Below are 57,671 nucleotides of genomic sequence, written 5' to 3'. Positions count from 1 at the left end.
TCATAATACATCCCCTCTAACTCAGCTTTGGCTTCTGCGCCAGCCGGAATCTGAGTTGTCTTGACACTCACGTCAGCATCGGTTAACTGATAGCTAACCAATACTGGTTGTGAGGTAAGTGTGCTGTTGTTGGTTAACGCTTGCCACGTTTTTTCGTCCAGCGATTCTGTTACTGGCAGGCCCTGCGCCTTCTGAAACGCTTGCATGGCTTTGCGCGTATTTTTCCCCCAGTAGCCATCTATTGCACCAACACCACTATGATTCCAGTTTAGTAACGCTTGTATTTTAGTACCGACATTTCGATCTATTTTGCTGTCGACTTTCCATGTGGCGTCATTTACTTTTTTGGCAGTTTCCGATAGCGCTGTTGTGCTGTATTTAATTTTGGGCAGTAGTTTATTCAACGAGTTGGCAGTGTTGCTATCACCTGTTATTTGCTGACTGACACCATTAGTGACTGGGCTTATATCATTGCTACCCGTCATCGTACTGTCTGTTTTCTCAGTATTGGTACTGTCGCTATTCTGCGTACTCATAGCGCTCATGTCAGCTTCTGCACCTACATTCATATTGCTATCTGTCGTAGTAGCCTCTGTAGTGGTATTCATCCCGTTATCTATCGAGCTATTACCAGCTGACTTATCTTCAGTCGTTTGTACGCTGTTTTCAGTAGTGTTGGCACTGCTGCAACCTACTGATAATAGTGATGCTGTTCCTAACGCAGCAACAACGCCACCAACTTTTAGTAGTTGAGACATAAAAACTCCTAAACAATTACTATCTATCAAAAGAATATCGTACCGAAAAAGTATCGGAAAATTTACTGTAGCAACATACTGCCATAGCAACACCACCAATCCCTAACAGCTTTATGTTAATAACTGACTATTCTTATTAATCATTTGTTAATAAAGCACTTAAACATACTGGTTTGTTTATAGTCAGACATGACTTTCTACTTAAAATATAAAAAACCCATAAGTTACTTAATAACTTATGGGTTTAGAGAATATAAAAAAGACTGTCAACGAAATTTATATGATATTGGCGAACTTAGGATAATTTAGCTAAGACCGCTTGACCCATTTCTTTACAGCCTACTTGCTTGAGTCCAGCTTCACTGGCATCTAAAATATCAAGCGTACGTAGACCATCATCGAGCACGTCACTAACCGCCTGCTCGATTGCTTGTGCAGCCTCTTCTTGTTTGAAAGTATAACGCAGCATCATCGCAACAGACAAGATAGTCGCTAATGGATTGGCTTTGTCTTGTCCTGCGATGTCTGGCGCTGAACCATGGCATGGCTCATACATACCTTTACCTGATTCGTCGAGGCTCGCTGATGGCAACATACCGATAGAGCCTGTCAACATCGCGGCTTCATCAGATAAGATATCACCAAACATATTACCTGTGACCATAACATCGAATTGCTTAGGATCTTTAATCAATTGCATACAAGCATTGTCAGCGTACATGTGTGATAGCGCCACATCGCTATAATTAGCTTGTTGCATCTCGATCATCGTCTGTTTCCACAGTTCGGTGACTTCTAATACATTGGCTTTGTCAACTGAACACACTTTAGCTGCGGTACCTGCTGCTTCGGCACGCGTTTTTGCTAGCTCAAAGGCCACCTTACCAATACGCTGAATCTCACTTGTGCTATACACCATCGTGTTATAGCCCTGCTGCTCACCATTTTCTAGTGTACGGATACCACGAGGCTCACCGAAATAGATACCTCCTGTCAGCTCGCGAACAATCAGTAGGTCCAGACCAGAGATAATTTCAGGTTTGATACTTGAAGCGTTGGCCAACTGTGGATAAAGCTTAGCTACACGTAGATTAGCAAACAAACCAAGTTCACCGCGAATCTTCAGCAAACCGCGTTCAGGGCGTTTACTACGCTCAATTGCATCCCACTTAGGACCACCGACTGCGCCTAGCAATACAGCATCTGAGGCACGAGCACGGGCCAATGTTTCATCTGGTAAAGGCTCACCAGTTGCATCAATAGCCACACCACCAATCAATCCAGACTCAAGCGTTAAATCAAGTAAAAACTTATCATTAACAGCATTGAGTACGTCAATGGCTTGAGTCATAATTTCAGGGCCGATACCATCACCCGCTAATGTTAAAATCGTTGCCATACTAATCCTTTTGGAAATATTTTTATTCGTTGGTTATATTTTTGAGCATTTCATGCTCATATTTTATGCTGTAGCTCTTTTGGCTTTGAGTACTGATGTTGCCGCTTTGGCCATACCAGTCTCTACAAATTCACCTTGATGTTCAGCATCTAGCTTCTTACAGAATCGGCGCTGTACTTTTGTATCCTGCAATAGCTCAACACATAAGGGCTCAGGTGACGCTGTGTCCAACAAACTACCTGATTTTTCACTATTCTTTTTTTGATAAGCACGTAACTGATAAGTACCAGCTTCCGTAAAATCATGAATCATCGCAAAACGCTCAACGTAACCCATGTTATTTTCTGGATAAAAATTAACATGTACTTCACGTTTTGCAGGCATAACCCGTGCATAATAATTGGTCAAGCCTGGCATACTCGAAGCTGCTAACGGCACAATTTTTATGGCATTCTTATTGACGAGTGGTGTCATATCCATATTCATATTCATAGGGATTTTTGCTGTGTCTTCTTGGCGTGGTAGAGCTGTGACAATCTGGGGATTGATTGGCTCATGACTATTAGGCGCCATAATGAGTGTTTTATCTATCTGCACAATTTCGCAATGATATGTACCCACACACGCAATATTTACTTCACCAGCCATAGGTTTAATTTTACCAACCCACGCTTCGGCACTCTCTGCCTCGTCTATTTTTTGATAGCCCGTCAATAGCTGACAGCCTGACAGTAATAAGCTTGCAGCAACAATTGTGCTTGTCCATAGAGCATAATTTTTTGTATTCATAATGGCGGCTACTATTCAAGAGAAATAATAAAATGTAGTGAAAAATAACTTTCATTTTAGACAGTTCACCGCCATAACTCAACGCTACATTGCGACTAGATCACAGTTTTATGAGTAGTAGGTTGGGAAGTTATTCACTACGCTCGTACGTCATTAAATATCCACGGTGTTTTTTGCATCATTTCTTGTTCATAATCTTTGATAGCATCACTTTGCTGCAAAGTTAGACCAATGTCATCAAGTCCATTTAACAAACAGTGCTTGCGAAAAGCGTCTACTTCAAAAGCATACTCTTCACCAGCTGGCGTGATAACGACTTGACGCTCAAGGTCTGCAGTCAACTCATAGCCTTCGTTATCAAAGGTCGCCTTCATTAACGTATCTACAATCGCTTCATCCAATACGATCGGTAACATGCCATTTTTAAAGCAATTATTGTAGAAGATATCTGCAAAACTTGGAGCAATTACCGTACGGAACCCATACTCTGATAGCGCCCAAGGTGCATGCTCACGACTAGAGCCACAACCAAAGTTTCTGCGCGCTAATAAGATTGTAGCGCCTTGATAACGAAGCTTATTCAATACGAAGTCTGGATTAATGACTCGTGTACTGTTGTCTTGACCAGGATATCCTTCATCAAGATAGCGCCAATCATCAAATAGATTCACGCCAAAACCTGTACGTTTAATAGACTTCAAAAACTGTTTTGCAATAATCTGGTCGGTATCAACGTTTGCACGGTCAAGTGGGCAAACAATACCTGTTTGGGTGTTATAAGCTTGCATAAAATTTCCTATCAATTATATTTTTGCTGGCTGATAATACTGATGAGCTGAGTGGATAATAAATAAGCCTTTACTATCTTTGACACCATTGTTATATATTTGCTATTCATATAAGCATGGTGTCTGCTACTCACTATCAGTCTTAAAACGTACGAACATCCACAAAATGTCCTGCCAGCGCTGCTGCGGCTGCCATTGCTGGGCTGACCAAATGCGTACGACCACCATTACCCTGACGACCTTCAAAATTACGGTTAGATGTTGAGGCACAGTGCTCTTGCGGCTCAAGTTTGTCCGCATTCATCGCAAGACACATTGAACAACCCGGCTCGCGCCATTCAAAGCCAGCTTCAGTAAACAGCGTATCCAAACCTTCAGCCTCTGCTTGCAATTTCACCTGTCCTGAACCTGCAACAACGATCGCTTCTTTTACGTTATTAGCAACTTTACGACCTTTAATTACCGCTGCCGCGTCACGTAAGTCTTCGATACGTGAGTTAGTACATGAACCGATAAATACACGATCCAGTTGGATATCCGTAATTTTCTGACCAGCTTCTAACCCCATGTAAGTATAAGCACGTAGCCAGCCTTCTTCTTGGGCCTCATCGATAGCTTGGCTCGGTGTCGGTACAGATTGTGTAATATCTACGACCATCTCAGGTGACGTACCCCAAGATACTTGCGGTGCAATCTGACTACCGTCGATTTCTACTACAGTATCAAATACCGCGTCATCATCTGAGCGCAATGTACGCCAGTAAGCTTCCGCTTGTTCCCATTGTGCTTCGCTTGGCGCATATGGACGGCCTTTAACATAATCAATAGTCGTGTCATCGACCGCAACCATACCGACACGCGCGCCTGCTTCAATCGCCATGTTACAGACGGTCATACGACCTTCCATACTCATGTATTCAAATAATTTACCTGCAAACTCAATCGCGTGTCATGTACCGCCTTCTGTACCGATATTTGCAATAATGGCTAACACCACATCGTTTGAAGTGACGCCAGCACCAAGTTGACCCGTAACACGGATCTGCATATTTTTTGATTTCTTTTGAATCAAGCACTGCGTTGCCAATACATGCTCAACTTCAGAGGTTCCAATGCCATGAGCCAAACAACCAAGTGCTCCGTGAGTTGCGGTATGCGAGTCACCGCAAACAACCGTCATGCCTGGCAAGACCAAACCTTGCTCAGGGCCGACTACGTGCAAAATTCCTTGGCGCGCGTCATTGATAGTAAATTCAGCAATATCAAACTTGGTACAGTTATCATCCAATGTGACAACCTGCAAGCGTGACACTTTATCTTTAATCCCAGGCACACCTTCTAAGCGCTCTTTAGTGACGGTTGGCACATTATGATCTGGACTGGCGATGTTAGCTGATAAACGCCATGGCGCTCTATTGGCCAGCTCCAATCCTTCAAATGCTTGTGGGCTCGTCACTTCATGCAACAGGTGGCGGTCGATATAAATCAGGCTCGAACCATCGTCACGCTTAGTGACTTCGTGAGCGTTCCAAAGTTTGTCATATAACGTTTGACCAGCCATGTTGCTATCCTTTATAGGTTACTAATTACTTAATTTTTTACTTACTTGCACATTGCCAAGAAGATTCTACGTAAATACTTTGTTTATCTATATTAATTGCTCTCGCATCTGAGGTTTAAATATTATTTCTTCGTAAAACCCGACATATGACTAAAACTAGTGTTTGAGATACGTTTTAAATGTCGAATATCCAATTTTTTAGAATAAATATGTCACAATATGCTTCGATGTCTTGTGATTATAGCAGGCAAATCCTATAATAATAATTGATGATTTTTAACCAGACGCAAACTTTTATTTCTAATACGTTGTGATTAGATCAGCCAACTTTTATTTATAGCTCATAGAGTAGCTAAGGACATCCGTTTGAATACCACAAACTTGACGACATTCGTTACTGTTATGCACACTGGCAGTATCTCAGGCGCTGCAGAAAAGCTATTTATTACTCAGCCTGCTGTCAGTAAACGTATCAAAAACTTAGAAGACGAGTTTAACATTACCTTGTTTGATACGGTAGGACGTGGAATTGTACCTACTCAAGCTGCCAGTGAAATGCTACCTCATGCCAAGCGTTGGCTGGAAGATTATGAGAATTTTAAAATCAACTTGCAGCATTCTCAGCATATCGTTTCTGGCAAATTAGTCATTGGTACTAGCCATCATATTGGCCTACATCATTTAGCACCTGTCCTTAAACACTTCATTCAAGCTTATCCAGCTGTTCAGTTAGAAGTACACTTCGTAGATTCTGAAAAAGCTCATAAAGCAGTACTAGATGGTGATTTGTCTTTGGCCTTTGTAACTCTACCTCCTGTATATGATAAACGCTTAACTTATCACACGCTCTGGTCAGACCCTCTTTATTTTATGACGGGTACGCTATCACCTTTGGCTACTAAATCTAATGTGACGTTGGAGCAGTTAGCGCGCTACCCTGCCATTTTGCCTTCTGCCAATACCTTTACCAGTCAAATTACCTTGGCTGAGTTTGCCAAGCACAATCTGAAGCCTTATGCCACGATGAGCACCAACCCTCTTGAGTCTATCCGTATGCTGGTATCTGTTGGTCTTGGTTGGTCAGTACTACCACAAACGATGGTCAGTCAAGATTTGGAACGTATCAATATGGCTGACAATATTGAATTACAACGCTATTTAGGTGTGGTCATCAATCCAAAATTAACTCAATCTAGCAGCGTGACCGCCCTACTAGACTTACTTGCGCCTATTGAATAAAAAGAGCTCACTATAACAGTCTAAGAATTAAGCTATTCGCATTTGTGACTCTCATGCGTTATAATACGCTTGACGTTGTTTTTATAACAAAAATTTACCACAAGGACACTGATAGTCATATATTGAATACTTCTAGTAAGATATGATGGTTAACAGTAGGTTTAATGGTTTTGGTTGATTGTGTAGGTTGCTAATACTCATATACAAATAGCAGATGCGAGCAATAACAGTAGATAAGTGGAATGCGAAATTCCCATTGTTCTCTATCTCTATATGAGTGCTAGCCATAGAACGACATCAATCATATATAACTACAGAAGATACTGAAAAAAGCCATTATGTCTTAATTAATGGCTTTTTTTGTCTTTAAATATTGTTTTGGACATCGTCTTGTAGGACAGAACTTTTATAGTTAAAAAATAATTACCGCCAACCATGTTGGTTAAGGACAATTTATATGAACGGAGTTTCTAGTGGCGTGCTGATATCACTCGGCGCCTATTTCTTAGTGATGATTGGGATTGGTGTTTACGCTTATTTTAAGCAAGCCAATGATACTGAAGGCTATATGTTAGGGGGTCGTAACTTAGGCCCAGCAGTAACCGCACTTTCTGCAGGTGCATCAGATATGTCAGGTTGGTTACTACTTGGCTTACCTGGTTATATGTTTGCCGATGGTGTGGTCAGTATTTGGATTGCGCTTGGTTTGACATTAGGTGCATTATTAAACTATCTCATCGTAGCACCTCGCCTTCGTGTTTATACCGAAGTGGCTGACAACGCTATCACCCTACCCGATTATTTCGCCAACCGCTTTGAAGACAAGTCGCACATGCTACGCGTCATCTCAGCCGTGGTCATCATTCTATTCTTTACCGTCTATACTGCTGCAAGTCTTGTAGGTGGTGGTAAACTCTTCGAAAGCTCACTTAACCTCTCATATAGCACTGGCCTATGGGTTACTGCTGGTGTGGTTGTGGCTTATACGCTATTCGGTGGTTTCTTAGCAGTATCTATGACCGATTTCGTACAGGGCGTCATCATGCTGTTTGCCATGGTAATCGTACCTGTCGTTGCCTTTACTGATCTTGGTGGTATTTCAGCTACGACAGAAGCGGTTAGAAACATCGATCCAACCCTTTTAGACGTTACTAGCGGTATGAGTGTCATCGGTATTATCTCACTCATGGCATGGGGCTTAGGTTACTTTGGCCAACCGCATATTATCGTACGTTTCATGGCGATTCGCTCAGTGAGAGATGTACCAACCGCACGTAACATCGGTATGAGCTGGATGGTTGTGAGTCTTATTGGTTCACTAATGACTGGTTTTGCTGGTCGTGCCTACGTACAAAAAACTGCGATGACGTTGGATGATCCTGAGACTATCTTCTTAGTATTCACTCAGTTCTTGTTCCATCCATTGGTTTCAGGTTTCCTATTAGCAGCTATTTTAGCGGCAATTATGAGTACTATCTCATCGCAGCTATTGGTTGTATCAAGCTCTCTAACCAAAGATGTATACAAATTGTTCTTTGATAAAGATGCCCCAGAAGCTCGCCAAGTATTGGTTGGTCGTATCTCAGTTATCATAGTCGCTATCGTTGCCATTATGCTAGCGTCTAACCCAGATAGCTCAGTATTGAACCTAGTTTCTAACGCATGGGCAGGATTTGGTGCTGCGTTTGGTCCATTGGTTATCTTCAGCCTTACATGGCGTGGTATGAACCGTAATGGTGCTGTTGCCGGTATGGTTGTTGGTGCGTTGACTGTTATCCTATGGATTTATGGTCCTTTCCAAGTAGATGGTATGGCACTAAATAGCTGGTTATACGCTATCGTTCCAGGCTTTATCTTAAGTACTATTGCTATCTTTGCTGTTAGTATCATGACTGGTGGTCCAAGACCTTCAGTTTCTGCTAAGTACAAAGAGATGGAGCTAAACTTAAACAAATAAGTTTACGTAATGTCTTAAAATTATTGCTATAAAAAAACCTCGTCATTATTGGCGAGGTTTTTTTTATGAGTAACGATTTAATATATGCAATCTACTACAGTATCAAACCAAGAGAGCTTATGGTAAGTAAGACTGGAGTATAGACAGCGATAGTAGTATCTAGTAGCTCTGTGATGGATATACTAAGCCATATTGTCCTAGCCTATTTGGCAGTCCAACTGCTGCTCACTTTTACAAAGTAGACCTTATTAATGCAACTACTTCTTTTTAGCGTTGTATTTGGTTATCTACTTATACAACTTTGTATACCTCGAATATGCTACGTTCTTAACAGCTAGTTGGGTAAGGTATAAGTAGTCCTCAACCTTTAATTCGTAAGACACTCGCTATTATAGACAAGAAACTAAATCAAATAAGTAGGATGCAGTGATATCGTATGAATCAATACTATGCAAATCATCTTCGCTGTTCTAACTGTATTTAAATATAAATAATCAGATACTCAATAGAAAACCCACAAAAAAGCGACCTATGATAGGTCGCTTTTTTATTGTTCAGCAGTTATATAAAGAGGCTATTTACCTTGATAAGAAAGCTTTACACCAGCGATATAGCCATCATTGTCTTGGAAATCGCCAACGATTTTACCAGTAGGTAATTGACCTTGAGCATCGCCGAACCATAAATATTTGCCACCAGCTGACACTGCCCAGTTTTCAGTGACGTTATATTTAGCACCCAGACCGACACTATAGTAGCCGTCAACAGGACCTAGTGATGTCGTTGGATCACCAGCGCCACTATCCCAACCAACAGTACCACTGATCGCCAGTGCTGGTGCGACACGCTTAGCCAGACCAAGCTCTACTTGCCACTGGTCATCATCATACTCGACCAAATTCAATCCATCATCGCCATAGCGACCACTGGCCTGACTAGCTTCATTATATAAAGGCGGAGTCAAGACAAAATCACTCCACGGTACCCAGCGTACTTTTGCTGTTGCTAGTGTTGTAGGGTTAATACCGGTTTGAAAATCAAAGTTGACTGACTTAGGTGTGGTGACTTCAATTTTACCAGTTCTACTTGGTGGGAGATCGCCACCACTTAGCAAAGGTGCTAGAGGATAAGACTCGAATGTATCCGCATCGTGATCAATCTCAGAACGATAAGTCAAAGCAGCTTTCAATGCAATTTCAGGCTTGCTATATGCGATACCTGCGATATAGCCATAGTCCATATCAGGGCTCATATGTGAGGTATAGCCAGTAGCAGGTCCATATGCTGTACCACGTAATGCTGTATCAGCTTGAATACGTTGTGCTACTGGACCACCATATACTTGGAAGTTTTTATTAGCACCAAACTTCATACCAAGAATAGCTGTTAAGCTTTCACTACGAACCTCAACCTTAGTATTTTGACCTGCAGTATCAGCTTCAGCATTTGCAATTTCTCGTGCGACAGTAAGAGATGTTGCTTGATCAATAAGTTCCTGTCTTATTACTGGGTCAGGCTCAGTTCTTGCTTGGTCAGATAAAGAAGCAATTGCACCATCAATAGTTGCAGCATTAACTCGACCACCAGTTAAATTAATTATAGAAGCATCAAAATCATCTTGGGCTACGAAATTGCTTTGAGTATACTCAGCAGAAGCACCGAAAGGCTCATCATATAGTACACCAATACTAAATGTATCGTTAATATCAGTTTTTACACCATAACGGAAAAAGTCATAAGATTCAGCGATATCACCTGTCTTCTCGCCACGCACATAGTTATTGCTGAGCGGACTTTGATTTTCACTATCATAGCCACTGACATCGGCATCGATGTAGGTATAAACGGCTTCAGCATAGGTACCATCTTGGAAAAAGGCCGTGACATCTTGGCCTGAACGATCAAGACCAGCAGCATTAGTCATGCTAGCGACAGAGAGAGTAGCGATTGCTACTGCAAGGGTTTTCAAGTGAAAGGTAGTGCGCATTGTGTATCTCCAACGGTCCTTGTTGTATTACTACTTTGATAATCAATATATAGCATTGCTGCGCTTAACATTGAAAGTATCAAAGTCGTGTCCTAAGTTGAATACTAATGCCTTTTTGACACTAAGACAACAATTAAAGTGCTTTATTTCTCAATTATGACTGAACAGTACAAATAAGATATAAGTAGAACAATGTCGTTTACTTCTACTTTTAAATGTGAATTTTCTGAAATATATATTTATAGGAGAATTTTTCTTTGAGATAAAACGGGTTCACTATGACTGTAATACTGCCTATAAAAAAAGCGACCCATAAAGGATCGCTCTTTTATCAATAACATCTAAAAAATTTGCTGTATAGCTAAGTTGTGAATTACTGAGCTTGGTAAGAAACTTTTACACCAAGTACAAAACCATCATTACTTTCGAAATCGCTAACAATAGCTTTATTTGGTATCTGGCCTTTAGCATCTCCAAGCCATAAATACTTACCACCGGCAGATACAGCCCAGTTTTCAGTAACGTTATATTTAGCACCTAACCCTGCACTATAGTAGCCTTCCGTAGGCCCAAGTGAGGTAACAGGATTACCAGCACCACTATCCCAACCAACAGTTCCACTTACTGCTAATACTGGTGCTAAGCGCTTAGCCAGACCTAACTCTACTTGCCATTGATCATCGTCATAACTAACTAATGCTAGACCATCGTCATCCTGAGTCGAAACCTTACTAACATCGTTGTATAGTGAAGGTGTAATTGCAAAATCACTCCATGGTACCCAGCGTACTTTTGCTGTTACTAATGTTGTAGGATTTATACCAGTTTGAAAGTCAAGGTTTACTGACTCTGGGGTATTAATCTCGATATCGGCATATCTAGTAGTTGGTAATGCTAAACCAGCTCTAGCTCCGGCAGCTGTAGCAATAGGGAAAACCTCGAAAGCTTTTGCATCGTGTTTAATCTCAGAGCGATACGTTAATGCTGCTTTTAGTGCAATCTCAGGCTTACTATAAGACATACCAGCAATCCAGCCGTAGTCTTGATCTGGGTTAATATGTGTAGTATAGCCAGAAGCCGCACTATAAGCCGTACCACGTAGTTTTACATCAGCTTGTACACGTTGGGCTACTGGACCACCATAAGCTTGAAATTCTTTATTTTGACCAAATTTCGCACCAAAAATACCAGTAATACTTTCTGTACGTACTTCTACCTGTGTAGTTTCGCCTGCAGTAGCCGCCAAGCCTTTTGCAGCTTCAAGCCCTATAAGCTGACCCTGAAACTCTTGTAGTTGCTCAGGTGAAAAATTACCTGGGTTACCTGGAGCAAGCGCACCTTTTAGATCAGTAATATTTTGATCAACCAAACCTTCATTTAAACCAAGGTTGCCTGTGAAGCCTTGAATAAGCGCATCTGCATCGTCATTAGTAACGAAATTATTGTTACCAGTATAATCAGCGGCAGCACCAAAAGGCTCATCATATAAGACGCCAACGCTAAAGGTTTCGTTGATATCTGTTTTCACACCATAACGGAAAAAGTCATAAGACTCAGCGATATCATCAATCTTCTTACCCTGAGTGTAAGCTTTGTTGTCTGAACCGACATAAGCGTTGTCGTGACCAGTAACATCAGCATCGATATAAGTGTAGACAGCTTCTGCATACGTGCCGTCTTGTAGGAATGCGGTGATATCTTGACCTGAACGATCAAGGCCAGCAGCACTAGCGACGCTAGCAACAGAAAGAGTAGCAACAGCTACTGCGAGAGCTTTTAAATGAAAGGTGTGGCGCATTGTATATCTCCAAACATCCGCATTGTTTTACTGTCATACCTAATTTTCATAGATAAGCAGCATCCGAGGTAGAAGATAGTAAAGATTTTTTAACACTAAAACAACTACAAAAACACATTATTTCTATGTTATGACCATATAGTCATCAGACAGTATCTATATATGAAAATACGTATATACTTTCCATTATTAAAAGCTTTTCTTTCTAAATTCTACTTATTAATAATGTGGCGGTCTGTCTGCCATCACATCGAATGGTGCAATACCACTTTCTGTATCTTGACCCTCAATCTGTTTATAAATCAGTTTTAATTGACGTTGCAGTGTATGAATATCTCTGTCTTGTCGCGTGATTACGTCATCCAGTCGTTCGACAGTTACTTCAAGATGCGCTAGGCTCATTTGCAAATCGATTACTTGTGCTTGTAAATCATCTTGCACTATAGAATTATCGCCTGTAGTTTTAGATTGGTTCATATTTTTCTCTATATTGTAATAAGTATTAAATTGAAAGGATGGATCACTAAGAAGTTTGAAGAGTACCGTAGATTAGCGATAAATCTACAAACATAATCATGGAATAGGAGCCGTTAGTAAAAGCAGTAAATAGTACTGATAAAACTATTTACTCCCACTACAGTGACGCGGTGGCATGTTATACTGCAGACAATTTTGCAACAACCCCTACCTCACTATTATATAAGCTTAAGATACTCTATGGCACTGATTCATTTAAAAGACATTCACTTAGCCTTTGGCGTCGCGCCTGTTCTTGATGGTATTGATTTTTCTATCAATACAGGCGAGCGTGTGTGCTTAATTGGCCGTAACGGCGAAGGTAAATCTACTTTGTTTAAACTGATCAATGGCTCATTGCAGCCTGACAGTGGCGAGATTATTACCAACAGTAGCATGCGTGTAGCAATGCTAGAACAAGACGTTCCCGAGACCAGTGGTCGCATATTAGACATCGTTATGGGCGGCAGTCGTCGCACGGCTGATTTGCTCATTAACTATAATAAGCAAGTCGATATGTGCGCGAATGGCGATATGGATGCCTGTGAGCATATGGCGACCCTACAGCATGATATCGACGCGGTACATGGTTGGGACTTAGAACGTGATGCCATGCGTCTGATTACGACCATGGGCCTTAATCCAGAAGACGACTTATCATCTCTATCTGGTGGTCGTAAACGCCGCGTGTTACTTGCTCGTGCGCTAGTTACTAAGCCTGATGTGCTACTACTAGATGAGCCAACCAACCATTTGGATGTCGAAAGTATCGAATGGTTAGAGCGCTTTTTGCTGGATTGGCAAGGTTTGACGTTGTTGTTCGTGACTCATGATAGAGCATTCGTCAATAAACTATCGACTCGCATTATTGAGCTTGACCGTGGCCAATTGACCAGTTATGACGTAACACAAGGTGAAGGTGGTTACGCGCGCTATCAAGAGCTAAAAGAGCTACAGTTACAGGCTGAAGAAAAGAACAATGCCAACTTTGATAAAAAACTGGCACAAGAAGAAGTTTGGATTCGCCAAGGTATCAAAGCACGTCGCACCCGTAATGAGGGCCGTGTACGTGAACTAAAAGCCTTACGTGAAGAGCGTAGCGATCGCCGTGAGCAAGTGGGCAATGTAAACATCACCATGGGCCAAGGCGAGAAAAGCGGTAAGCTTGTCTGTAAAGTTAAAAACTTACATCTTGAGTATGATGGCAATGTCTTGGTAGATGATTTTACGACCACTATTATGCGTGGCGATAAGATTGGTATTGTCGGCCCTAACGGTGCTGGTAAAACTACGCTTATTAAAGCCCTACTCGATATGTCTGATGATGAAGTCACCAAGTCTGGTAGTGTCGAATTAGGTACTAATCTGAAAATCGCATTCTTCGATCAGCTGCGTGATCAGTTAGACCTTGAAGCAAGCGTTGCACAAAACGTTTCGGAAGGTTCTGACTTTGTCGAAGTTGGCGGTCGCAAGACGCACATCATGAGCTACTTGCAAGATTTCTTATTTGCACCAGAGCGTGCACGTACACCTGTCAAAGCCTTGTCTGGTGGTGAGCGTAACCGAGTACTACTGGCCAAGCAGTTATTAAAACCTGCCAATATTTTGGTACTCGATGAGCCGACCAACGATTTGGATATGGCAACACTTGAGCTATTAGAAGAGTCAGTCGCCAGCTTTGGTGGTACGATTTTGCTAATCAGTCATGATCGTTCATTCATGGACAACGTCGTTACCTCTACGTGGGTGTTTGGCGAAGATGAAGACGGCAAAGGTACTGTTAGTGAGTATGTAGGTGGTTATCAAGAGTACCTCGTACAAAAAAACCGCGAAGAAGCATCCCGTGCTGCCAAAGCACCTGCCAATAACGCAGCAACCAACAAAGCGACAAACAAGTCTGGCGCAGCAGCGAAGCCAAATAAGGCAGCCAAAAAGCTAAATTATAATGATCAACGCGAACTGGATAACTTGCCAAAAGAAATCGCTGCACTCGAAGCCGAACAAGCTCAATTGCAAGAAAAGCTGGCCGATGGCTCTTGGTTCAATACTGACTTTGATGCGGCGACAGCTGCTAGTGAGCGTCTCCTAACCATTGAAGATGAGATGATGCACAAGCTTGAACGTTGGAGTGAGCTTGAAGGCTAATAATGGCAACTCTCTAACTGAGTTTATTGGAATATCGCACATGTACTGCGTATTGCGTATTTCGATAAATAAGTTTCTGATAGTCTGACAAAACCTTATTAATCATTATGAAAACATCACCACTTTATTATATAGAGTGGTGATATTTGTTTTACAGCAACTTACAAAGTAGTTAGATGGTGAAAGTTAGTGAACATTGCCTGAATTTCAAGTATCATTCGCTATTGCTGAAAATCCTTATTATTTATAAGGTCATCACATCATAATCCTTGTTAAAGCAAAGTTAGCGTTAAACGTTGATAATCCAACTGTTTTAGTTTGATTGTCATATTCAACCTTCTAATATGTCCTATTGAGGTTGCTTTATTTTTAACGCAATAATTTATTTTATCACCGAAATAGCTTAGAATAGCAACAATTAGCAAAATTAGGCACAGCTAAAGTGGCTTGATATTGTATATTTTCTAAGCCACAAACCCAGTGTGGGATAATCCCATTTCATTCACCTGGAGGAAGTATTAATGAGCCAAGCCGAAGGCGTTAATGTACAACGCCGTAGAGTTCTTATTGCCTCAACTGCCGCGATTGGTGCAGCTGGGGTAGCTGCCGTGGCGACACCTTTTGTCCGTTCTTGGTACCCAAGCGCTAAAGCTGAGGCTGCAGGGGCTGCAGTGACCCAAGATATTGGTTCTATCGAAGATGGACAAATGATCGTCGTCAAATACCGTGGTAAACCTATTTATGTGGTTAAGCGCACCGAAGACATGATTGCAGGATTAGAGTCAGTCAAACCTCTATTATCCGATCCTGAGTCTGATGCGTCTCTACAACCTGAATATTGCAAAAATCCTACTCGCTCTTTAGATCCAACCGTATTGGTGGTCGAAGGCGTTTGCACACATTTGGGCTGTGCACCAAACTACCGTCCTGATGTGGGCGCGGTGGATTTAGGTGGTAATGATTGGTACGGCGGATTTTTCTGTCCGTGTCACGGGTCAAAATATGACTTAGCAGGTCGCGTATATAGTGGCGTCCCTGCACCACTTAATTTACCCGTTCCAGAATATGGTATGGATGGTACCATCTTGACGGTTGGGGAGGCTTAATATGAGTATGGGTAAAAAGTTAATGCATTGGGTGGACGCGCGTTTTCCAGCGACTGAAACCTATGAATACCATATGTCAAAGTACTACGCACCAAAGAACTTTAACTTTTGGTACTTCTTTGGCGTGCTATCAATGATTGTATTGGTTAACCAATTGGTGACTGGTATATGGCTGACGATGATGTACAACCCAAGTGCCGAAGGGGCATTTGCGTCTGTTGAATATATCATGCGTGACGTAAAAGGTGGTTGGCTCATCCGCTATATGCACTCAACTGGCGCGTCTGCGTTTTTCGTTGTTGTATACCTGCATATGTTTAGAGCCTTGCTATACGGTTCATACCAAAAACCTCGTGAGCTTATTTGGCTCATCGGTATGGGTATCTATCTAGCATTAATGGCAGAAGGTTTCTTTGGTTACCTACTACCTTGGGGCAACATGTCATTCTGGGGTGCTCAGGTTATTTTGAATCTTCCTGCGGCGCTACCTGTGATTGGTGATGGTCTTGCTGAATGGGTACGTGGTGATTATATCATCTCAGGTATCACGCTTAACCGCTTCTTTGCGCTACACGTTGTTGCTATTCCATTAGTACTGGTAGGCTTAGTCTTTATGCATATTGTGGCGTTGCATCATGTGGGTTCAAACAACCCTGATGGTATCGACATCAAGAAGCTAAAAGATAAAAACGGCATACCGTTAGATGGTATTGAGTTCCACCCATACTACACTGTGCATGACATGGTTGGTATTGTTGTGTTCTTTATCTGTTTCTTTGCAGTGGTATTCTTCTTCCCAGAAGGCGGCGGCTTCTTCCTTGAGCCACCAAACTTTGAGACAGCGAACTCGCTGAAAACACCAGAGCATATTGCACCAGTATGGTACTACACGCCTTTCTACGCCATCTTACGTGCTGTTCCTGATAAGCTCGGTGGTGTTATCGCAATGGGTGCTGCAATTGCTGTATTGTTCTTGATTCCGTGGCTTGATAGATCACCTGTACGCTCTATGCGTTACAAAGGCATCTTGTCTAAAATCGCGCTTACTGTATTTGCTATTAGCTTTGTAATACTAGGCTACTTAGGTGCGACGCCTGCTACACCAACGGCAACTATCATGGCTCGTGTATTCACGATTCTATATTTCTTATTCTTCTTATTGATGCCGTTCTACACTGCCATTGAGAAGTGTAAACAGCCACCAGAACGCGTTACCGGAGGTCACTAATGAACACGCTAATTAAATCCCTAGCGGGACTAGGCTTCGGCGCGGCATTGACCTTAACGGCTGGTAGCGCAATGGCAGCTGGCGGTGGTGGATGTGGTACATTCGTCAATGCTGAAGGTGTTGAAGAACACTTGGCTTGTAGTACAGCCCCAATTGATTTTACCAACAAGGGCTCACTACAAAACGGTGCTAAAATCTTTATGAACTACTGCGCTGGGTGTCACTCAGCAGAGTATGTTCGACACTCTCGTATTGCTCAAGATTTAGAGATACCGCCTGAATTGGTTGAAAAGTATCTGATGGTCACTACCGATCAAATCGGTGACCATATCGATGCTGAAATCGATCCTGATGTACAAGCATCTTGGTTTGGTGCAGCGCCTCCTGATCTATCACTTGAGACGCGACTGCGTGGCGATGATTGGGTATACACATACCTACTATCGTTCTATGAAGATCCAAGCCGCCCTTGGGGTGCAAACAACTTAGTACTAGCAAACGCTGCTATGCCTCATGTCTTGCACAATATGCAAGAAGAGTTAAGCCAAGAAGAGTTTGAGAGCGAAGTTGGTGACTTGGTTAACTTTATGGCGTGGATGGGCGAACCTGCTCGTCATGACCGTCAAGTGATTGGTTTCTTTGTGATTCTATTCTTATTAGTACTGCTCATCCCAGTTTACTTATTGAATAAAGAATTCTGGAAAGATGTCAAATAAGTCATAGTTAGTAGACAATTCTGAGAAATAAAAAAGGCACTACTTCGGTAGTGCTTTTTTATACCTTCATATTAGGCTGTAAATCCTAGATAAGCTGGAAAATAAGTCGCTCAGCGCTAATGTTTACGTACTCTACCTTGATAAACCTTGCAAGTTTGTTTACGATGACAGCCTTTACTATTAACATTAGGCTTTCATGATTGATGCGAATGACATTCCAAGTAGTCAACTGATTTTGTATGCTGATGATGGCTACGACAGTCATGTGGTACGCCTATTACTTGAAGAAAAAAAGCTCGCTTACTATTTGTCTCGTCTGCATTCTGAGCGCCCTGAAGATTTGACTGAGCTAAACCCCTATCATACCTTGCCTGTATTGCAGCAGCGTGAGATTGCGCTTTATGAGATTAATGTCATTTTTGAGTATCTTGAAGAGCGTTATCATACCAATAAATTGCTACCTGAGACACCGCAAGAACGTGCACAGTTTCGCCAATTGGCTTGGCGTATTCAACGTGATTGGTTAGTACTCGGTAAGCGTCTGCTAACACATCCAGATAGCTTCAATAAAGCACAAGCTGCCGTTGCCAAAAAACAGCTTAGTGATTCGTTAATTACTCTATCACCACTGTTCGCTCATAAACCATATTTTATGGCTGATGAATTTGGTTGGTGTGACGTACTATTATCCCCGCTATTATGGCGATTAGATGAGATGGGAATTGAGCTGCCACGTGCCATTAGCCGTCCATTGTTTGAGTACCAAACCAGAGTATTTGAGCGCAGTAGTTTCCAAAAAAGTGTGCGCTAATTAGACAAGTATTAAAAGCTGTCCTAGAATAAAGTATAAATAAGATAGACGTTAATTAGCCTTTATTATTTGATAAACTGCTAAACGAGATATTTTTCATTATTAGAAATTATTAGTATAGGAAGTCATTAGATGAGCGAAACCACCTCTATTACACCTACCCGTCCTTATATGGTACGCGCACTATATCAATGGATTGAAGACAACGCTCTGACACCGTATTTGATGGTCGATGCTACTGCTGACAATGTGCAAATCCCAACCGAGCATGTGCAAGATGGTCGTATCGTATTAAATATCGCCAGTCGTGCTACTGGTAACATGAGTATGGAAAATGATTACATTCACTTTAGCGCTCGCTTTGGCGGTGTATCACAAGAAATCTGGGTACCGCTTACTGCAGTGATGGGTATCTACGCCAAAGAAAACTCACAAGGGATGTTCTTTGATCCAAAAGAATATGACAACTACCAGCCGGAAGACGATTCAACGCCAATGTCTAAAAATCCCCCTGTCAAAACGCCTAAACCAAAGCGCGATAATAAAGCAGGTTTGAAGGTCTTAAAATAAAAAGCCTTGAAATAAATAGAACCTTAAACCAGTTCTATTTAACACAGCAAAAAAGCCAGTCATATTAAATATGACTGGCTTTTTTGTTACCTATTTGAAGGCTTATCAGCTTTATATACCTGATGATATTTCAAACTGGTATCTACTGATTATGTTCTTGGCAATGTCACACCACGTTGACCTTGATATTTACCACCACGGTCTTTGTAGCTGGTTTCGCAAACATCATCAGCATCACTTTGGAAAAACAACATTTGCGCCACCCCTTCGCCAGCATAGATACGTGCTGGTAAATTAGTGGTATTACTAAATTCCAAAGTCACGTGCCCTTCCCACTCAGGCTCAAGCGGCGTGACGTTAACGATAATACCGCAGCGCGCGTAAGTCGATTTACCTAGACAAACGGTTAATACATCACGTGGAATACGGAAATATTCCATGGTACGAGCCAACGCAAACGAGTTTGGTGGAATGATACATTCATCACCCACGATGTCAATAAAGCTTTTTTCATCGAAGTTTTTAGGATCAACGACAACTGAATGTACGTTGGTAAAAACTTTAAACTCAGGCGCACAGCGTACGTCATAGCCATAGCTTGAAGTGCCGTAGCTAACCAAACGCTCGCCTGCATCATTAAAGCGCACTTGGCCCGGCTCGTATGGTTCAATCATGCCGTGTTCTTCGGCCATTTGACGAATCCAGCGGTCAGACTTAATAGACATTGTTGTTCCTTAGCAAATATTTAATAGCGACGATTATACGGAATTGACAGCTAGATTTATAGCATGATAGCTGTTTTATCATACATTGGTTTTAGACTGACTAAGCAACCAACACCCTACCTCATTATTATCTACTAGAAAATCCGCTTATCATCGACAGGCTTTGCGAATTTATTGATATTGGTTTCGATGTTTTTGGCAATGTCTAGATAATATTGTGCAAAATCATCATCAGCCAAGACGCTTGGTACACCTTTATCAACTTGTGCACGAATACCACTGGCAAGCGGTAGCTGGCCCAATAGTGGTACATGATATTGCTCAGCGATAAACTCACCACCACCTGTACCAAAGATCGCTTCAGTATGATTGCAATTACTACAAGTATGCAGCGCCATGTTTTCAACCACACCCAATACTGGAATGTTTGTCTTATTAAACATCTCAACGCCTTTTTGCGCATCGAGTAGTGCAACATGCTGCGGTGTCGTGACAATGACAGCACCCGTGACTGGAATACGCTGCGCCAATGTCAGCTGTATATCACCCGTACCTGGTGGCATATCAATCACTAAGTAATCTAGCTGCGGCCAGTTAGTTTGATTATACAGCTGCATCAATGCACCTGTTGCTTTTGGTCCACGCCACGCAACCGGCGTATTGTCTCCATCAAGTAAGCTACCGATAGAGAGCATCGCCATACCATGCGCATCGACTGGCACAAACTGCTCGTTCTCTAGCTGCGGCTTTACATCAGCGACACCTAGCATCGTTGGCATACTAGGACCATAGATATCCGCATCCAACACACCAACGCGATTGCCAAGTTTCTGTAATGCTAAGGCGATATTGACCGTAGTGGTTGATTTGCCAACACCGCCCTTACCTGATGCCACCACAATAATATGACGGATACGAGGATGTGCAGCCAAGGAAGCTTGAGTAGGTGCAGCTTTCGTAATTGGTGGCTCAGCGTCAGTACTACTAGCGCTGTTGTTGGCACTAGATGTAGGCTGAGACTCCATCGCATTGGTTGTCTTTGGCATTTGCTTTGGTAAGTTTGAGCCTGAGCCTTTTTCTGGTGCAGGCAGACGCACATTCATATGAATCGTGGTAATGCCATGCGGATGTAGCAACTGTCCAAGCTCTTGCTGGATCACTTCAGGTTTACTATCTTTCGGCAAACGCAAGTCTAACGTAAGTGTTGCGCCATCACGTTCAAGTCCTGTGACCATCGTGGCTATACTAACAGTACCTATTTCATATCCAAGTAGGACTTTGTCAACGGCACTATCACGCTCTGCCTGCTGCTGAGGCGTTTCAGTTTTTGTGGTTTTTTTCTTCATAAAGTTAAACATAGCTACTATTATGGCCTATACAAGTGGGTAGGTCTGGTAGATCACTCAAACTGTATCAATGCGTATGTCGCAATCGATAGTGTGAATGAGTATATTAGCCAAACCTTCTATCGTAACAGTGTAGCTGAATTGGACGCATAAAAAAACCACAACGCCAGTAGGTCTGACGTTGTGGTTTGTGCAAGTTGTACATATATTAATTCATAAACCAGCCATGACTGGCAACGATAGATTGGCCAGTAAATACATTGGTCGGAAAGGCCGCTAAAAATAGCGCTAATTGTGCAATGTCTTCCACTGTCGTAAACTCTTTATCGACCGTATTCACCAACATAATGTCGTTGACCACGGACTCTTCACTGATGCCTTTTTCAGCCGCCTGTTCTGGGATTTGTTTTTCTACCAATGGCGTTTTGACAAACCCTGGACAAATCACATGCGAACGTACCTTATGTTCTGCACCTTCTTTAGCCAATACACGACACAAACCTAGCAGTCCGTGCTTGGCAGTCACATAAGGGGATTTGTATAATGAAGCCTCATGCGAGTGAGCAGATCCCATATAAATGACTGTGCCGCCCTTATCGTCTTTATACATATGCTTAATCGCTGCTTTGGTGGTCAAAAAAGCACCATCCAAGTGGATGTTGAGCATTTTTTTCCAATCGCTAAACGCCATTTTATCGATAGGATCAATGATCTGAATGCCAGCATTAGATACCAAAATATCAATACTACCAAAGGTATCGACTAGCTGTTGTACACCATCGTTTACCGCATCTTCTGAGGTAACATCCATAGCAATCGCTAAAGCACGTCCACCAGCAGCTTCAATAGCATCGACAGTTTTTTGTGCTGCTTCGAGGTCAATATCAGCAATACCAACTGCTGCGCCTGCTTTTGCATACGTTTCAGCGATGTCACGTCCGATACCGCTTGCAGAGCCAGTGACCAACGCTACTTTGCTTGTTAAGTCTTGTTCTAATTGAGTCGCCATACATATTCCTTATCATGGTCTAAAATATTATTGGTTTTTATAAAAATTGAACTGAATAAATACGCCACTATAGTCATAGTGGCGTATTTATTTGCGAGATAGATCATACTAATCTTAAGACTCTCACTTTACTGTACAAAGTTTACTGAATAATACTTACTGGCGTTTTTTCTTGTAACTCGTCAAAGCTAATACCATCTGCTAGTTCAACCAGCTTCAGACCGTCATCAGTCACGTCTAATACGGCAAGCTCAGTGATAATACGATCGACCACACCTTTACCTGTCAGCGGTAATTCACAGTTGGCTAGAATTTTTGGGTCACCGTGTTTGTTGACCTGCTCCATCAATACAATCACACGCTGCACACCTGCGACCAAATCCATCGCACCGCCCATGCCTTTGACCATTTTTTTAGGAATCATCCAGTTGGCCAAATCACCTTTTTCTGAGACTTCCATTGCGCCCAATATGGCCAAATTGACATGACCACCGCGAATCATCGAGAAAGACTCTGAACTACTAAAATAACTGGCTCCTGCTTCTGCAGTTACTGTCTGCTTGCCTGCATTGATCAAGTCTGCATCGACATTTTCTGTTGTAGGGAACTCACCAATACCTAGCAAGCCATTCTCTGATTGTAACCATACGTCTACGCCTTCAGGAATGTAGTTGGCGACCAACGTTGGAAGACCGATGCCTAGGTTCACATAGTAGCCATCTTGTAGCTCTTTTGCAGCGCGTTGCGCCATTTGCTCTCTTGTCCATGCCATGCTGATTTCCTTATTTTTTGCGATATTCTATTTTATTCATCTAGACAGCCAGTTATCTAATCAATTAGCTGTCTAAACTACTATCAATCTAAAATTAACGATTAATTCCACATACAATTAAGCTTCGATCACGTTTTTATTTACGCGCCTTCTACCGCTTTAGTCGTGGTTTTTTCGATACGTTTTTCAGGGCTAGCATTCAGTACAATACGCTGAACAAAGATACCCGGTAGATGCACTTCATCTGGATCAAATGTACCCGTCTCAACGATTTCTTCTACTTCAACGATAGTGGTTTTTCCCGCCATCGCGCAGTCTGGGTTAAAGTTGCGAGCGGTTTTATTGAACATTAAGTTACCCGCCTTGTCGGCCTTTTGCGCCTTGATTAGGGCGACATCCGCGCGTAATGAATGCTCTAGTACGTAAGTACGACCATCAAAGTCACGAGTCTCTTTGCCTTCAGCGACCAACGTACCTACGCCTGTTGCAGTATAAAACGCAGGGATACCAGCACCGCCTGAGCGTAGCTTTTCAGCCAATGTCCCTTGCGGCGTCAACTCAACTTCTAACTCGCCTGCCAAGTACTGACGCTCAAACTCTTTATTTTCACCCACATAGGATGAAATCATTTTTTTGATTTGTCTAGTTTGCAATAATAGCCCAAGACCAAAGTCATCAACACCAGCGTTGTTACTGATACAAGTCAACTCTTTGACTTTACTATCGCGCAGCGCTTCAATTAATGCTTCTGGAATACCGCATAGACCAAAGCCACCGATCGCGAGCGTCTGCCCATCACTGACGATACCTTTTAGCGCTTCTTCGGCACTGTTATATACTTTTGATTGACTCATGCTTGTCTCCTATGACTATATTTATATTTTTAATCCGTGCATAACCTAATGCTGAATTAAGTGTCTCAATTGTCCGTTTGATTGTTGATTGTTGATTGTTGATTGTTATAAAAACTAAGAACTAGAAGCGCAAATAAACCACGCTAGTCTTTCTGTTGAACCTTATACTACTAACCAAAACATACCCATGATAATGGCGCCAGATACTGCCAGTACTATTAGGCAATAACCCATAATCGCACGCGCATCTAAACCTGCAATACCCAACAATGGCAGAGCCCAGAACGGCTGAATCATGTTGGTCCATGCATCACCCCACGCAATTGCCATCGCAGTAATGGCTGGATTAACACCCAATTCAATGCCAGCAGGAATCATCACTGGGCCTTGAACTGCAAACTGTCCACCGCCGGACGGTACAAAGACATTGACCAAGCCAGCACTTAAAAATGCAAAAATTGGAAAGCTGTCTGCAGAGGCAGAGTTAACGAAAAACTCGGTCACTTGCGTACTGATAGAGACCCCATCCACATTTGCACCCGTCATAATGCCCATGATGCCACCGTAGAACGGAAACAATAGCACGATACCTGTAATGCCACCAATTCCTGAGTGTACGGCACGATAGTAACGCTCTAACGTGCCATGTGACAGCAAACCTATGAATAAGAACAGCCCAATGACGATATTTAGTCCCAGATTAAAACCGTTGCTACCAAACTCGCTGATATAGTACATCAGCGCCAAGGCCAATAAGATGACAGCGATAATACGACTATCATCTAATTTTTGTGCAGGCGTGTCTCTCTGGGGTGCGATATAAACTTCTTTTTTGATCAATTTAGGATCAATAACGGTAGGATTCTTTGGATGCATAAAGCGGTTTACGAGTGGCAGAATAACTATGAGTAAACCTACTAGCAGCATGTTGTATCCTGCAAATACGGTCTGCGATAAAGGTACCGCTTCCGTCATGGTGTTACCTGACAACGTCATTAACGTATCACCGCCAGAGCTGAGCGTTAGTGGTATCGAACCTGAAAAACCACCATGCCAAATCACAAAGCCTGAATACGCAGCAGCGACGAGTAAAGGATAATCGACATTGGCTACTTTTCTTGCCAGTGCTTTTGCAAAGATTGCTCCGATAATTAGACCAAAGCCCCAGTTTATCCATGAACCAACCAGCCCAACTAAGGTTGAGACCATAATGGCGGTCGTAGGAGAATGCACTCTACTGGCAAGACTGTCTAGTAAACGTTGAATGAACGGTGCACTAGCAAATGCGTAGCCAGTAACTAGGACCAGTGCCATTTGCATGGCAAAGCTATGCAGTGACCACAGACCGTTACCCCAATGCCCCGCCATCGCAATCATGTCCTGGCCTGTAGTAGCCAGTCCTACAGCAAACGCGATAAGGGTCAAAACAATCGAAAATACGAATGGGGATGGTAGGTAGCGATTGACTAACTGCACGCTCATATTAGTGATGGCACTAAACATATTCACATTCCTTGTAAATTTGATGTTTGGTTTTAAGAGTTATTATTAGAACTTTTTTGAACAATTATCAGACTTGAGAGCGATGATGATCACTACGTCTAGTAAATGGTAAAATTATATTTTACATCAGTATCCATAACAATACATTTTATCTCGCTATATCATGCGCGAGATACTTGTGCTAACTTAACATATTATTTCCATAGCGACTAGAAAATAACTACCAGCGCTTGTGAGTCAACGCTTTGCAGGATATAGATCGGTGAAATATTAATGATTAGCAGCACATCAGTCTAGATTTATGTTTGATAAAATCGACGGTGTAAGCTTGTTTTGATTAATTTTATTGACCCATACCAATAAGCACGGCATACTCGCTGCCTGATTTTTGCCAAGGAGGGCCATTATGTTTAGCACGCTTGCTATTGTTATTACTTTATTATTACTCATGTTCTTTGCTTATCGTGGCTATTCTGTGCTGATCTTAGCACCGATTATGGCAACGTTAGCTGTCTTGCTATCAGGTGACTTTTTAAGCACCATCCCCGCTTATACCGATGTATTTATGGGTGCATTAAGCGGATTCTTACTCAAATTCTTCCCGATATTCTTGTTAGGTGCGCTATTTGGACGCTTAATGGCAGACTCTGGCGCTGCAACCGCCATTGCCAATACAGTCGTCGAAAAGCTCGGTGCCAGCAAAGCTATCCTTGCTGTGATTTTGGTCTGTGCTATTTTGACCTATGGTGGCGTATCATTGTTCGTTGTGGCTTTTGCTATCTATCCAATCGCCAAAGACTTATTTAAAGCCGCCGATATTCCAAAACGTTTGATTCCAGCAGCGATTGCTCTAGGGTCATTTACCTTTACGATGACTGCCCTACCAGGCACGCCAGCTATTCAGAATGCCATTCCAATCCCTTATTACAACACCAATGTATTTGCCGCTCCTATTTTAGGTATTATCGGTGGTACGGTTATGTTTATTGGCGGTTGGATGTGGTTACAGTCACGTGCTAGAAAAGCCAATGCAGCGGGCGAAGGTTATGGTCAGCATGATGATGAAGATGTAGGCGGCGTGGGCGCGTCGGCAAAAGAAGCTGAAGTATTAAACACTCACCAGACTTCGTTTACCATTGCTATGATTCCTTTAGTATTGGTCATCGGTCTAAACGCTATATTGACATATATTATTTTTCCATCGATGGACTTTAGTAGTTTACAGACGCAATTTCCTGAATTAAATATCGCAGGCTCACTCGGATTATGGTCAATTATCATCTCATTGGTCGTGGCTTGTGTGGTGTTAATTCTGCTCCGTATCGGACATTGGAGTAATCTACAAAAAACTATCAACCGTGGTACTTATGACTCTATGTTGCCGATTTTTAATACTGCATCAGAAGTTGGTTACGGTGCCGTTATCGCGTCATTAGCTGGTTTTTTGCTCATTCGTGATAGTATCCTGAATCTAAATCCTGACAACCCTCTGATCTCAGAAGCAGTCGCTATGACTACGCTGGCTGGTATCACAGGTTCATCATCTGGTGGTTTGAGTATTGCGCTGTCAACATTGGGTGAAGACTATCTAAGAATGGCGGTCAATTCTGGTATCGACCCTGAGCTTATGCACCGCGTAGCCGTCATGGCAGCAGGTGGTCTTGATACGCTTCCGCACAGTGGCGCTGTTATCACATTGCTAGCGATTTGTGGTCTGACCCACAAACAGTCTTATTTGAACTTGGCGATGGTTACAATGGTCATTCCATTGGTCGCTGTGGTTACTGTCATTGTCTTAGGTACGATGTTTGGTTCATTCTAAAGTAGCTTGGTTAGTCGTTGTTATTAACTACTGGACTAACTACTGATATCTAGGCGAATAATCCAGAACTAAAAACCCACTTGGTATACTGCTTAGTGGGTTTTTTATGGCTAGTTGACAACCATTTTATAACTACCAAATTTAATGCAAACCTATTATTTATGGTTAATAAATGTCTGACGAATGAGAAGTAATTACTAAGGAATATCACAAATTTATCTGAATTACGGTATCATAGGCGCACTTTTTAAATTTTCATTATTTTTAGAAGTTTTTAGCATTAACGATGTCGCATCGACGAGCGATGAACTGCTTAAGATGTGCGATAACCAACCCGTTTATATAAAAATATAGGTGATAAAAGTGCGTGAGATTCTAGTAACCAGTGCCTTACCCTACGCCAATGGTGACATCCATTTGGGGCATCTTTTAGAGCATATTCAAACTGACATTTGGGTGCGTGCGATGAAAGCACAAAGCCATAAAGTTACTTATGTCTGCGCAGATGACGCTCATGGCACTGGCATTATGCTCAAAGCAGAGGACAATGGCGTGACGCCAGAAGAACAAATTGCAGCAGTCAAAGCCTCACACGAAGCAGACTTCTCAAAATTCCTCATTGATTATGATAATTATTACACCACTCACTCAGAAGAAAACAAGCATTTCTCTGAACTGATTTATCGTCGCCTTAATAGTGCTGGTCATATCAGTACAAAAGATGTCGAGCAATTATTTGATCCTGAAAAGCAACTTTTCCTAGCCGATCGCTTTGTCAAGGGAGAGTGCCCAGAATGTGGTGCGGCAGATCAATATGGCGATAACTGTGAGGTTTGCAGCACGACTTATAATGCCGTAGAGTTAAAAAATCCACGCTCAACTATTTCAGGCGCAACCCCTATACTCAAAACGTCCAAACACTATTTCTTTGATCTACCAGAGTTTGAGCAGTTCCTGAAAGAGTGGACACGCAGTGACAATCGTTTACAAACGTCAGTGGCTAATAAGCTGCAAGAATGGTTCGATTCCGGACTAGCCAGCTGGGATATCTCGCGCGATGCACCTTACTTTGGCTTCCAAATTCCAGATACCCCAAGCGACGAGCCAGATAAATATTTTTATGTGTGGCTAGATGCACCTGTTGGTTACATGGCAAGCTTTAAAAATCTATGTGATAAGCGTTCAGGTACAGACCAAGCGCTTGATTTTGACCGTTACTGGGCACAAGAAAACGAGCAAAAAACTGAGGTCTATCACTTTATCGGTAAAGACATCGTTTATTTCCATGCCTTGTTTTGGCCTGCGATGCTAGCTGGTAGTGAGTTACGCACGCCAACTGGTGTTTTTGCCCATGGTTTCTTGATGGTCAATGGCGAAAAAATGAGTAAGTCACGTGGCACCTTTATCAATGCCAAAACTTATGCAGAACATTTGCACCCAGAATACCTGCGCTATTACTTCGCCAGTAAGCTGTCTGACAAAGTTGAAGATATTAATTTCGATCTGAATGATTTTATGCAAAAGGTCAATTCTGACTTGGTTGGTAAAGTCGTCAATATCGCCAGTCGTAGTGCTGGGTTCTTGGTGAAGAAGTACGACGGTATGCTGTCAGAAGTTTGCGTCGAGTCAGCGTTATTAGAAGACATTACCAAAACTGGTGATGAGATTGCTGCTGCCTATGAAAACCGCGAATTCTCTCGTGCCATGCGCTTAATCATGCAATGTGCAGATAAAGCCAATGAATATATTGATGAGAAAAAACCGTGGTCGCTTGCTAAGATCGAGGGCACAGAGCAAGAAGTTCAAGACGTTTGCTCGGTCGCTATCAATATTTTCCGTCAATTGATGGCTTATCTCGCGCCAGTACTACCTGAACTGACTGCCAATGCCAAAGAGTTCTTGAATCTTGATGACCTCAGCTTCGCCAGTCGTAATGAGTGGTTACTTGGACACAAAATTAATAAGTTTAAACCATTGATGCAGCGTATCGAAGCGAAAGACATTGAAGCGATGGTAGAAAATTCAAAAGCCTCTCTGGCACAAACAGACGCTACTGCCACGAATGATAGTAGCAAGCCTGCCGCAAAAGACAAAGCACAAACAACAGACGTTGATACTGAGCAAACTGACTACATTGGTATCGAAGACTTTTCCAAAGTTGAGATGAAAGTAGCACACGTCTTAGAGTGTAACCATGTAGAAGGTGCTGATAAGCTACTACAGTTCACGTTAGATGTTGGTGAAGACAAACCACGCAACGTGTTTAGCGGTATTCGTAAGTTCTATGAGCCTGAGCAATTAGTCGATAAAAAGGTTGTTTGTGTGACAAATCTTGCCCCGCGTAAGATGAAATTTGGTGTATCAGAGGGCATGGTATTGTCAACTGGTGAGCCAAAGACGGGCCTAACCGTCGTTACCTTACCAGATGCTTGTGTTGTTGGTGATGTACTGGCTTAACGGTTATTTTTAAGTTTAAAAAATAAAAAAGATGCCCTAAGTGGCATCTTTTTTTATGGTGATTTGTCAAATGACTAAAAACCAAGCCTTATACTTATCTACTCAAAATATCGATAATCTGCAACGTATCATTGATCACTGTCACAATGTTATTTTCTGGCGTACGAATACGAACGTAACGGTCATCATAACGGTCTAAAACGACAGAGCGATCATAATCTCTTCTATCAATCTTGCCGACCACTCTATAACCATACTTATCAAGATCACGCTTAAATGAGGCGTTTGGACTAGCATTACGATAGGCGTTAATACTTGGGTGGGCATTGCCATTATGCTTATAGTTTTTACTGATATGGGCAGAGTTACCTTTGCTATTACCATGTCCGTTTCCATGACCATTTTTTGCCATAGCAGGCAATCCAATCAAAGAAGTAGCAGTGATACCAACGATGGTTAATAATTTAAGATTAGCAGCGTTCATAATATTATCCTTAAAATGGTCATCCGAGAAATTTAGATAAATAATAGCGTCTATTTCATATCCACTATGTCAGCACAATGTCCGCTTAACGACTGGATTAATCTTAGACCCATTATGCTTCTCATATGAGAATTAGGTTACGTTAATTATGAAGTGAGTACGTAATAGATGCGTTGCTAGGAGGTAAGCCTTTTGCATAGGGTTTCAGCAAACAAAAGCACCCTAATGGCATTATCTATATTTGGATCCACACAAGAGCTTTACTTCATTACATCTCTTAGTAAGATAAAAAGAAGTGATGTATATTTAACTTTCCATCACCATGACTGCCACAAATCAATTTTTTATTGCGATAACGTACATTACTGTCATAATATGAACATAATAATCGATGGAACGATTACTTTATTTAATTGTTAGCCTGCTATCTCAGCATCAACGTAGCATTGACTTGGCTAATCTGCATTCTTCAATATCATGGCAAAAAACCAAAGTACACCAGACAGATGAGAAAATTACTACCATATAAGCTAGTAAATTGGGCTGTAATTGCTTGGTTTTTACGATTGATATAACCTATGAGTTAACCTAATAATGACTATCGCTTCTACTCTACGCTTAAGCCTATATGGCGTTGCTCTTAGTGCCATTAGTACACTTGGACTAATCGGCTGCTCCAACTCCTCTACCGAGACCGCAGCGACTGCTGAAAATAGCACGACTACAGACAAACCTGCCAAATCAATCGCCATTACTCAAATTGTTGAGCATCCATCACTAGATGATATGCGCCGCGGGATTATTGATGAGTTGGCAGATAATGGCTATGTCGAAGGGCAAAACCTAACGGTTAATTTCCAAAGTGCACAAGGCAATACAGCAACTGCAGGACAGATTGCCAAGCAATTTGCAGGAGACAGTCCTGACGCAATCGTAGCAATATCGACGCCTTCTGCGCAGTCCGTGGTAGCCGCGACAACGACTATCCCTATTATTTACACCGCTGTGTCAGATCCGCTAGGTGCCAAGCTCATCACAGCAGATGGTGAGCCTTTCCAAAGCAACTTAACTGGACTATCAAGCCAACTACCATTAGAGCCGCAGTTGGATTTGTTGCAACAAATAAAACCTGACCTAAAAACTATCGGTTATGTCTATAGCCCAGGTGAGGCAAACTCAGTATCATTGCGTGATAACCTAAAACAAGCTCTGCCAGCACGAGGTCTGTCACTACTAGACATTCCTGCCAACCGTCCAACGGATATTGGTATGGCAACACGCAGTTTGCAAGGACGTGCTGATATTATCTATACCTCATTTGACAACAATGTCGCATCTGCCTTTGAGGCCATGACCCAAGCGGCGAATGAGCTAAAGTTACCGATTATCGCGTCTGATGAATTTAGTGTAAAACGCGGCGCAACTGCAGCCCTTGGCGTCAATGACTATGATTTTGGTCGCACCACGGGCAAGATGGTATATCGCGTGTTGAATGGTGAAGCGGTCAATACCATCAAACCTGAAGTCATGAATGATCTGACCTTATATGTCAGTCCTAAGCATGCTCAAACGCAAGGTGTCAGCTTGCCAGCAGAGTTACTAAACAATGCCATCAACGTTGATATTGATGCTGAAACCAAATAAAAAATAGTAAATTATCTCTTAGCTCGTCAATTATTTATATAGTGTATGGACACACTATTATTTTAGGAGTAAGACCCATGTTGTCTCAAAATCGTTTTGGTCGTTTTAATTTTGGTAAAGCTTTATTATTAGGCGGTGTATGTACTGCTATCTTGACTGGTTGTAACCAATCAGCACAAGATGATGGCACCACGGATGCTGCTACTGGTGATGCAGCGACAGCTATGAAGGCCGTTGCCATTACCGCTATCGTCGAACATCCAGCGCTTGATGATGTACGTAAAGGTGTCATCGACGAGTTAAACGAAGCAGGATTCAAAGACGGTGAAAACCTCACCGTTAATTTCCAAAGCGCGCAAGGAAACACCGCTACCGCCGGTCAGATTGCCAAGCAATTTGTCGCTGATGCGCCAGATGTTATCGTTGCTATTGCAACACCATCTGCTCAGTCTGTTGCCGCTTCTACTAGCAGCATTCCATTGGTATTCTCAGCAGTTACTGACCCAGTAGCCGCAAAACTGGTACCTAAACTAGATGGCTCTGGTACCAACGTCACAGGCGCATCGGATGCCCTACCGTACGAACCACAAATTGATTTGATGCGTCAAATTATTCCATCATTAAAGAACGTCGGTTATGTCTATAGCCCAGGCGAAGTCAATTCAACGATTATCCTAAAAAATCTAAAAGAGAAGCTAACGCCACTAGGGGTTAATGTACTCGAAGCGCCTGCACAGCGTAGTAATGACATCGCAATGGCAGCCCGTAGTCTCGAAGGCAAGGTTGATATGATCTACACCTCAACCGACAACAACGTAGTATCAGCGTACGAATCACTCTATCAAATCGCCAAACAAAGTAAGATCCCTCTTATTGCTTCAGATACTAGCTCAGTTGAGCGCGGTGCCGTTGCTGCTCTAGGCGTGAATTACTACGAGCTTGGCCGTGAAACTGGTAAAATTGTTGTACGTATCTTGAACGGTGAAGAAGCAGGCGCTATCCCTGTTTATACGCCACAAGCGCTTGATTTATACGTTAGTCCAAAGCACGCTAAAGAAGAAGGTATCACTTTGCCTCAAGCGGTTATCGATAATGCAAAAGAAGTGATAGAATAACGCACCTTTGTATTTGGCTTAAAGAAGCATGTATAAATAGGATAGCGACACTAAGCAATAATATGTTGTATGCCCTAAAATATACTGCCAATGATTGAATAAGAAACCCAGCTATGAGTCATTAGGCTGGGCTTCTTGTCTAAACAGAGTCTTTTTTTGCAAGCGTGTTTAATAGTGCTGTATTTGTCTCGCTATTTATCTGATACTTGTTGAGTAGAGGATCAGTTTATTGATTACATTGCAATATCCTGAACCATCGCTTCAAACCAAGGTAGCTTATGATCGTTGTTAATCGTGACATGTTTTGGTTTACCCTAACTGCAGATTGCTTAATCTGTTAAATTCACCGCTTAGCTGTTTAGCAGGTAGGATGATTTTGGCCATTGCCATTTACTTATCTTGGTACCATACGCTAGACACTTGGTTATGACTTACTGATCTCTTATGTCTTTAATTGCTTTTTTTGGTGCGCTTGAAAGTGGTCTGATTTATGGCCTAGTAGCACTCGGTGTGCTTATCTCATTTCGTACGCTCGACTTTCCTGATTTGACCGCTGACGGTAGTTTTCCGTTAGGTGGCGCAGTCGCTGGTATTTCTATCATCGCTGGTATCAACCCATGGTTGGCCTGTGCTTTTGGTATGCTAGCAGGTTCAGTCGCTGGTATCGTCACTGCGTGGTTGCATGTCAAACTTGGCATTTTGCAACTGCTTGCCAGTATCTTGGTTATGGTTGCCTTATATTCTGTCAACCTACGCATCATGGGCGCACCAAACCTACCCCTTCTTGGTGAAACCACAGTGTTTAGCACCTTGGTGACTGATGGTAATGGTTATTGGATGCGCTGCCTCATTATTGGTGTCGTTGTGGTGGCTGCCATGTTATTTCTGAACTGGTTTTATAGCACCGAAACAGGCCTGTCGATGCGGGCTACTGGCTCAAACCTGAGAATGGCGCAAGCGCAGGGTATTAACACTTCATGGATGACCATTGTCGGCATGGCGATTTCTAACGGTTTGATTGCCCTAGCAGGTGCGTTGTTTGTCCAGACTCAGGGTGGCGCAGATATCTCGATTGGTATCGGTACGATTGTTATTGGTCTGGCAGCGGTCATCATCGGTGAGACGATCATTCCTGCCAAGCGTATTTGGCTGATTACCTTTGCCGTTGTTATCGGCGCGGTATTATACAAGCTGTTCATTCAGGTCGCACTATCAAGCGATACGCTACGTAGTATTGGCTTTGGTCCGCAGGATTTGAACTTGATTACCGCATTGCTCGTGGTACTAGCCTTGGTATTGCCAAAAGCGAAAACCAAGTTTTTATCACGCAGAGTTCGCGCCTAATGACAGTCAAAGCAGGTATTTATAACACTTGCGACGCTTGAAGAGACAATAAGGAATAACGATTATGATGCAAGCCACCGATTTACGGTTGACCTTTAACCCAGGCACGCCGATCGAAAACCCTGCCCTCCGTGGTATCAGTTTAAACATTGCTGATGGTGAATTTGTCACTGTCATTGGTACCAATGGTGCAGGTAAATCTACTTTTTTGAACGCGGTAAGCGGTACAACGCGTGTCGATAGTGGCTCAATCCTGCTAAATGGCATTGATGTGACCAAAAAGTCTGCCCATCAACGCGCGCATTGGGTTGCTCGTGTTTTTCAGGACCCAATGGCGGGAACTTGTGAAGCGCTAACGATCGAAGAAAATATGGCACTGGCCTACAAACGGGGTGGCAATCGCGGTTTAAAAGTTGCTTTAAATCAGAATAACCGCGATTTGTTCCGAGAAAAGCTATCAGTTTTAAAACTAGGTTTAGAAAATCGTCTGACCGATCGTATGGGTTTGCTCTCTGGCGGTCAACGTCAAGCGGTCAGTCTGCTGATGGCATCATTGCAGCCCTCTAAAATCTTGCTACTTGATGAGCATACTGCGGCTCTTGATCCTAAAACAGCTGCTTTTGTCTTAGAATTGACCGATAAGATTGTCACGGATAATAAATTAACCACTATGATGGTTACCCACTCTATGCAACAAGCACTGGCACATGGTACACGCACCGTTATGCTGCACCAAGGTCAAGTGGTCTTAGATGTATCTGGAGATGCTCGCAAAGGTATGACTGTGCATGACTTGCTAGACATGTTTGAGCAAACACGTGGCGAAAAAGTTGAAGATGATAGCCTGATTTTAAGTTAAATATTAAATACCTAGCATAACCAGTTTTTGAATTAACTCACTCACATGCTGGGCTTGCATCTTCTTCATGACTTGCGAGCGATGTACTTCTATGGTGCGTACAGAGACATCCAGATGGTCAGCGATTACTTTATTGATCTTACCTTGCAGCAATTCATCAGCTACTTGTTTTTCTTTATCAGTCAGCTGGGCATACAGCGCTTTAATGGTACAAAGCTGGACGCGATCGAGAGTTAGTCTTTGTGCACGCACTAAAGCTTCTTGCAAACGCTGACTACTTATTGGCTTTTCTAAATAGTCAGCGGCGCCTTGTTTCAGCATACTGACGGCATCACCAATCTCACCATTTCCTGTCAGTACTATAAGCGCCATGGGACTGTCATATTTATTAAGATGCTGTTGTAATGCTTGACCACTCATCTCTGGCATCATTAAATCACTGATGATGATGGCCGGACTACGAATATCAACTTGTCGCAGAAACTCTGTGGCATTCGACCATACTTGCGTGGACAGTCCCAAGCTATCAAGCAGAAACTCACAAGAAATACATACGCTTTCTTCATCGTCAATGATATGTATGACCAATGCTTCTCGCATCATCATCGTTTTCCTATCCTTAGCTGATTGTTCAGAGCTGTCTTGCCTGCATTCCTGCTCATTTTTAATGTGATAAGAAGTCATGTTTAACCTTTTAAATTTATATTAGGGTGTGTCTTCAATTCAATCGATAGTCATCCAAATGGGATGCCAATAGCGTATAGTGTCTGACTTTATTGAGTATCATTCCTAGTGGCTGAAATTAATGGCAAATAAAAAGAGACTTGCGCGCCCTGCTCATTTGCCCCCTGATAACTGGCATGGACTGGCAACTCCTGAGTCTTACCGTTTGGTATGCGCTTAAAGCGGCTATACTGACGATATTTCTGGTCACTTTTTAACACACGGACCTTATCAAAAACTGATTCAGCTTGGACGTTATTTAGCTGCATCCTAGCATCTACCGACTTGCACAGTCGCTGACAGATCATAAGTCCTAACCCAAGACCATCTGCTTTGGTCGACCGGGTCGCATAATGACTGGACACATTGTTCTGCTGATGGTGCTGAGACAACTGCTCTGCCTCAAAACCACCTGCATCATCACTGATACGCAGCACCAACCATTCTTTATCATGATGTCTTTCTGCTTGGACATGTAACACAATATTCATAGCGCCTTGCTGAGCAGCATTGGTCATACAATTCATGAGCAACTGATCTAATAGTAAATATGGCAAAGTGACGTCTTGATACTCACTTGCCAGCCAAAAGGTAATATTTGCAGCCTTTTCACCCAGTAACAAAACACATTGTCGGTAGGTCGCCATTATATCCACACTGACCTCGTTGGATTGGTTGACTTGTGAGCGCCCAGCCCAGCGGCGAATATTGCTCACTACTGCCGCCACTCGCTCGGTCTCATGTACAATTTGACGTAAGGCATTGACTGTCATTTTGTTATTTTGAGTTTCGAGGTGATGCTGCTCACGTTGCTTACCAGCAGTCGACTGTTCACTCGGTATCGATGATTCGCTGCGTATCAATAGGCCTTGTGCATAGTTTTGTATGGTCGCCAAGGGCTGATTGATTTCATGAGCAATAGCGCCACTCATCTCGCCGACGACAGCAAAACGTTCAGATTGCCGTAACTGCTGATCATAGTCACGAATGAGTCGGTTTTGCTGTAGGATTTTTCGACGCCGTCGCCATGCTAGCCAGCTCATCCAACCGTAGTTAACTGTCGATATCAGAATGATAAAAACAAATATCCCGACCGATAAACGATGGGCTTGTACCCAATCAATCAGATGCGTACTCAACGGTTTCTGTGCTGGATGGCTGTTCATATCATAGAGCACACGCTCAGCATCCATACTTGACTCTGGAGGTAACCAACGTAGACCCTCCTCTGGATTAATCATTTGCTCCAAAGAAAACACATGCTGGTTGACTTGCCGTACCAAGGCATCGGGGGCTTGCTCAGTCGCTGCCAACGTCCAATTTGGATATATCGACGTTGAAGATTGGCAGTTTGAGTTGGTCTCAACAGGATGCAGCAAGCGATATTGTTGTTTATTGATTTTACCTTCCCGATCCATCTCCTCCATGAGACACAGGGGTGCGATAGCGGCATCTGCTTTGCCACTGGCCAAAGCATGTAAAGTTCGCTCAATCGGATAACCCATGAACTGCATTTGATAGTTATTTGGCGCGATACCGTTTTGCTGCAACAAATGTGTAACCAACAAATACCCACCAAAGGCATCAATATCGACCCCAGCAACTGTACGACGCTGCAAATCTTGCAAACGATAAATGCCACTATCAGCAGAGACCCATAAAGCACTGGCAACCTCTTCCATCGCGCTCGGCGCCTGCTGCTCCATTGATTCAGGTATTTCATTAAACTGATTGGCAAGCTGAACGGTTGAAGAGCGATGGGATGGGGACTCTTTAGCACCAAACCCGACACTAAAACCATCTGCCTTATTCTTAGCCGACAGCGTTGGTTCAGAAGAGCTTGTCATTGTTTGTAAAGTTGCCAACCAACGCCACCTGGTGGTACTCATTTTTATAAACTGTACTTGCGGGCCTAGCACTAAAGCAAACTGCTGAGCGTCAATTTGCTGCTGCCAGTTTTCAAGCGCCAATGGAACCAACACCACTGTGCCGTCTAACAACTGAGCATTCAGCTGATCGAGCCATGGCTGCCAGCGGTTCTGCGCTGCTATCTCACCTTGCGGTGCCAATACCCCCAAATAATAAGTCTCGGCCTGTGCCTTAGGCATAACTGACCATGTGAACCATGCTACAAAAATAAACGAGGTAAGTTTTGAAAAAACGGCAAAGACCGTCCAGTTTTTAGACCCTTTGTACATAAAACTCACTTCCCCTCAGACCACCAACACCCACATTATAAACTAAAACCATATTTATAATGTGGTTTTCCACAATATCGCTATATAAACCACTGGCCTATACTGAGTAACAGTACTGTAACCTTAACTTGCAGGCATACATCAGCGCAACTCACGAACAACCATTCATTGACGTGACCAACAGCGAGATGGAACCGTTATTTATCGAGGGTGAACTTATGAAAAAGTGGTCACTGATTATTATCGTAGCAGCGATTCTCGGACTGGCTGCTGCTTATATCATTGGGCAAATATTACCAAACATGCGCACCAGCAATAGCAATATAGAGGTCGATATTACCGACCCCGCTTTAATCAAAAAAGGCGAATATGTTGCACGTACTGCTGACTGTGTCGCTTGTCATACCACCTTAGAAGGTGAGGCTTATGCTGGTGGCCTACCAATGCTGACACCACTGGGCGCCATCTACTCTACCAATATCACCCCCGACCAAGAAACAGGCATTGGCAACTACAGTTTTTATGACTTCAAAAATGCAGTCAAACATGGCGTGAGCCCTGACAACAAAGCACTTTATCCTGCCATGCCTTACCCCTCATACCAGCTGATGCCTGATGAAGATGTAGCTGCTATGTATGCCTTTTTTATGTCTGCTGTCGAACCCGTCAATCAGCCCAATCTCCAAAGTGAGTTACCACCAGTAGCAAATTGGCGCTGGCCATTGGCATACTGGCAAGTTTTATTTGATTCTAAACGTGACTTTGTCCCTGAGACAGACGATGAGCTATTGACTCGTGGTCAATATTTAGTTGAAGGCCCTGGTCATTGTGGCTCTTGTCATACAGATCGCGGGATTGGTTTTCAAGAAATCGCTTTGAGCAATGCTGATTCTGACGAATACTTAAGCGGTGCTGTCATTGATGGGTGGCGCGCCAAAAGTATACGTGGCGAACATCGCGGACTTGGTACTTGGACAACCGAAGAATTAAATAACTTCTTTAAAACAGGACGCACAGACACCACAGCTGCCTTTGGTGCGATGGCCGAAGTAGTCGAACACAGTACGCAATACATGACTGACTACGATATCAATGCTATGTCCTCTTATTTAAAAACACTAACACCTGCTCCGAATAAAGAAAAAACACTCCCAGAGAAAAAAGACATCACTACGCAAAAACTGCTTGATGGCGACTATGATTCACGCGGTGCCATACTCTATGCCGAATACTGCCAAGTTTGTCATCGCGCTGATGGTCAAGGCGTCGCACGTATATTCCCTGCTCTCGATGGCAATAGCGCGATTTACTCTAATAAAGCAGATTCAGTATTACAAATTACGCTCAGCGGCGGCAGGATGCCTGAAACTGAATATGACCGAATGGCCTTTACCATGCCCGAGTTTTCCAACTTAAGTGATACTGACGTGGCTGAAGTAGTCAACTATGTGCGCAACAGCTGGACCAACCAAGCACCAGAAATCAATGTCGATGATGTGGTCAAAATGCGGGCATTTCTTGCCAAAAAACCAAAGACCAGTACCGATATAGCCCCAGACCTCAGCATTGATGCTACAGAAGAAGGAGCAAACTAATGAGTAGATTATCATTTAAATTACCAACCCTTGCTTTTTGTGCCTTCAGCATAGGTGTCATGGGTGTAAACGGCTGCTCAAGCCCCGAGCCTGCAGAACGCAATGCTCCAGAATTCAACATGGTCACAGCTGATGATGCTAACGAAGATATCGGCAGTTATACCTTGCCACAAGATACTGCTATCACCGATGAACCAAACGCTGATGAAATATTCTATGGAAAGCGCTTATTGAACGAAACAAAGCGCTTGCTACCAGAGAACGTGGGTGCACAAATGAACTGCAATAGCTGCCATATCTCACAGGGCAAGGTGCCACTGGGCGATCCATATATTAACAGCTATAACACCTATCCACGCGTGATGCCACGTTCTGGTACAGAAGTCGATTTAGAAGCACGCATTAACGGTTGTTTTCAGCGTTCTATGAATGGTCAGCCTTTAGATCGAGAGTCTCCTGAGATGCTAGCGATGATGGCTTACATGGAATGGTTATCGCAAAACACGCCTAGAAATCAAAAGGTCGATATCAATAATGCAGGGGAAATCGACAACTCACTGATACCCGACCCAGTGCGTGGCGAAAAAATTTACCAAGCTCAATGCGCTTCCTGTCACGGTGATAATGGCGAAGGCATCAAAGACAGACGTGGTGATATTGTCTTTCCTCCACTGTGGGGTGACGAGTCGTTTAATATAGGTGCTGGCATGGCGCGTACTTATAAAGCAGCGGCTTTTGTTAAGTATAACATGCCAATGGGGATTCAGACCAAAGGCCTATGGGGTCATGGTAATGTTCTGAGTGACCAAGATGCCGTAGATGTGGCACAATACTTTACCCATCAGCCTCGTCCTGACTTCTCTGGTAAAGTAAACGACTGGCCTTCTGGAAAAAAACCTAAAGATGCCCGTTATTAAAATCTATGTTTCAAATATGATGTCACATCACATGTTGATGTGAATCAATCATCCAAACCTTTAAGAACTAAACCGTCCAACACTTGGGGGTCAATTCATTTCTTAAAGGTTTTTTTGTTATCTATAGTTAATACTTATATGAACTTTTCACTGACCATTATATAGTTGTTGTCTATCAAAACTTCGCTGTTATCATTTATATATGAGGTCTGTCATGCGCAAAATCCCTATTTACTCCCATCCTGCTGCTGGTTGGCCTGCGCTGATCTCATCTACCCAAAAACTCATGGACTATAAGACATTTTTACGCGGCGGCATCAGCGTATTCAAAAGCAACCAGCCTCAAGGTGGATTTGACTGCCCAGGATGTGCCTGGCCTGACCATAAATCACATAAAGCTATCGATGTCTGTGAGAACGGTATCAAGGTCATTGCCAGCGAGACTATGACCCACAAAGCAGATGCCGAGTTTTTTGCGCGGCATACTGTCACTGAGTTACAGAGTTGGACTGGTTATGAGCTTGAGCATAGTGGTCGCTTATCAGAGCCAATGTATTACGATGCAGCTCAAGATCGCTACGTTCCTATTCCTTGGGAAACCGCTTATGGCTTAATCGCTGAGCAGTTCGGACAGCTTGACTCACCTGATGAAGCGCTATTTTATACGTCAGGCCGTGTGACCAATGAGCCCGCCTTCTTATTTCAGTTATTTGTACGCTGCTTTGGTACCAATAACTTACCTGATTGCTCAAATATGTGTCACGAGCCAACCTCCGTCATGCTAAGCAGACAGCTAGGTATTGGTAAAGCAACGGTGATGCTAGAAGATTTTGAGCAGGCTAAGCTGATACTAATGTTTGGACAAAACCCAGCGACTAACCATCCACGTATGCTCGAAATGCTTGCACACGCACATGAGCAAGGGTGCCGAGTTATTTCAATCAATCCGATGCGTGAGCAAGGATTAAGCAAGTTTAGAAACCCGCAAAAGCCAATTCATATGGCAGCCGGTCAAAGCAATGATGTAGTCGACGATGTCATTCAGATTCAAATCGGTGGTGATGCAGCGTTATTGACGGGTATTGCTAAATGGTTGATCGAAAACGATAAAATAAATCATGATTTTATTACCACTCATACTTCAGGTTTTGAACCTCTAAAACAGTGGCTAACAGAGCAATCATGGACAGATATCACGCTTGGCTGCGGTATCTCTCAAGCAGATATTATCAATCTTGCTGAGCTAGTAGCTAATAGTCCTGCAACGATTTGTACTTGGGGTATGGGTATTACTCAGCACGTGCAGGGTGATGACAATGTCGCGATGATTACCAACTTACTCCTGCTGATGGGCATGATTGGTATCGATGGTGCAGGTGCATCTCCAGTGCGTGGACATTCCAACGTACAGGGTGATCGCACCATGGGTATCCATGAGCGTCCTAGTAAAATCTTACTAGACAGTTTAGAACGTGTGTTTGAGCATCCTATGCCACAGGAACATGGCTATGATGTCGTCACAGGCGCCAAGGCGCTTATCGCTGGTAAGCTAAAAGTCTTTATGGGTATGGGTGGTAATTACGCAGTAGCCGCACCTGATACTAGTGCTATTGAGCAAGCATTAACCACTACTCAGCTTAATATATTTGTCGGTACTAAGCTTAATGAGACAATGCTATATCCTGGTGCAAATAATTTAATCCTGCCTTGCTTAGGACGTACTGAGCATATCCTTACGACTAAAGGTGAGCAATTCGCTACTATCGAAGACTCTATGTGTCAGGTTGTACCCACTCAAGGTAAGCTCAAACCTGTTAGTGATACCTTGAAATCTGAAGCGCAAATCGTGGCGGATATTGCGACTCATGTACTCGGCGCTGACTCAGCTATTCCTTGGCTTGCGATGGGTGAAGATTTTGATATTATTCGAGACTATATCGCTCAAGCTATTAATGGTTTTGAAGACTTTAACCAGCGTATTCGCACCTCTGAGCGTGGCTTCCATTTATATCATGCAGCGCGCCATCATGTATGGAATACCGAAAGCGGCAAAGCCCAATTTGAAGTGCCACAATATCCGATTACTTTTGTCGCAGCACAAATGGCTGCCGCAAACGATACGGATAACCATGAAGATACCGCGCAAAAAATTTGGCAATTAACCAGTGTCCGTAGCCATGATCAATTCAACACCATGATTTTTGGGTTTAAAGACCGTTATCGTCAAACGGATCGCCGTGATGTGCTATTTATGCATCCCGACGAGATAAGCCGTCTAGGGTGGCAAAAAGGTGACCGTGTGATGGTCACTCGTCAGCGTGCTAAAGACAGTCTGGAGCAGCCACGCGTATTAGGCCCATTGGTATTGAGCGAAATGGATATTGCTTCTAATGCTGTTGCCGCTTACTACCCTGAATGCAATGACCTTTTTGATTTAGAAACACATGCGCCAGACTCCCATATCCCAGCGTACAAATCAACGACCGTCGTTTTGGAGCGTGTAGAGGCAAACACATCAATAGCGACGCCTGCGTAAGCCATAATGTGAGTAGCCAATGGAAATGTCGTTTTCATTGGCTACCCCTCTAGATAACCATCAACACCCTCATACTTTTAGGCCATGATTAAACGTGATAACAATCGAAGATAATGCTGAACAAAATGGAGTTTTTGCCGATTCCGTTATGATAGACAATTCAACTGACACTAAGAGAGTTGCACCTGAGGCACCTGAGGCACCTGATAATGATGGTTTGTCAGAGACACCTCTTTCTCGTAGTCATTTAGCTCAAAAGCATCATTATCCGTCAATTAGTAATAACCCTAATCATGACTCTCGCATTCAAATCGAATCTCAGACCACCAGCTTAGCAGTTGAAGCTGCGGTCTCAATAGTTATTAATGGAATTCATTATGCTGTGCTGATGGCCAGTCCTCACCAACTAGAGTATTTGGCGGTTGGGTTCTTATTTAGCGAAGGCTTAATTCAACACAGCCACGAATTGCTCGATTGGGAAGTGACTCACCTTGCAGATCTTGCTAGCTACCAAAAGTTTGCTCAAGGTTCGAATGACGAAGGTTTTGATTCAGCATCAGTTGAGCAAAGCTTACAGCAATTCCAAGATTACGATATCTATGTCGTGGAATTGGTATTAAGTCAGCGCTGTCATCAACGTATCCAAGCACAAAAACGTCAGCTCGCAGGGCGTACAGGCTGCGGTATGTGCGGTATTACTGGATTGACGCAAGCTTTGCCTGATCTAAGCGCGTACTCACAGGGTTATTTAAAACATGAACATAACCAACAGAATAATATTGATAACTCTCAGACAATCGCGCCAAGCCTCGACTATCTATTAGCACTGCGTCAACAAGTGGACGCCGCACAGCATACGCACCAACTGACAGGTGCGGTACATGCCGCAGCGACGATCCATAATCAGCAGCTATATTTATTTGAAGACGTAGGTCGCCATAATGCACTTGATAAACTCATAGGCTGGCAATTACGCCAAAAAATAGACGTTAGCTGTGTACTCATGACTTCACGTCTATCTATTGAACTGGTTCAAAAGTCTATTCGAAGTCAAATTCCTTGGCTGATTGGTATGTCAGCACCTACCAGTACAGCAGTACGCGTGGCCGAGCGTTACGGCCTAGGGTTGGCTGGATTCTTACGTGATAACCGAGTCACTTACTATACCAAACAAGATAATATTTAAAAACTCACTTCTACTTGTTCATCGAGAACAACCATCTATCGCTCATTATCCCTTTCTTTCTAATGAAGCTTTCAGTTAATCATTCATAATCATAATTTAGCTAATAGCGATATATCGCTCGATATTGACCCTAACAGCCCCTTATATTTCAACATCTTATTAAAATCCTTTAAATAAACACTTATATGTCATCTTCGGTCATTAGCCGGTAAATATCGGATAATGTTTGAGGTTAGCAACATAATAGGGTACTCTTATCACGCAGAAATGTTACAGGCGCTTAACAAATCTGTAGTTTTATTTATTAGTGCCACTCAGTAACACCTCAATTGCAATAGCTAGAAAAAGGCTTTTTACCTATTGCTTATTACAGCTGATAAGGCTGTCTAAACCGAGTTCGGGTCATGCAATCATGGCTTAGTGCTTATTCGTAGTTCCGCTATAGACACTCATCAAATGAGATTTCTTTAGCACTCAGCTACCTTTGTGTATGCATATTAATGGCGTAATGGTCTATCCATTTACTCGTGCCTATCGTTTTTGCTTTCTTTAATTTGACACTCTGTGATTCGTCAAATCGGAAGTAAATTGTTGATAGCAACTTACCAATACAGCTAACATTTACGCTACTTACAGTAGCCACATATATCTAATGCATAGGTGATGCTAACCCTATTGCATTCCTAATGGTTTGGTATCTTTCATATCACCTAACTTTATTCATTAACTAACAATTGCGAGGTCTGAGTTTGAAAACTGAGTCGTTGTTCCAATTTTCATCATTGTCGATTATTTTATTGTTATTAGCATTTTATGGCGGTACCTACTTACTGTCTTTATTAATTAAAAAAGACAAAGAGACAACTTCTGGCTTTATGGTCGCAGGTCATGGTGTTGGTTTCGGTATGGGTGCAGCCAGTATGACCGCCACTTGGATCTGGGCAGCCTCATTTTATGCCGCTGCCACCTCTGGTTACAAATATGGGGTATCAGGGCCAATACACTATGGTTTTTGGGGCGCGTTGATGATTTTATTCATCTATCCCTTTGGCATGCGCTTTCGTGAACTGGCACCAGATGGCCATACATTGGGTGAGCTTATCCATGCCCGCCACGGTTCATCAAGCCAATTAATCTTAGCCATATCTAATATTATGGGCAGTTTAATTAGCTTGATGGTCAACTTCACTGCTGCTGGCGCATTGGTGTCTGTTCTATCGCCGTTATCGTTCCAAACAGGGGTAATGATTGCAGGTATTGGTGTCCTCAGTTATACGTTGACGTCAGGCTTTCGGGCATCAGTATTCACTGACTTTGCCCAATTGGTTGCTTTGATGGCGATTGGTATTGTCATTATCCCAGCAGTGTTATTTGCTATGGGCGGCCCTGAAGTCATGGTCAGCGGACTGTCGAACCTGACCTTGGAGCAACAGAATTTTTTCTCTTCTGAAGCATTCTTCCAACAAGGTGCGCCTTATTTTGTCGCCGTATTGGCATACGCTATCGGTAATCAAACCATCACTCAGCGCCTATTTGCAATTGATAAGACCAAAATTAAAGCAACTTTTGTCACTGCTACGGTTGGCTATGCGGGTATCGTCATCGGTCTTGGTATGATTGGGTTAATGGCGGTCACTATTGGTGTTGAACCACTTGATGGCAATATGAACAACCTAATCCCTCAAATGGTTAGTACTTATCTACATCCCGTCTTTATTGCCTTGTTTTTTATCTTAGTGATTGGGTCATTGTCCTCAACTGCTGACTCAGATTTATCCGCGCTATCAACCATTATGATGGCGGATGTCTACGGTAAAAACATTGCTAAAAAAGGCCATGTAAAACCTAAAACGATGATGCTAATTGGTCGCGGTACAATGATTGTGGCGACAGCGACTGGACTCATCTTTGCGAGCTTTAAGCTTGATATTCTCGTCATGCTAGTATTCGTTGGTGCACTATGGGGCGCTATTGTCTTCCCTGTTATTGCTAGTGTGTTTTGGAATCGTGTCACCAACACCGCCTTTACCTCAGCAGTTATCGTCGGACTACTCTTATTTTGTGTGGCTCGCTTTGAGTTGGTTCCCATTACAGGTGCCACTGCGTTATTCTTTGAAGTACTATCTAGTGTCGGTGCAGCAGTCGTTATTGGGTTAATGGTCTTTGGGTTCTTAGGTCGTAAGATTGGCATGGTAGCCGCAGCTGTCACGCTAGTGTTGATGCTTATATTTGCCACTGGCTTCTTACGTCAGTATATGGTCTTATTAGCTTCTCTAACAGCTTACGGCGCCAGTACGGTCGTCTGTGTCATTGTTAGCTTGATGGGAGATGAGCACTTCGATTTTGATTTAATTAAGCAGCGAGTGGGCAATTACGATAAAAAGTCAGAAACTCTATCGTCACCTAAATCTTAAATTGAATTCGCTTTATCCGGGTAATGATTAGTCAGTAATATCTGGCTAATCATTACTTAACAATATTATAAGGAGATATCATGGACAACATTTTTATATACGGCTTATATATCTTAATCTGGCCTGCCATTACTCTTGGCGTACTAGTATTAATTTGCACGGCTACTTATCGCGATGTTAAAAATGCCAAACGTGACAATAGAGATATTGTTTAGCCTATTATCGCCATTATATTTTAAGCAGTCACCATTGAGTACTAGCTTTCTGATGATTTGAAAAAGCCCATTAATAGCTTAAATGCCTCTAAATTAAGGCTAAATATAAATAAGATAATAAATAACCTGTTTTTAACGAAAAAAGGGCTTGTAATTTACTATATTTTTGCTAATATAGGCGACCTTGATTGGCTGGATGGCAGAGTGGTCATGCAGCGGACTGCAACTCCGTTAACGCCGGTTCGATTCCGACTCCAGCCTCCAATTATTTATTAACTTTACGTTAATTTTGGCTTGCATTATTATCATAACCGATTATAATAGCGACCACTTATCTAGTAACTAGATGGTCTATCAGCTAGTTTACAATTTAGATAAAACAAGTTTTGCCCGGGTGGTGAAATTGGTAGACACAAGGGATTTAAAATCCCTCGCTAGCAATAGCGTGCCGGTTCAAGTCCGGCTCCGGGTACCATTACATAGTCCTATACTATCTTATAGAACAGCTAAAGCCCCTGATATAATATTAGGGGCTTTGTTGTATCTGGTGTTCTATTATCCACTCTTATCTATATTTCTAAGTCTAGCAGCTTTGAGCTGAAGCTTTTTCCATGCATGTCTTGCGCCAAAGACTTTGTCACTCCGCCACCTAGCGCGCCATACAGTACAAAGTTGAAAGCATTCAATTTTGGCAACTCGTAACGGACGACATCACCCTCAACGATATTTTTAAACCATTCTTTGACCACAACAGCCGTTACCTTATCTTTGAGCATTTCATAATCTGTATCCTCAAACGCTATTAAAGAAATATTAGAGATATTACCTTTATCTCCAGTGCGAGAATGGGCGATTTCACGTAGTTTCATTTATTTGACCTCCCAATATGAAACGGTCATGTCCGTATCGGTTGCTGGAATTAAAATAGAGCCAATAGTTACGATAGCTTGAATGCTCGAGCGAATACCGCCGCCACCTGCAGGGCCATTGGTGTATAATGATTTGACCTCTCGGGCAATAGCTTGTGCCATTGTTTCGTCCATGGTACGCGCCGCAACTCGCAGTCGCACCTCGTCCGCCTCCTCCGTGTCGGTAAGCTCATTGCCATATAATGAATTAAGTCCGATAAAGTCATAACGTATTTCGATAGGCTCAATATGCTGGGCGGCAAGTCTGTTTTCGATAACAACCTGTGCAAGCCTTGCTCTTTTTACCGCGCCTGAACCACCATAACTGATTTCCGCTTCCGCAATATAGCCGTCTTTATAGCCGATACTTGTTTTCAATAAACCGGTTTTAGGTTTACCTGATCCACCAGATACTTGAACCAAATTATTATCAATCTCTTTGACAGTTACGTGAGAGAAGTCGACAATCACATCTGGGGTGAGATAGCTGGAAGGGTCATGGATTTCGTACAGCAACTGCTCTTTTACTGTGGCTTCAGAAACCAACCCGCCAGCATTTGGTAGTTTGGTAACGGTGTACTCTCCATTTTCTGCCACCTCTAAGATGGGAAATCCAACATTCCAAAGCTCAGGCACATCCTGGTATTCAGGGTCCGCAAAATAACCGCCAGTAATCTGAGCACCACATTCCATCAGGTGACCGCCAATAGTACCTTTGCCAATCAAATCCACATCATCAAAAGACCAGCCAAACTCATAAACCATCGGTCCAAGAAAGAGTGAGGGATCAGCGGCGCGGCCAGTGATGACAATATCTGCACCTGCGTTCAGCGCTTGTACGATACTTTTGGCCCCGACATAAGCATTTGCGGATACAATAGAGTCGCCAAGATCTGCAATAGATCGACCGTTTTCAAGCAGCGTCTTTTGTTGGTAAAGCGCAATATCCGCGAATACATCATCGCCCGTAACGGCAGCGATTTTTAAACTATGTAATCCTTGCTGCTCAGCAATTTGTTTGATCTTTTCAGCAGCGGCTTTTGGATTAGCAGCACCCATATTGCTAATTATTTTTATTTTTTTTTCTACACATAGTGGCAATACTTGCGCCATTCGGTACTCAAGCAAGCTATCATAGCCTTCATCTGGATACTGTATTTTACGCTGCTGAGCAATGGCAATCGTACGCTCAGCCAGACATTCAAAAACAATATAGTCCACATCTCCATGTGCCATGACATCAAGGGCGGGTTCTAATCTGTCATCAGCATAACCTGCGCCAGACCCAATTTTAATAGTTTTCATACCTTACTCCCTATGACTAACTTAGATAATCACGCCCGTAATCACGGCCACAATAGTCATGACCAGTGTGGTACCAAACGCCCATTTAAAGACAAATTTTTGATGGTCACTCAATTCCACACCTGCTAGACCAATCAATAAGAATGTCGATGCGGTCAGTGGACTGAGTGGAAATCCAGTCGTCATCTGCCCCATCATAGATGCTTGACCAATTTGTACAGGGTCAATTCCATAAGCACTCGCGGTCTGCGCCAAAATGGGCATCACACCGAAGTAGTATGCATCAGGTGTAAACACCAAACTTAAGGGCATGCTCAGTATCGCAACAATGACACCCATAGAACCGCCAACTGTGTCTGGAATAATCTGCACCAACGCAGTTGCCATTGCAGAAATCATCTCCGTGCCTGATAAAATACCTGTAAAAATACCTGCTGCAAAAATAATAGATACCACGGTAATCATACCAACTGATTGCGATTTTATCTGGTCCATCTGATCGTCAGGCTTGGGATAATTGATAAGCACGGCAATGGCAAACGCTAGCATAAAGACGATTGGTAATGGCAGCCACACTTGCACCAACGCAACAATGGTCAATACTGTTAAAATCAAATTAAACCAAAATAGTTTGGGTCGGCGCATACGGCACTCTTCTACGCTCAGCTCATCATTCAGGCTATGCTCCATGTCCTGAATACCCAAGCGTTTACGCTCTTTTTTACCTACCAGATAAGCCACAAACACAATCCAAACCACGCCGGCTAGAAACGCAGGAATAAGCGGATTAAATAACTGTGCGGTACTCACCTCTAATGCAGCGGCAGCACGCGCAGTTGGACCGCCCCAAGGTGTCATGTTCATCGTACCTGCGCCCAGCGCCACCAAACCAGCCAATATGATGCGATTAATACCCAGTTTGTTATATAGTGGTAGCAGGGCTGGAATGGTAATTAAAAAAGTCGATGCTCCAGAGCCATCCAAATGCGCTACCATGGCAATTATGACAGTACCGATACAGATTTTAACTGGATCCCCTTTAACCAATTTTAATACCCGCGAGATAAGCGGATCAAACAAACCAGCATTGTTCATCACCCCAAAAAACAAAATGGCAAACCCTAACATAATGCCCGTTGGTGCTACGCCCACAATGCCATCCAGCATAAAGCCACCAAGCTCCGCGCCAAAGCCGCCGATTAAAGCAAAAACGACAGGCACGAGAATCAGTGCCACAATGACGGATACCTTTTTAGTCAATATCAACGCCAAAAATACGAAAATCGTCAAAAATCCCAGTAATGCCAACACAGTTTTTCTCCTTGTAAGCCTTGCTTTCTTCCTTATGATATTTCTACCAGTCCGCCTTTCCATAGGAAAATGACTAGTATCAACTACAATAGAAGTATCATGGGTACTGTATATTTCCAAGGGTACAGACAGGCTTCCTAATAGAAAACTGTACCCATTTTTAATACATTTTTTTGTGTTAAGGCAGGTGGTGATTGGAAAGGTATGAGATATAACTAACTAAATAGGTTTGCAGAAATATCTGTTAATATCCGCAAACTTTAAGGAAATACAAGAAGATTTGTTTTAATGACATTTAATCGCATTGTATCGAAAGTACTTACAATCTTATTAAATACAAAAGAAACAGTTTTAATTTATACGCAAACATATAATTTAATGATTATTAAATATAACCGTTTTAATGAACTTGACCGTCGCTTTGTCTATATAAAACTTATTTACTCTTAGCGCAAAATAAGTAGGATCGGACGGAAAGAAAAGATTGCCTGGGGCGATGAAAATATTATTATTTTTGGCATCATTGACAGCTTTTTTATCATCCATAGGAATACGAAACCATAAAAAATTACCGCTGGGATTGTGCGGATAAAGCGTGAGACCCTCAATTTTTTTTAGCGCAGTGATAGCAGTGGCTGATTTATTGGCAGACAAGTATCTAAGCGCTTGCAAGTGATTGATTAGCGCACCACTAGTAATCAGATGATTGAGGATATTTTCCATGATAGATGATGTGTTGATGACAGTGATCATCTTGAGCCGCGTAAGCGATTTGATCACAGCCTGAGAGGCAACGATAAAGCCACATCTGATTGACGCCGACACCGTCTTGGAAAAACTACTGACGTAAATAACGGAGCAATTTTGATTAAAAAAATAACTGGCAGCGCCGTCTCTTGCCAATAAAAAGGGATCATTTTCCACAATAAGCACATTATACTTGATGCATAATGCTTCAATGTCCACCATATTTTTGACCGTCAAGTCTGTCCCCGTCGGGTTCTGTGCAAAAGGCTGCAAAAATAAAATTTTAGGCTGAAATTGAAGAATAATGGATTCTAAATTATTTACATCCAAACCAAACCGAGTTCTCTTAATGGCTTTGATACCGACATGTTGCAACTCAAGCTTACTAAATAGCGGATAATATCCAGGGGACTCGATGATCACATGATCGCCTTTGGTCAAAAACTGTCTGATGATCAAATCCAAACTGTGATTGGTACCGTAGGTCAATAGTATATTTTGCGACTCAACCTTTAAGTCACGCTTGCTTAGAATATCGGCCAGCAGCCCTCGAAGCAATACATTGCCAGTTGGATCGCCGTTACCACGATCGAAGTGTGCCACTTCAGCACTATCACTGGCCTGACCCAAATAGCGCTCTAGGTTTAGCTTATCCATGTACTCTTTAGGATAACGGCCTGCACCAGGTTTATGATGCGACTGATTAACCATTTGCTGTTCCAATAAGTCAACGCCTGTATAAAACGGGGCTGAGTTGAGCAGCGGTGCACTGGACAAATCTTCACCAACATAAAACCCTGATTTAGGCAGCGCTTTAATCCACTGCTGCTCAAGTAAAATGTTATAAGCCGTGACCACGGTATTTTTAGACACCTTGTGCTTTTCTGCCATGGCTCGAATGGAAGGTATTTTGTCCCCCACTTTTTTTCGTCCAAACTTAATATCATCAATCACGAGCAAGCAAATTTCTTCAAATTTTTTCATCATCGAGCTCCATTTTGAAAACAAGTCTCACTCGCTACTATAATAGATTGCTGCAATTATACTTCTTTAATATGTGAGTGCGACATTTATCACTTTACTTCAATCAGCTCTGAGCAGACCTATGTGTATACTTAAAAATTAGTGTTTCAGAAAGTGTAAATCAGCTAAAGATAATAATATAAGCTCTACCTAAGTAACAAAACAAAATGCTTTAAGTTAATCTCAATATTATTTATAAAAGAAAGAAAATACTGGGAAAGTACTCCCTCTAATATTAATACAGTCAGTCATCTCAGAAAAATTTGCGAACCTGATGATGTTTAGTACTTACACGTGACTTTATTGCGATAACACAATACTAAAGATTCACAAAATCGAAAAATATATCAAAAAAAACCGTCCTATCTTATAGTTAGAGCGGTCTATTAATTTGAGATATCAAATATAAACTTTAAAAACACACCATCACATGTCTACTAATACGTTGCCATAGTCATCACGCAGGTCTTTTTTAACCATTTTCCCAGCGCCATTTAGTACGATGTTTTCTACAAATATGACTTTATCGGGCATTTGCCAGCTGGCGATTTTACCTTCGTAAAAGCTGAGCACTTGCGACTCATCTAGCGCCGAATCTGGTTCTTTCACCACAATCAGTACTGGGCGCTCACCCCATTTCTTATGCTTTGCAGCAATAGCGGCTGCCATTCTTATCTCCGGATGTGCGACGGCGATATTCTCTAGCTCTACTGACGATATCCACTCCCCACCAGATTTAATCAAATCTTTTGAGCGATCACGGATATTCATATAGCCATCGGCATCAATAGTAGCAATATCTCCTGTGTCGAACCAACCGTCTTCAGTTATCGCATCAGGATTTTCTGTGTAGTAATCATTGATAATCCAGTGCCCTTTAATTTGTAGACGACCTTGAGACATACCATCTTCTTCAACTCGCTGTAGCGGCTCGTCAGTATCTATGAGACGCAGTTGAACGCCGTAAGGTGGACGACCTTGAGAGTTACGCAGCGCATTAATCTCATCTTTACTCAGCGATTTATGCTTGGCTTTTATTTGATTCATCGTTCCAAGTGGACTGGTTTCTGTCATACCCCAGCCATGTATTGCGTCGCAATTGAAATCTTCTCTGAACGTTTTGATTACCGATGGTGGACATGCCGCCCCTCCAACGATGGTACGCGTCATACTATCAAGCTTACTAGCTTTGGCTTTGGCAGCGGTCAATAAGCTTTGCCAAATCGTTGGAACACCTAAAGCAACCGTGACATGACAATCATCGATGAGAGATACCAGGCTGTCACCATCAAGATTGGGACCAGGAAGTATGAGAGAACATCCAGTTAATGCAGCGGCATAAGGAGTGCCCCACGCATTGACATGGAACATCGGTACTACAGGTAACAAGACGTCCTGTGCTGATAGCGCAGAGACATCAGGCATGCATAATGACATTGCATGTAACACAGAAGAGCGATGAGTATATAAAATCCCTTTAGGGTTGCCCGTAGTGCCTGATGTGTAGCATAAAGAGCTGGCAGTCTCTTCATCGAATTGAGGCCAGTCAAAGTCAGTAGAGCTTTCTGCTAACAGCTCATCAAAGAACAATACATTAGGCAGCTTTTCTACAACACTATCGTCTCGGTCGCTTAGACAAATAAAGTGTTCAACACCTTTGATATGCTCTTTGATAGCCATGATTAACGGTAAGAAAGTAGTATCAAAAAATAGCACGCGATCATCAGCGTCATTGATAATATAACTGAGCTGCTCGGGGAATAAACGTGGATTGATAGTATGGCAAACCATGCCACTGCCTGAAATTGCATACCAAGCTTCTAAGTGGCGACGGTTATTCCAAGCCAAAGTCGCTATGCGTTCTGATGATTTAAGTCCCAGTACAGCTAACGCATTGGCCAATCGTTTTGAATTATCTGAGACAGTAAGCCAATTAGTATGAGTCATCTGTCCGTCGACTTCTTTGGACAGAACTGCCGTATCGCCGTGATAACGGGCAGCGTGTTCGATCAGACCACTGATCAGCAACGGCTGATACATCATTTTTCCTAACATAATACGTTCCTTGTAGTTGTTTGAAAATCCACTTATTCTTGCTGCTGCAGCATCCAATGCTCAGAATAGGCTTCAATTAAGAATAATCAGAATTATTCTTTAAGACAAGCTAATATTATGTTCTTGATAGACACCTAAATATGCTGACTCAACTTCAAAGACTTAACGATTAACCTATATAAATAATTTTATTTTCTCATTAAAAGCTCATCAGCATCATTATTCTTTTAATCAACCATAAAATTTAGACAAAAAAAATCCGACCACCTAAGTGATCGGATTTTTAATATTTGGTGGAGATGGCGGGAGTTGAACCCGCGTCCGCCAGCATTACGCTCATGAATCTACATGTTTAGTTTCTGTCTTTAATTTTAGTCCTCACCGATCCGACAGTCAGGATGGATTGGACGATTCTCTACTTTTGAACCCAAGCGATTGAGACAATCCCTTGTGGCGAACCTATATGCGGACGCTTCAACTGGGCTAACCAACTATAGGTAATCGGCAGCGCAGTAAGCAGGGTTTAAGCTGCTAGAGCGTAAGTTTCGTCGTTTGCGACTATAACAATATATGTTTTATTAACGAGAGGACATACACTCTCGACATGCATCATTGAGTTTCATCACCAGCGTCGAAGCCAGAACATCCCCAATAAGACTGGCTATTATATAGGAGATACTGGTTAGGTTTCAACCTATAAGTAGTCTGCATTACATTACGTTACAGCTTGATAGATTAAGCCAAAACAGTGTTTAACCATTTACCAATATTCTGAATCTGCGGCATACAGACTTGATGTGCCATCGGATATGTATTGTAAGACACATTATAATCTTTTGCTGATAATAACTGCTGTGCTTGCTCACCTAAAATGACGGGCACAACTGGATCATGAGTACCATGCTCAATCAAAATCGGCATCTCTTTATTGGCAGAACTATACTCAATATTGTCATTGGTTGCTAAGTAGGTAGAGAGCGTCATCAAGCCCGCCAAACGCTCTGGATAGCCAAGTGCTACATGGTACGCGACTGCCCCACCCTGCGAAAATCCTGCAATGACGATATGCTCTGGTAGCACGCCGCGCTCAATCTCACGTCTAATCAAATCTTGTATTTGCTGAGAAGACTCTTCAATTTGAGCCACATCTACTTTACGCTCAAGACTCATCTCTATGATGTCATACCATGCTGGCATCACCATGCCGCCATTTACTGTGACTGGACGTTTAGGTGCATGCGGAAAAATAAAACGTACTGCCATCTCATTCGCCAGTCCAAGCTGCGGTACAACTGGCTCAAAGTCATGACCGCTAGCACCTAAACCATGCAGCCAAATCACCGCGCGATCTATCTTTTTTTGAGAGGGATTGTGCTCAACGACGACTGCATCTAAATAGTTACTCATAGTTATCCTTAATAATTAGTGAGACATGCTTTAAGCATTTGTGTGTTTTTTGCCAAATAATATGTGTGTCATTATATGGTCAATATCATCTGTTAGTTTGAAAGCGTGGTCAATAGCGAGGTACTAAACGAATAATAGTAAAAAGGTGCGTTTTATAACTAGTAATTTCGCTACTATCAAATTCAAATAAAGTCATTTGTCTATTATTTATCGCATTTACTACAATTGTATCTGTATTAATGCTAGATTCTTACAGGGTCAATTCCTTACAAGGCTGAGCTCTTACAACAATATCATGACCTTTAGCTCCTTTTAGTAAGTAGCAACCAACACTCAAATATCAATCTTTTAATTCCTATCAATATAGCCGATGGAATTTTTTATAATTTTGCAGGAACATTTTACATGACAACTTCTAATAAATCAGTGCTTGGGCTGAGTAAGCAGACACTGACTAAGATTAATATCGCCTTGCCTCTAACCCTTATCAGTTCATTATTGATAGTAGGCTGCTCTACCGATAGCCGCTCAATGCCTACATCAACAGCGCAACCTCAATCACAGCCACAATCGTCTTCACCTGTTGCATATACTTATGGAATGCGTCCATTTTATCTGATAAATGATATGGATGAGGGGCCATTAAAAGAAGAGCTACAGGCATGCAAAGGACAATTGCCAAGTAAGACTGATTTCTCTATTGCGCATCGAGGTGCGCCATTACAGCTGCCTGAACATACCTATGACAGCTACGTGGCTTCAGCACAAATGGGTGCTGGCATCTTGGAATGCGATGTCGCTTTTACCAATGACGGTGAGCTTGTCTGTCGTCACGCCCAAAACGATTTGCACACCACGACTAATATTTTGACCACGCCGCTGGCCAACCAATGTACCGTACCGCCTATATTAGATGCTACAGGTAAACTTACTAATGCCGATAGTATCGAATGTCGCACCTCAGATATCAGTGCCGCTCAGTTTAAAACATTGACAGGTAAGATGGATGCTGGCAATAAAGAAGCAACCAGTATTAGTGAGTATATGGATGCAACCGCGCCTTGGCGAACAGATTTGTACTCGCAAAATGGCAAGGTATTGACCTTAAAAGAGCATATCGCGTTGGCGCGCCAGCTAAGCATGAAGCACACACCTGAACTAAAAGTACCTGCAGTGACCATGCCGTTTAATGGCTATCGTTTGGACGACTATCGTCAACAGCTGATAGATACCTACAAGGCAGCAGGTGTACCTGCAAGCGATGTATTTGCCCAATCATTTAATATAGAAGATCTAGATTACTGGATCAAAAACGAGCCAGCTTATGGATCCAATGCCGTTTATCTGATCGATGATAGCAATGAAACTGCTAAAGATAAAACGTTTGACAAAGATGACGCAACCACTTGGAAGCACTCATTGGCTGATATCAAAGCACGCGGCATCAACACCATTGCACCAGCACTTTGGTTATTAGTCACCACTGATGGTAAAGGGAATATGCAGCCATCAGAATACGCAAAACAAGCCAAAGCCAATGATCTAAAAATCATTACTTGGTCGATAGAGCGTTCAGGGCCATTAACAGATGGTGGTGATTGGTACTATAGTGGTCTTAGCGATGCTATCAATAATGATGGTGATATGATGAATTATATTGACGTACTAGCGCAAGACGTTGGTGTCCAAGGCATTTTTTCAGACTGGCCTGCTACGGTGAGCTACTACGCCAACTGCAAGGGTCTTAAATAGTTTTTGCTTAGTCTATTAATAGACAATCACGCTTAACCTTCCTTACCAAGGCCAGCTTATTCATTGAGCTGGTCTTT

The 57,671-nt window shown here is 42.6% G+C and carries 43 protein-coding genes, 2 tRNA genes, 1 other RNA gene and 1 pseudogene (1 of these 47 running past the window's edge); 23 read left to right on the top strand and 24 right to left on the bottom strand.

The features are described from left to right. The 5 genes and pseudogenes from ACT3QR_RS01110 to leuC form a co-directional block, all read right to left on the bottom strand. A protein-coding gene (locus tag ACT3QR_RS01110; RefSeq protein ID WP_444519554.1) for a L,D-transpeptidase family protein crosses the window boundary here: on the bottom strand, nucleotides 1-758 show its 5' portion. Its footprint begins 520 nt before the window's first position; the window shows 758 of its 1,278 coding nt (coding positions 1-758); its start codon is at nucleotides 756-758; the stop codon falls past the left edge of the window. 295 nt (nucleotides 759-1,053) lie between these two features. Next, on the bottom strand, nucleotides 1,054-2,157 hold the full coding sequence (gene leuB, locus ACT3QR_RS01105) for a 3-isopropylmalate dehydrogenase (RefSeq protein ID WP_444519553.1): 1,104 nt from the start codon (nucleotides 2,155-2,157) through the stop codon (nucleotides 1,054-1,056). 63 nt (nucleotides 2,158-2,220) lie between these two features. Continuing rightward, a complete protein-coding gene (locus ACT3QR_RS01100) occupies nucleotides 2,221-2,946 on the bottom strand; it encodes a hypothetical protein (protein WP_444519552.1) in 726 nt (241 codons plus the stop codon). Between the two features lie 137 nt (nucleotides 2,947-3,083). Further along, complete coding sequence (gene leuD / locus ACT3QR_RS01095) at nucleotides 3,084-3,734, bottom strand: 3-isopropylmalate dehydratase small subunit (RefSeq protein ID WP_444519551.1); 651 nt, start codon at nucleotides 3,732-3,734, stop codon at nucleotides 3,084-3,086. 142 nt (nucleotides 3,735-3,876) lie between these two features. Then, nucleotides 3,877-5,295 (bottom strand): annotated as a pseudogene (leuC, locus tag ACT3QR_RS01090) (3-isopropylmalate dehydratase large subunit). Nucleotides 5,296-5,661: 366 nt separating this feature from the next. Here leuC and ACT3QR_RS01085 point away from each other — a divergent pair. Then, entirely contained in the window at nucleotides 5,662-6,534 is an 873-nt protein-coding gene (locus tag ACT3QR_RS01085) for a LysR family transcriptional regulator (RefSeq protein WP_201572486.1), read from the top strand. Nucleotides 6,535-6,991: 457 nt separating this feature from the next. Continuing rightward, nucleotides 6,992-8,491, top strand: a complete 1,500-nt coding sequence (putP, locus tag ACT3QR_RS01080; protein WP_160020915.1) for a sodium/proline symporter PutP — start codon at nucleotides 6,992-6,994, stop codon at nucleotides 8,489-8,491. A gap of 574 nt (nucleotides 8,492-9,065) precedes the next feature. On the opposite strand, the gene ACT3QR_RS01075 is transcribed toward putP, so the two are convergent. From ACT3QR_RS01075 to ACT3QR_RS01065, 3 genes are all read right to left on the bottom strand, one after another. After that, nucleotides 9,066-10,478, bottom strand: coding sequence for an outer membrane protein transport protein (locus ACT3QR_RS01075; protein WP_444519550.1), 1,413 nt, complete (start codon nucleotides 10,476-10,478; stop codon nucleotides 9,066-9,068). A 373-nt stretch (nucleotides 10,479-10,851) separates the two neighbouring features. Then, entirely contained in the window at nucleotides 10,852-12,276 is a 1,425-nt protein-coding gene (locus tag ACT3QR_RS01070; RefSeq protein ID WP_444519549.1) for an outer membrane protein transport protein, read from the bottom strand. A gap of 219 nt (nucleotides 12,277-12,495) precedes the next feature. Next, nucleotides 12,496-12,753 carry a SlyX family protein gene (locus tag ACT3QR_RS01065; protein ID WP_444519548.1) on the bottom strand — a complete coding sequence of 86 codons (258 nt, stop codon included), beginning with the start codon at nucleotides 12,751-12,753 and terminating at the stop codon, nucleotides 12,496-12,498. A gap of 240 nt (nucleotides 12,754-12,993) precedes the next feature. Between ACT3QR_RS01065 and ACT3QR_RS01060 the strand changes: the two genes are divergently transcribed. The 6 genes from ACT3QR_RS01060 (at nucleotide 12,994) to ACT3QR_RS01035 (ending at nucleotide 19,368) form a co-directional block, all read left to right on the top strand. Beyond that, nucleotides 12,994-14,937 carry an ATP-binding cassette domain-containing protein gene (locus tag ACT3QR_RS01060; protein WP_397476936.1) on the top strand — a complete coding sequence of 648 codons (1,944 nt, stop codon included), beginning with the start codon at nucleotides 12,994-12,996 and terminating at the stop codon, nucleotides 14,935-14,937. A gap of 521 nt (nucleotides 14,938-15,458) precedes the next feature. Continuing rightward, nucleotides 15,459-16,043, top strand: a complete 585-nt coding sequence (gene petA, locus ACT3QR_RS01055) for a ubiquinol-cytochrome c reductase iron-sulfur subunit (protein WP_444519547.1) — start codon at nucleotides 15,459-15,461, stop codon at nucleotides 16,041-16,043. A gap of 22 nt (nucleotides 16,044-16,065) precedes the next feature. Further along, a complete protein-coding gene (locus tag ACT3QR_RS01050) occupies nucleotides 16,066-17,271 on the top strand; it encodes a cytochrome b (protein ID WP_444519839.1) in 1,206 nt (401 codons plus the stop codon). Continuing rightward, the gene (locus ACT3QR_RS01045; RefSeq protein ID WP_444519546.1) at nucleotides 17,271-17,987 is read left to right on the top strand and encodes a cytochrome c1; all 717 of its coding nucleotides are present in this window, start codon (nucleotides 17,271-17,273) and stop codon (nucleotides 17,985-17,987) included. Before ACT3QR_RS01050 ends, ACT3QR_RS01045 begins: the two co-directional genes overlap by 1 nt. Before the next feature lie 196 nt (nucleotides 17,988-18,183). Beyond that, nucleotides 18,184-18,798, top strand: a complete 615-nt coding sequence (locus ACT3QR_RS01040) for a glutathione S-transferase N-terminal domain-containing protein (RefSeq protein ID WP_444519545.1) — start codon at nucleotides 18,184-18,186, stop codon at nucleotides 18,796-18,798. 132 nt (nucleotides 18,799-18,930) lie between these two features. After that, the gene (locus ACT3QR_RS01035; protein ID WP_444519544.1) at nucleotides 18,931-19,368 is read left to right on the top strand and encodes a ClpXP protease specificity-enhancing factor; all 438 of its coding nucleotides are present in this window, start codon (nucleotides 18,931-18,933) and stop codon (nucleotides 19,366-19,368) included. A 149-nt stretch (nucleotides 19,369-19,517) separates the two neighbouring features. Here ACT3QR_RS01035 and dcd read toward each other — a convergent pair whose 3' ends face one another. The 6 genes from dcd to ACT3QR_RS01005 all read right to left on the bottom strand — a co-directional run bounded on the left by dcd (nucleotide 19,518) and on the right by ACT3QR_RS01005 (nucleotide 25,577). Then, nucleotides 19,518-20,093 (bottom strand): dCTP deaminase, encoded by a 576-nt coding sequence (gene dcd, locus ACT3QR_RS01030; protein ID WP_444519543.1) that lies wholly within the window; start codon nucleotides 20,091-20,093, stop codon nucleotides 19,518-19,520. Nucleotides 20,094-20,227: 134 nt separating this feature from the next. Further along, a complete protein-coding gene (apbC, locus tag ACT3QR_RS01025) occupies nucleotides 20,228-21,451 on the bottom strand; it encodes an iron-sulfur cluster carrier protein ApbC (protein ID WP_444519542.1) in 1,224 nt (407 codons plus the stop codon). 196 nt (nucleotides 21,452-21,647) lie between these two features. Further along, nucleotides 21,648-22,448: a 3-hydroxybutyrate dehydrogenase gene (locus tag ACT3QR_RS01020; RefSeq protein ID WP_444519541.1), complete on the bottom strand. Its 801-nt coding sequence runs from the start codon at nucleotides 22,446-22,448 to the stop codon at nucleotides 21,648-21,650. 142 nt (nucleotides 22,449-22,590) lie between these two features. Further along, a complete protein-coding gene (locus ACT3QR_RS01015; RefSeq protein WP_444519540.1) occupies nucleotides 22,591-23,220 on the bottom strand; it encodes a 3-oxoacid CoA-transferase subunit B in 630 nt (209 codons plus the stop codon). 140 nt (nucleotides 23,221-23,360) lie between these two features. Next, nucleotides 23,361-24,074 (bottom strand): CoA transferase subunit A, encoded by a 714-nt coding sequence (locus ACT3QR_RS01010; protein WP_444519539.1) that lies wholly within the window; start codon nucleotides 24,072-24,074, stop codon nucleotides 23,361-23,363. 162 nt (nucleotides 24,075-24,236) lie between these two features. Continuing rightward, on the bottom strand, nucleotides 24,237-25,577 hold the full coding sequence (locus tag ACT3QR_RS01005; RefSeq protein WP_444519538.1) for a short-chain fatty acid transporter: 1,341 nt from the start codon (nucleotides 25,575-25,577) through the stop codon (nucleotides 24,237-24,239). Nucleotides 25,578-25,983: 406 nt separating this feature from the next. Between ACT3QR_RS01005 and ACT3QR_RS01000 the strand changes: the two genes are divergently transcribed. After that, nucleotides 25,984-27,399 carry a GntP family permease gene (locus tag ACT3QR_RS01000; protein WP_444519537.1) on the top strand — a complete coding sequence of 472 codons (1,416 nt, stop codon included), beginning with the start codon at nucleotides 25,984-25,986 and terminating at the stop codon, nucleotides 27,397-27,399. Between the two features lie 363 nt (nucleotides 27,400-27,762). Continuing rightward, nucleotides 27,763-29,856, top strand: coding sequence for a methionine--tRNA ligase (metG, locus tag ACT3QR_RS00995; protein ID WP_444519536.1), 2,094 nt, complete (start codon nucleotides 27,763-27,765; stop codon nucleotides 29,854-29,856). Between the two features lie 94 nt (nucleotides 29,857-29,950). Here metG and ACT3QR_RS00990 read toward each other — a convergent pair whose 3' ends face one another. Beyond that, nucleotides 29,951-30,340, bottom strand: a complete 390-nt coding sequence (locus ACT3QR_RS00990; protein ID WP_444519535.1) for a hypothetical protein — start codon at nucleotides 30,338-30,340, stop codon at nucleotides 29,951-29,953. Nucleotides 30,341-30,934: 594 nt separating this feature from the next. Between ACT3QR_RS00990 and ACT3QR_RS00985 the strand changes: the two genes are divergently transcribed. From ACT3QR_RS00985 to ACT3QR_RS00970, 4 genes are all read left to right on the top strand, one after another. Then, nucleotides 30,935-31,984, top strand: a complete 1,050-nt coding sequence (locus tag ACT3QR_RS00985) for an ABC transporter substrate-binding protein (protein WP_444519534.1) — start codon at nucleotides 30,935-30,937, stop codon at nucleotides 31,982-31,984. Between the two features lie 77 nt (nucleotides 31,985-32,061). Further along, entirely contained in the window at nucleotides 32,062-33,099 is a 1,038-nt protein-coding gene (locus ACT3QR_RS00980; RefSeq protein WP_444519533.1) for an ABC transporter substrate-binding protein, read from the top strand. A 444-nt stretch (nucleotides 33,100-33,543) separates the two neighbouring features. Continuing rightward, nucleotides 33,544-34,443, top strand: coding sequence for an ABC transporter permease (locus ACT3QR_RS00975; RefSeq protein ID WP_444519532.1), 900 nt, complete (start codon nucleotides 33,544-33,546; stop codon nucleotides 34,441-34,443). 64 nt (nucleotides 34,444-34,507) lie between these two features. Beyond that, complete coding sequence (locus ACT3QR_RS00970) at nucleotides 34,508-35,302, top strand: ABC transporter ATP-binding protein (RefSeq protein WP_444519531.1); 795 nt, start codon at nucleotides 34,508-34,510, stop codon at nucleotides 35,300-35,302. A 3-nt stretch (nucleotides 35,303-35,305) separates the two neighbouring features. On the opposite strand, the gene ACT3QR_RS00965 is transcribed toward ACT3QR_RS00970, so the two are convergent. Continuing rightward, nucleotides 35,306-35,986 carry a response regulator transcription factor gene (locus tag ACT3QR_RS00965; RefSeq protein ID WP_444519530.1) on the bottom strand — a complete coding sequence of 227 codons (681 nt, stop codon included), beginning with the start codon at nucleotides 35,984-35,986 and terminating at the stop codon, nucleotides 35,306-35,308. Nucleotides 35,987-36,075: 89 nt separating this feature from the next. Next, nucleotides 36,076-38,223: a PhnD/SsuA/transferrin family substrate-binding protein gene (locus ACT3QR_RS00960; RefSeq protein ID WP_444519529.1), complete on the bottom strand. Its 2,148-nt coding sequence runs from the start codon at nucleotides 38,221-38,223 to the stop codon at nucleotides 36,076-36,078. A 218-nt stretch (nucleotides 38,224-38,441) separates the two neighbouring features. Here ACT3QR_RS00960 and ACT3QR_RS00955 point away from each other — a divergent pair, with 218 nt between their 5' ends. The 8 genes from ACT3QR_RS00955 (at nucleotide 38,442) to ACT3QR_RS00920 (ending at nucleotide 47,561) form a co-directional block, all read left to right on the top strand. Beyond that, nucleotides 38,442-39,818, top strand: coding sequence for a c-type cytochrome (locus tag ACT3QR_RS00955; protein ID WP_444519528.1), 1,377 nt, complete (start codon nucleotides 38,442-38,444; stop codon nucleotides 39,816-39,818). Further along, entirely contained in the window at nucleotides 39,818-40,735 is a 918-nt protein-coding gene (locus ACT3QR_RS00950; protein ID WP_444519527.1) for a c-type cytochrome, read from the top strand. Before ACT3QR_RS00955 ends, ACT3QR_RS00950 begins: the two co-directional genes overlap by 1 nt. A gap of 214 nt (nucleotides 40,736-40,949) precedes the next feature. Next, on the top strand, nucleotides 40,950-43,271 hold the full coding sequence (locus ACT3QR_RS00945; protein ID WP_444519526.1) for an FdhF/YdeP family oxidoreductase: 2,322 nt from the start codon (nucleotides 40,950-40,952) through the stop codon (nucleotides 43,269-43,271). A 148-nt stretch (nucleotides 43,272-43,419) separates the two neighbouring features. Then, nucleotides 43,420-44,457, top strand: a complete 1,038-nt coding sequence (locus ACT3QR_RS00940) for a formate dehydrogenase accessory sulfurtransferase FdhD (RefSeq protein ID WP_444519525.1) — start codon at nucleotides 43,420-43,422, stop codon at nucleotides 44,455-44,457. A 764-nt stretch (nucleotides 44,458-45,221) separates the two neighbouring features. Continuing rightward, nucleotides 45,222-46,871: a sodium:solute symporter family protein gene (locus ACT3QR_RS00935; protein ID WP_444519838.1), complete on the top strand. Its 1,650-nt coding sequence runs from the start codon at nucleotides 45,222-45,224 to the stop codon at nucleotides 46,869-46,871. A gap of 80 nt (nucleotides 46,872-46,951) precedes the next feature. Then, nucleotides 46,952-47,086 (top strand): putative transporter small subunit, encoded by a 135-nt coding sequence (locus ACT3QR_RS00930; protein WP_444519524.1) that lies wholly within the window; start codon nucleotides 46,952-46,954, stop codon nucleotides 47,084-47,086. Between the two features lie 190 nt (nucleotides 47,087-47,276). Beyond that, nucleotides 47,277-47,350: transfer RNA gene (locus ACT3QR_RS00925), tRNA-Cys, on the top strand. Between the two features lie 124 nt (nucleotides 47,351-47,474). Further along, a tRNA-Leu gene (locus ACT3QR_RS00920) sits at nucleotides 47,475-47,561 on the top strand. 94 nt (nucleotides 47,562-47,655) lie between these two features. On the opposite strand, the gene ACT3QR_RS00915 is transcribed toward ACT3QR_RS00920, so the two are convergent. From ACT3QR_RS00915 to ACT3QR_RS00885, 7 genes are all read right to left on the bottom strand, one after another. After that, nucleotides 47,656-47,955 carry an AtuA-related protein gene (locus tag ACT3QR_RS00915; protein ID WP_444519523.1) on the bottom strand — a complete coding sequence of 100 codons (300 nt, stop codon included), beginning with the start codon at nucleotides 47,953-47,955 and terminating at the stop codon, nucleotides 47,656-47,658. After that, nucleotides 47,956-49,299 (bottom strand): acyclic terpene utilization AtuA family protein, encoded by a 1,344-nt coding sequence (locus tag ACT3QR_RS00910; protein WP_444519522.1) that lies wholly within the window; start codon nucleotides 49,297-49,299, stop codon nucleotides 47,956-47,958. A gap of 21 nt (nucleotides 49,300-49,320) precedes the next feature. Continuing rightward, entirely contained in the window at nucleotides 49,321-50,610 is a 1,290-nt protein-coding gene (locus ACT3QR_RS00905; RefSeq protein WP_444519521.1) for a CitMHS family transporter, read from the bottom strand. A gap of 375 nt (nucleotides 50,611-50,985) precedes the next feature. After that, nucleotides 50,986-52,344, bottom strand: a complete 1,359-nt coding sequence (locus tag ACT3QR_RS00900) for an aminotransferase-like domain-containing protein (RefSeq protein WP_444519520.1) — start codon at nucleotides 52,342-52,344, stop codon at nucleotides 50,986-50,988. Between the two features lie 462 nt (nucleotides 52,345-52,806). Further along, a complete protein-coding gene (locus ACT3QR_RS00895; protein ID WP_444519519.1) occupies nucleotides 52,807-54,435 on the bottom strand; it encodes a long-chain fatty acid--CoA ligase in 1,629 nt (542 codons plus the stop codon). A 291-nt stretch (nucleotides 54,436-54,726) separates the two neighbouring features. Continuing rightward, nucleotides 54,727-55,085: a transfer-messenger RNA gene (gene ssrA / locus ACT3QR_RS00890) on the bottom strand. A gap of 85 nt (nucleotides 55,086-55,170) precedes the next feature. Beyond that, the gene (locus tag ACT3QR_RS00885; RefSeq protein ID WP_444519518.1) at nucleotides 55,171-55,842 is read right to left on the bottom strand and encodes an alpha/beta hydrolase; all 672 of its coding nucleotides are present in this window, start codon (nucleotides 55,840-55,842) and stop codon (nucleotides 55,171-55,173) included. Between the two features lie 405 nt (nucleotides 55,843-56,247). Here ACT3QR_RS00885 and ACT3QR_RS00880 point away from each other — a divergent pair, with 405 nt between their 5' ends. Continuing rightward, complete coding sequence (locus ACT3QR_RS00880) at nucleotides 56,248-57,594, top strand: glycerophosphodiester phosphodiesterase family protein (RefSeq protein ID WP_444519517.1); 1,347 nt, start codon at nucleotides 56,248-56,250, stop codon at nucleotides 57,592-57,594. Nucleotides 57,595-57,671: the final 77 nt, after the last annotated feature.

The organism is Psychrobacter sp. AOP7-B1-25, from assembly GCF_052376195.1.
Lineage (GTDB): Bacteria > Pseudomonadota > Gammaproteobacteria > Pseudomonadales > Moraxellaceae > Psychrobacter.
This window is presented reverse-complemented; position numbering and strand designations above follow the sequence as displayed.

Bases quoted from the DNA above. Each gene is read 5' to 3' on its own strand.
- leuB (WP_444519553.1), bottom strand. From the start codon at position 2,157: ATGGCAACGATTTTAACATTAGCGGGTGATGGTATCGGCCCTGAAATT.
- ACT3QR_RS01100 (WP_444519552.1), bottom strand. From the start codon at position 2,946: ATGAATACAAAAAATTATGCTCTATGGACAAGCACAATTGTTGCTGCA.
- leuD (WP_444519551.1), bottom strand. From the start codon at position 3,734: ATGCAAGCTTATAACACCCAAACAGGTATTGTTTGCCCACTTGACCGT.
- putP (WP_160020915.1), top strand. From the start codon at position 6,992: ATGAACGGAGTTTCTAGTGGCGTGCTGATATCACTCGGCGCCTATTTC.
- ACT3QR_RS01075 (WP_444519550.1), bottom strand. From the start codon at position 10,478: ATGCGCACTACCTTTCACTTGAAAACCCTTGCAGTAGCAATCGCTACT.
- ACT3QR_RS01070 (WP_444519549.1), bottom strand. From the start codon at position 12,276: ATGCGCCACACCTTTCATTTAAAAGCTCTCGCAGTAGCTGTTGCTACT.
- ACT3QR_RS01065 (WP_444519548.1), bottom strand. From the start codon at position 12,753: ATGAACCAATCTAAAACTACAGGCGATAATTCTATAGTGCAAGATGAT.
- ACT3QR_RS01060 (WP_397476936.1), top strand. From the start codon at position 12,994: ATGGCACTGATTCATTTAAAAGACATTCACTTAGCCTTTGGCGTCGCG.
- petA (WP_444519547.1), top strand. From the start codon at position 15,459: ATGAGCCAAGCCGAAGGCGTTAATGTACAACGCCGTAGAGTTCTTATT.
- ACT3QR_RS01050 (WP_444519839.1), top strand. From the start codon at position 16,066: ATGCATTGGGTGGACGCGCGTTTTCCAGCGACTGAAACCTATGAATAC.
- ACT3QR_RS01045 (WP_444519546.1), top strand. From the start codon at position 17,271: ATGAACACGCTAATTAAATCCCTAGCGGGACTAGGCTTCGGCGCGGCA.
- ACT3QR_RS01040 (WP_444519545.1), top strand. From the start codon at position 18,184: ATGATTGATGCGAATGACATTCCAAGTAGTCAACTGATTTTGTATGCT.
- ACT3QR_RS01035 (WP_444519544.1), top strand. From the start codon at position 18,931: ATGAGCGAAACCACCTCTATTACACCTACCCGTCCTTATATGGTACGC.
- dcd (WP_444519543.1), bottom strand. From the start codon at position 20,093: ATGTCTATTAAGTCTGACCGCTGGATTCGTCAAATGGCCGAAGAACAC.
- apbC (WP_444519542.1), bottom strand. From the start codon at position 21,451: ATGTTTAACTTTATGAAGAAAAAAACCACAAAAACTGAAACGCCTCAG.
- ACT3QR_RS01020 (WP_444519541.1), bottom strand. From the start codon at position 22,448: ATGGCGACTCAATTAGAACAAGACTTAACAAGCAAAGTAGCGTTGGTC.
- ACT3QR_RS01015 (WP_444519540.1), bottom strand. From the start codon at position 23,220: ATGGCATGGACAAGAGAGCAAATGGCGCAACGCGCTGCAAAAGAGCTA.
- ACT3QR_RS01010 (WP_444519539.1), bottom strand. From the start codon at position 24,074: ATGAGTCAATCAAAAGTATATAACAGTGCCGAAGAAGCGCTAAAAGGT.
- ACT3QR_RS01005 (WP_444519538.1), bottom strand. From the start codon at position 25,577: ATGTTTAGTGCCATCACTAATATGAGCGTGCAGTTAGTCAATCGCTAC.
- ACT3QR_RS01000 (WP_444519537.1), top strand. From the start codon at position 25,984: ATGTTTAGCACGCTTGCTATTGTTATTACTTTATTATTACTCATGTTC.
- ACT3QR_RS00990 (WP_444519535.1), bottom strand. From the start codon at position 30,340: ATGAACGCTGCTAATCTTAAATTATTAACCATCGTTGGTATCACTGCT.
- ACT3QR_RS00985 (WP_444519534.1), top strand. From the start codon at position 30,935: ATGACTATCGCTTCTACTCTACGCTTAAGCCTATATGGCGTTGCTCTT.
- ACT3QR_RS00980 (WP_444519533.1), top strand. From the start codon at position 32,062: ATGTTGTCTCAAAATCGTTTTGGTCGTTTTAATTTTGGTAAAGCTTTA.
- ACT3QR_RS00975 (WP_444519532.1), top strand. From the start codon at position 33,544: ATGTCTTTAATTGCTTTTTTTGGTGCGCTTGAAAGTGGTCTGATTTAT.
- ACT3QR_RS00970 (WP_444519531.1), top strand. From the start codon at position 34,508: ATGATGCAAGCCACCGATTTACGGTTGACCTTTAACCCAGGCACGCCG.
- ACT3QR_RS00965 (WP_444519530.1), bottom strand. From the start codon at position 35,986: ATGACTTCTTATCACATTAAAAATGAGCAGGAATGCAGGCAAGACAGC.
- ACT3QR_RS00960 (WP_444519529.1), bottom strand. From the start codon at position 38,223: ATGTACAAAGGGTCTAAAAACTGGACGGTCTTTGCCGTTTTTTCAAAA.
- ACT3QR_RS00955 (WP_444519528.1), top strand. From the start codon at position 38,442: ATGAAAAAGTGGTCACTGATTATTATCGTAGCAGCGATTCTCGGACTG.
- ACT3QR_RS00950 (WP_444519527.1), top strand. From the start codon at position 39,818: ATGAGTAGATTATCATTTAAATTACCAACCCTTGCTTTTTGTGCCTTC.
- ACT3QR_RS00945 (WP_444519526.1), top strand. From the start codon at position 40,950: ATGCGCAAAATCCCTATTTACTCCCATCCTGCTGCTGGTTGGCCTGCG.
- ACT3QR_RS00940 (WP_444519525.1), top strand. From the start codon at position 43,420: ATGATAGACAATTCAACTGACACTAAGAGAGTTGCACCTGAGGCACCT.
- ACT3QR_RS00930 (WP_444519524.1), top strand. From the start codon at position 46,952: ATGGACAACATTTTTATATACGGCTTATATATCTTAATCTGGCCTGCC.
- ACT3QR_RS00915 (WP_444519523.1), bottom strand. From the start codon at position 47,955: ATGAAACTACGTGAAATCGCCCATTCTCGCACTGGAGATAAAGGTAAT.
- ACT3QR_RS00910 (WP_444519522.1), bottom strand. From the start codon at position 49,299: ATGAAAACTATTAAAATTGGGTCTGGCGCAGGTTATGCTGATGACAGA.
- ACT3QR_RS00900 (WP_444519520.1), bottom strand. From the start codon at position 52,344: ATGATGAAAAAATTTGAAGAAATTTGCTTGCTCGTGATTGATGATATT.
- ACT3QR_RS00895 (WP_444519519.1), bottom strand. From the start codon at position 54,435: ATGTTAGGAAAAATGATGTATCAGCCGTTGCTGATCAGTGGTCTGATC.
- ACT3QR_RS00885 (WP_444519518.1), bottom strand. From the start codon at position 55,842: ATGAGTAACTATTTAGATGCAGTCGTCGTTGAGCACAATCCCTCTCAA.
- ACT3QR_RS00880 (WP_444519517.1), top strand. From the start codon at position 56,248: ATGACAACTTCTAATAAATCAGTGCTTGGGCTGAGTAAGCAGACACTG.